This is a genomic window from Gemmatimonadaceae bacterium (assembly GCA_040882285.1).
Lineage (GTDB): Bacteria > Gemmatimonadota > Gemmatimonadetes > Gemmatimonadales > Gemmatimonadaceae > JACDCY01.
In genome coordinates this window covers 1-57,084 of record JBBEBQ010000024.1, presented here as the reverse complement: position 1 = coordinate 57,084, position 57,084 = coordinate 1, and the positions used below count along the sequence as shown (strand labels likewise).

53 protein-coding genes and 1 tRNA gene (1 of these 54 only partly in view) are annotated in these 57,084 nt (G+C 67.3%); 30 read left to right on the top strand and 24 right to left on the bottom strand.

Annotated elements, in window-relative coordinates; genetic code table 11:
• A protein-coding gene (moeB, locus tag WEA80_11925) for a molybdopterin-synthase adenylyltransferase MoeB (protein ID MEX1187289.1) crosses the window boundary here: on the top strand, positions 1–87 show its final stretch. The gene continues 1,374 nt to the left of window position 1, outside the view; the window shows 87 of its 1,461 coding nt (coding positions 1,375–1,461); its start codon lies off the left edge, out of view; the stop codon is at positions 85–87.
• 217 nt (positions 88–304) lie between these two features.
• Here moeB and WEA80_11920 read toward each other — a convergent pair whose 3' ends face one another.
• From WEA80_11920 to WEA80_11910, 3 genes are all read right to left on the bottom strand, one after another.
• Positions 305–2,515: a hypothetical protein gene (locus WEA80_11920; GenBank protein MEX1187288.1), complete on the bottom strand. Its 2,211-nt coding sequence runs from the start codon at positions 2,513–2,515 to the stop codon at positions 305–307.
• Between the two features lie 55 nt (positions 2,516–2,570).
• Entirely contained in the window at positions 2,571–2,990 is a 420-nt protein-coding gene (locus WEA80_11915) for a hypothetical protein (GenBank protein ID MEX1187287.1), read from the bottom strand.
• A 106-nt stretch (positions 2,991–3,096) separates the two neighbouring features.
• Entirely contained in the window at positions 3,097–3,510 is a 414-nt protein-coding gene (locus WEA80_11910) for a hypothetical protein (GenBank protein ID MEX1187286.1), read from the bottom strand.
• Between the two features lie 235 nt (positions 3,511–3,745).
• Here WEA80_11910 and WEA80_11905 point away from each other — a divergent pair, with 235 nt between their 5' ends.
• The gene (locus tag WEA80_11905; GenBank protein MEX1187285.1) at positions 3,746–4,306 is read left to right on the top strand and encodes a hypothetical protein; all 561 of its coding nucleotides are present in this window, start codon (positions 3,746–3,748) and stop codon (positions 4,304–4,306) included.
• Between the two features lie 9 nt (positions 4,307–4,315).
• On the opposite strand, the gene WEA80_11900 is transcribed toward WEA80_11905, so the two are convergent.
• Positions 4,316–7,321, bottom strand: coding sequence for an AAA family ATPase (locus WEA80_11900; protein ID MEX1187284.1), 3,006 nt, complete (start codon positions 7,319–7,321; stop codon positions 4,316–4,318).
• Positions 7,322–7,444: 123 nt separating this feature from the next.
• Here WEA80_11900 and WEA80_11895 point away from each other — a divergent pair, with 123 nt between their 5' ends.
• A complete protein-coding gene (locus tag WEA80_11895; protein MEX1187283.1) occupies positions 7,445–8,821 on the top strand; it encodes a cyclopropane-fatty-acyl-phospholipid synthase family protein in 1,377 nt (458 codons plus the stop codon).
• Between the two features lie 12 nt (positions 8,822–8,833).
• Here WEA80_11895 and WEA80_11890 read toward each other — a convergent pair whose 3' ends face one another.
• From WEA80_11890 to WEA80_11880, 3 genes are read right to left on the bottom strand one after another with little or no spacing between them, the layout of a single operon-like run.
• On the bottom strand, positions 8,834–10,555 hold the full coding sequence (locus tag WEA80_11890; GenBank protein MEX1187282.1) for an amidase: 1,722 nt from the start codon (positions 10,553–10,555) through the stop codon (positions 8,834–8,836).
• Between the two features lie 22 nt (positions 10,556–10,577).
• Positions 10,578–11,024: a GNAT family N-acetyltransferase gene (locus tag WEA80_11885; protein MEX1187281.1), complete on the bottom strand. Its 447-nt coding sequence runs from the start codon at positions 11,022–11,024 to the stop codon at positions 10,578–10,580.
• 6 nt (positions 11,025–11,030) lie between these two features.
• Entirely contained in the window at positions 11,031–12,482 is a 1,452-nt protein-coding gene (locus WEA80_11880; protein MEX1187280.1) for an NADP-dependent isocitrate dehydrogenase, read from the bottom strand.
• 81 nt (positions 12,483–12,563) lie between these two features.
• Here WEA80_11880 and WEA80_11875 point away from each other — a divergent pair.
• The 6 genes from WEA80_11875 to thiE all read left to right on the top strand — a co-directional run bounded on the left by WEA80_11875 (position 12,564) and on the right by thiE (position 17,266).
• A tRNA-Arg gene (locus WEA80_11875) sits at positions 12,564–12,637 on the top strand.
• 197 nt (positions 12,638–12,834) lie between these two features.
• On the top strand, positions 12,835–13,788 hold the full coding sequence (locus tag WEA80_11870) for an MlaD family protein (protein MEX1187279.1): 954 nt from the start codon (positions 12,835–12,837) through the stop codon (positions 13,786–13,788).
• Positions 13,789–13,923: 135 nt separating this feature from the next.
• Positions 13,924–15,201, top strand: a complete 1,278-nt coding sequence (gene rho, locus WEA80_11865; GenBank protein ID MEX1187278.1) for a transcription termination factor Rho — start codon at positions 13,924–13,926, stop codon at positions 15,199–15,201.
• On the top strand, positions 15,194–15,643 hold the full coding sequence (gene ruvX, locus WEA80_11860; protein ID MEX1187277.1) for a Holliday junction resolvase RuvX: 450 nt from the start codon (positions 15,194–15,196) through the stop codon (positions 15,641–15,643). Before rho ends, ruvX begins: the two co-directional genes overlap by 8 nt.
• On the top strand, positions 15,640–16,659 hold the full coding sequence (mltG, locus tag WEA80_11855) for an endolytic transglycosylase MltG (GenBank protein ID MEX1187276.1): 1,020 nt from the start codon (positions 15,640–15,642) through the stop codon (positions 16,657–16,659). Before ruvX ends, mltG begins: the two co-directional genes overlap by 4 nt.
• The gene (thiE, locus tag WEA80_11850) at positions 16,586–17,266 is read left to right on the top strand and encodes a thiamine phosphate synthase (protein MEX1187275.1); all 681 of its coding nucleotides are present in this window, start codon (positions 16,586–16,588) and stop codon (positions 17,264–17,266) included. Before mltG ends, thiE begins: the two co-directional genes overlap by 74 nt.
• Here thiE and WEA80_11845 read toward each other — a convergent pair.
• Positions 17,196–17,996: an HD domain-containing phosphohydrolase gene (locus tag WEA80_11845; GenBank protein ID MEX1187274.1), complete on the bottom strand. Its 801-nt coding sequence runs from the start codon at positions 17,994–17,996 to the stop codon at positions 17,196–17,198. The genes thiE and WEA80_11845 overlap by 71 nt on opposite strands.
• A gap of 66 nt (positions 17,997–18,062) precedes the next feature.
• Here WEA80_11845 and WEA80_11840 point away from each other — a divergent pair, with 66 nt between their 5' ends.
• The 5 genes from WEA80_11840 to WEA80_11820 all read left to right on the top strand — a co-directional run bounded on the left by WEA80_11840 (position 18,063) and on the right by WEA80_11820 (position 22,511).
• Positions 18,063–19,226 carry a class I SAM-dependent rRNA methyltransferase gene (locus WEA80_11840; GenBank protein ID MEX1187273.1) on the top strand — a complete coding sequence of 388 codons (1,164 nt, stop codon included), beginning with the start codon at positions 18,063–18,065 and terminating at the stop codon, positions 19,224–19,226.
• A gap of 66 nt (positions 19,227–19,292) precedes the next feature.
• Positions 19,293–20,063: a hypothetical protein gene (locus tag WEA80_11835; GenBank protein MEX1187272.1), complete on the top strand. Its 771-nt coding sequence runs from the start codon at positions 19,293–19,295 to the stop codon at positions 20,061–20,063.
• 168 nt (positions 20,064–20,231) lie between these two features.
• Complete coding sequence (locus WEA80_11830; protein MEX1187271.1) at positions 20,232–20,384, top strand: hypothetical protein; 153 nt, start codon at positions 20,232–20,234, stop codon at positions 20,382–20,384.
• A gap of 124 nt (positions 20,385–20,508) precedes the next feature.
• Positions 20,509–21,531: a hypothetical protein gene (locus WEA80_11825; protein ID MEX1187270.1), complete on the top strand. Its 1,023-nt coding sequence runs from the start codon at positions 20,509–20,511 to the stop codon at positions 21,529–21,531.
• A complete protein-coding gene (locus WEA80_11820; GenBank protein MEX1187269.1) occupies positions 21,528–22,511 on the top strand; it encodes an ATP-grasp domain-containing protein in 984 nt (327 codons plus the stop codon). Before WEA80_11825 ends, WEA80_11820 begins: the two co-directional genes overlap by 4 nt.
• Positions 22,512–22,577: 66 nt before the next feature.
• Here the strand turns inward: WEA80_11820 and WEA80_11815 are convergent, their stop codons facing one another.
• On the bottom strand, positions 22,578–22,709 hold the full coding sequence (locus tag WEA80_11815) for a hypothetical protein (protein ID MEX1187268.1): 132 nt from the start codon (positions 22,707–22,709) through the stop codon (positions 22,578–22,580).
• A gap of 360 nt (positions 22,710–23,069) precedes the next feature.
• On the opposite strand from WEA80_11815, the gene tdh reads away from it, so the two are divergent.
• Genes tdh through WEA80_11800 form a run of 3 tightly spaced genes read left to right on the top strand, consistent with a single transcriptional unit; the run spans position 23,070 to position 25,967 of the window.
• Complete coding sequence (tdh, locus tag WEA80_11810) at positions 23,070–24,095, top strand: L-threonine 3-dehydrogenase (GenBank protein ID MEX1187267.1); 1,026 nt, start codon at positions 23,070–23,072, stop codon at positions 24,093–24,095.
• 10 nt (positions 24,096–24,105) lie between these two features.
• The gene (locus tag WEA80_11805) at positions 24,106–25,314 is read left to right on the top strand and encodes a glycine C-acetyltransferase (protein ID MEX1187266.1); all 1,209 of its coding nucleotides are present in this window, start codon (positions 24,106–24,108) and stop codon (positions 25,312–25,314) included.
• Between the two features lie 8 nt (positions 25,315–25,322).
• The gene (locus WEA80_11800) at positions 25,323–25,967 is read left to right on the top strand and encodes a hypothetical protein (GenBank protein ID MEX1187265.1); all 645 of its coding nucleotides are present in this window, start codon (positions 25,323–25,325) and stop codon (positions 25,965–25,967) included.
• 212 nt (positions 25,968–26,179) lie between these two features.
• Here the strand turns inward: WEA80_11800 and WEA80_11795 are convergent, their stop codons facing one another.
• Both WEA80_11795 and WEA80_11790 read right to left on the bottom strand, forming a co-directional pair.
• Complete coding sequence (locus WEA80_11795) at positions 26,180–26,803, bottom strand: DNA-3-methyladenine glycosylase (GenBank protein MEX1187264.1); 624 nt, start codon at positions 26,801–26,803, stop codon at positions 26,180–26,182.
• Positions 26,800–28,209, bottom strand: coding sequence for an NYN domain-containing protein (locus WEA80_11790; GenBank protein MEX1187263.1), 1,410 nt, complete (start codon positions 28,207–28,209; stop codon positions 26,800–26,802). The genes WEA80_11795 and WEA80_11790 overlap by 4 nt, the downstream gene beginning before the upstream one ends.
• 83 nt (positions 28,210–28,292) lie before the next feature.
• Between WEA80_11790 and WEA80_11785 the strand changes: the two genes are divergently transcribed.
• Genes WEA80_11785 through WEA80_11765 form a run of 5 tightly spaced genes read left to right on the top strand, consistent with a single transcriptional unit; the run spans position 28,293 to position 33,299 of the window.
• Positions 28,293–29,516: a HAMP domain-containing sensor histidine kinase gene (locus WEA80_11785; protein ID MEX1187262.1), complete on the top strand. Its 1,224-nt coding sequence runs from the start codon at positions 28,293–28,295 to the stop codon at positions 29,514–29,516.
• A gap of 30 nt (positions 29,517–29,546) precedes the next feature.
• A complete protein-coding gene (locus tag WEA80_11780; protein MEX1187261.1) occupies positions 29,547–29,855 on the top strand; it encodes a hypothetical protein in 309 nt (102 codons plus the stop codon).
• 12 nt (positions 29,856–29,867) lie between these two features.
• Positions 29,868–31,235, top strand: a complete 1,368-nt coding sequence (locus WEA80_11775; protein MEX1187260.1) for a sigma-54 dependent transcriptional regulator — start codon at positions 29,868–29,870, stop codon at positions 31,233–31,235.
• Positions 31,236–31,242: 7 nt separating this feature from the next.
• Positions 31,243–32,649, top strand: a complete 1,407-nt coding sequence (locus tag WEA80_11770) for a hypothetical protein (GenBank protein MEX1187259.1) — start codon at positions 31,243–31,245, stop codon at positions 32,647–32,649.
• A gap of 5 nt (positions 32,650–32,654) precedes the next feature.
• Positions 32,655–33,299 carry a hypothetical protein gene (locus WEA80_11765; GenBank protein MEX1187258.1) on the top strand — a complete coding sequence of 215 codons (645 nt, stop codon included), beginning with the start codon at positions 32,655–32,657 and terminating at the stop codon, positions 33,297–33,299.
• Positions 33,300–33,319: 20 nt separating this feature from the next.
• Here WEA80_11765 and WEA80_11760 read toward each other — a convergent pair whose 3' ends face one another.
• From WEA80_11760 to WEA80_11745, 4 genes are all read right to left on the bottom strand, one after another.
• A complete protein-coding gene (locus WEA80_11760) occupies positions 33,320–33,871 on the bottom strand; it encodes an HNH endonuclease (protein MEX1187257.1) in 552 nt (183 codons plus the stop codon).
• An 82-nt stretch (positions 33,872–33,953) separates the two neighbouring features.
• Positions 33,954–34,934: a branched-chain amino acid transaminase gene (locus WEA80_11755; GenBank protein MEX1187256.1), complete on the bottom strand. Its 981-nt coding sequence runs from the start codon at positions 34,932–34,934 to the stop codon at positions 33,954–33,956.
• Between the two features lie 16 nt (positions 34,935–34,950).
• On the bottom strand, positions 34,951–36,300 hold the full coding sequence (locus WEA80_11750) for an amidohydrolase family protein (protein ID MEX1187255.1): 1,350 nt from the start codon (positions 36,298–36,300) through the stop codon (positions 34,951–34,953).
• Positions 36,297–38,594, bottom strand: a complete 2,298-nt coding sequence (locus WEA80_11745) for a PBP1A family penicillin-binding protein (GenBank protein ID MEX1187254.1) — start codon at positions 38,592–38,594, stop codon at positions 36,297–36,299. The genes WEA80_11750 and WEA80_11745 overlap by 4 nt, the downstream gene beginning before the upstream one ends.
• 160 nt (positions 38,595–38,754) lie before the next feature.
• Here WEA80_11745 and tyrS point away from each other — a divergent pair, with 160 nt between their 5' ends.
• The gene (gene tyrS / locus WEA80_11740) at positions 38,755–40,020 is read left to right on the top strand and encodes a tyrosine--tRNA ligase (GenBank protein MEX1187253.1); all 1,266 of its coding nucleotides are present in this window, start codon (positions 38,755–38,757) and stop codon (positions 40,018–40,020) included.
• Here the strand turns inward: tyrS and WEA80_11735 are convergent.
• The 8 genes from WEA80_11735 to WEA80_11700 are packed head-to-tail and all read right to left on the bottom strand — an operon-like array spanning position 40,004 to position 49,243.
• Positions 40,004–40,501 carry a GNAT family N-acetyltransferase gene (locus WEA80_11735; GenBank protein ID MEX1187252.1) on the bottom strand — a complete coding sequence of 166 codons (498 nt, stop codon included), beginning with the start codon at positions 40,499–40,501 and terminating at the stop codon, positions 40,004–40,006. The two genes, tyrS and WEA80_11735, sit on opposite strands and share 17 nt — an antisense overlap.
• The gene (locus WEA80_11730; protein ID MEX1187251.1) at positions 40,498–41,673 is read right to left on the bottom strand and encodes a PQQ-dependent sugar dehydrogenase; all 1,176 of its coding nucleotides are present in this window, start codon (positions 41,671–41,673) and stop codon (positions 40,498–40,500) included. The genes WEA80_11735 and WEA80_11730 overlap by 4 nt, the downstream gene beginning before the upstream one ends.
• Positions 41,670–42,611 carry an ABC transporter permease gene (locus tag WEA80_11725; GenBank protein MEX1187250.1) on the bottom strand — a complete coding sequence of 314 codons (942 nt, stop codon included), beginning with the start codon at positions 42,609–42,611 and terminating at the stop codon, positions 41,670–41,672. The genes WEA80_11730 and WEA80_11725 overlap by 4 nt, the downstream gene beginning before the upstream one ends.
• Positions 42,612–42,615: 4 nt before the next feature.
• Positions 42,616–43,545, bottom strand: coding sequence for a lysophospholipid acyltransferase family protein (locus tag WEA80_11720; GenBank protein MEX1187249.1), 930 nt, complete (start codon positions 43,543–43,545; stop codon positions 42,616–42,618).
• Positions 43,542–44,705, bottom strand: coding sequence for a glycosyltransferase family 4 protein (locus tag WEA80_11715; protein MEX1187248.1), 1,164 nt, complete (start codon positions 44,703–44,705; stop codon positions 43,542–43,544). The genes WEA80_11720 and WEA80_11715 overlap by 4 nt, the downstream gene beginning before the upstream one ends.
• A 19-nt stretch (positions 44,706–44,724) precedes the next feature.
• Complete coding sequence (locus WEA80_11710; GenBank protein ID MEX1187247.1) at positions 44,725–45,840, bottom strand: glycosyltransferase; 1,116 nt, start codon at positions 45,838–45,840, stop codon at positions 44,725–44,727.
• A complete protein-coding gene (locus WEA80_11705) occupies positions 45,840–47,669 on the bottom strand; it encodes an ABC transporter ATP-binding protein (GenBank protein MEX1187246.1) in 1,830 nt (609 codons plus the stop codon). Before WEA80_11705 ends, WEA80_11710 begins: the two co-directional genes overlap by 1 nt.
• A 5-nt stretch (positions 47,670–47,674) precedes the next feature.
• On the bottom strand, positions 47,675–49,243 hold the full coding sequence (locus WEA80_11700) for a response regulator (protein ID MEX1187245.1): 1,569 nt from the start codon (positions 49,241–49,243) through the stop codon (positions 47,675–47,677).
• 229 nt (positions 49,244–49,472) lie between these two features.
• Between WEA80_11700 and WEA80_11695 the strand changes: the two genes are divergently transcribed.
• From WEA80_11695 to queA, 7 genes are all read left to right on the top strand, one after another.
• A complete protein-coding gene (locus WEA80_11695; protein MEX1187244.1) occupies positions 49,473–49,868 on the top strand; it encodes a hypothetical protein in 396 nt (131 codons plus the stop codon).
• Between the two features lie 104 nt (positions 49,869–49,972).
• Positions 49,973–50,716 carry a YebC/PmpR family DNA-binding transcriptional regulator gene (locus WEA80_11690; GenBank protein MEX1187243.1) on the top strand — a complete coding sequence of 248 codons (744 nt, stop codon included), beginning with the start codon at positions 49,973–49,975 and terminating at the stop codon, positions 50,714–50,716.
• A 10-nt stretch (positions 50,717–50,726) separates the two neighbouring features.
• The gene (gene ruvC / locus WEA80_11685; GenBank protein MEX1187242.1) at positions 50,727–51,278 is read left to right on the top strand and encodes a crossover junction endodeoxyribonuclease RuvC; all 552 of its coding nucleotides are present in this window, start codon (positions 50,727–50,729) and stop codon (positions 51,276–51,278) included.
• On the top strand, positions 51,275–51,871 hold the full coding sequence (gene ruvA, locus WEA80_11680) for a Holliday junction branch migration protein RuvA (protein MEX1187241.1): 597 nt from the start codon (positions 51,275–51,277) through the stop codon (positions 51,869–51,871). Before ruvC ends, ruvA begins: the two co-directional genes overlap by 4 nt.
• Before the next feature lie 8 nt (positions 51,872–51,879).
• The gene (locus WEA80_11675; GenBank protein MEX1187240.1) at positions 51,880–53,040 is read left to right on the top strand and encodes an aminotransferase class I/II-fold pyridoxal phosphate-dependent enzyme; all 1,161 of its coding nucleotides are present in this window, start codon (positions 51,880–51,882) and stop codon (positions 53,038–53,040) included.
• On the top strand, positions 53,040–54,080 hold the full coding sequence (ruvB, locus tag WEA80_11670) for a Holliday junction branch migration DNA helicase RuvB (protein ID MEX1187239.1): 1,041 nt from the start codon (positions 53,040–53,042) through the stop codon (positions 54,078–54,080). Before WEA80_11675 ends, ruvB begins: the two co-directional genes overlap by 1 nt.
• A 7-nt stretch (positions 54,081–54,087) precedes the next feature.
• The gene (queA, locus tag WEA80_11665; GenBank protein MEX1187238.1) at positions 54,088–55,125 is read left to right on the top strand and encodes a tRNA preQ1(34) S-adenosylmethionine ribosyltransferase-isomerase QueA; all 1,038 of its coding nucleotides are present in this window, start codon (positions 54,088–54,090) and stop codon (positions 55,123–55,125) included.
• 30 nt (positions 55,126–55,155) lie between these two features.
• Here the strand turns inward: queA and WEA80_11660 are convergent, their stop codons facing one another.
• Positions 55,156–56,367 carry a PQQ-binding-like beta-propeller repeat protein gene (locus tag WEA80_11660; protein ID MEX1187237.1) on the bottom strand — a complete coding sequence of 404 codons (1,212 nt, stop codon included), beginning with the start codon at positions 56,365–56,367 and terminating at the stop codon, positions 55,156–55,158.
• Positions 56,368–57,084 lie beyond the last annotated feature (717 nt).

Sequence of the window (57,084 nt, the reverse complement as noted above, 5' to 3'; positions counted from 1 at the left end):
GCCGCGGGATTCAGACGGATCTGGAATTTGAAGGGTGGGATTCTCGCTTGGACCGACGAAGTGGACCCGACGCTGCCGCGGTACTGACCACGAGCGAAGCGAGAGCCAGCGCGGAAGCCGCGCGGAACGGCCTAGAAGCAGCAGAACATGCTTCGCCGAAGGCCGTCGGAGGCAGTTGCGCGTGCAAAGATACGGTCTCAGCCCATTCCTGTTTCGGGAGCAGGAGGTCGCTGGTTCAAATCCAGTCGCCCCGACTTTAGCAAATTGAGCCTCTGCAACGACGGTCGTTGCAGAGGTTTTTTTCTTAGAAGCCCTGCCCGATCCGGCCGGTGAACTTCCACGGGCCCGCGCGGTCGATCGGACGCGTGACGCCCACGGCCAGCGCGCCGCTGAAAAACGTCACGAGAAATTCCGCCGAGGCGCGCACGCCGTCGGTCGTGCGCGACAGCGGCACCAGCGCGCCGGTGACGGAATCCGTCACCGCGCCCAGCTCGAGCAGCGCCGCCTCCGCCTCCGGCCCGGACACGCCGGTCCAGCCAGCGTGGATTCCCGCCGCGATGCCGGGCGCGATGCCCGGCACGATCAGCCGCCCCGGCAGCCGGATCGGCGCGCGGAGTAACGGCAGCGTGTACCCGACCACCGCGCGGCCGAGCGCCGCGCGGTCGCCGGCAAATTCCTTGTAGCCGTACGAGCGCAGCCCTTCGCTCCGGCCGATCTCGAACATCGCCTGCGGCACGGGGTCGCCGATCAGCGTGCCGGCGTCCGCGCGCGCATACAGCTGAAACGGTCCAAGCTCGCGGCGCGCGGCGGCGCCCGTCTCCAGGCGCTGCCAGCGGAGATCCCCATCGGCGCGGTCGTAGCTCACGCGACCGCCGATGCCGCGGTCCACGAACAACCCGCTCACGTCGGGATTCAGCTCGAGCGACGCGATCGTCCGGACGTAGTTCCCTTCCCTGATTCCGCGGTTCGGCCTGAATCCCTCGCCGTCGGCGACGAACAGTCCGCGCGAGATGTTCTGCTCCACCGCGCGGTCTGAGCCGGGCCCAACCTCGAGCCGGACCACCGATCGCCGCTTGAGTCCGAGAGTGCGGCTCACGAACAGCGTCGCGCTGCGCCGGTCGAGATAGTCGTAGTCGTCGGTGCTGCCGAGGAGCGCGGCCATCGTCGCGCCCCAGGACAGCGGCGGCTGAAAATCATTGGTGTGCGCCAGCGCGCGCTCGAGCCGGATTCCCGTCGTGGTCGCGCCGCGCGCGCGATGCGCGCCGAGCATTCCGCGCGCGGTCTGCTCGGACCACGCCCAACCCACGGAGCCGCGGACCGTCACTCCCGAAGCCGCCTCGCCGAAGTCTTTCGCGAGCGCGATCCCGGTGAACAACCCCTCGATCCTATTGAAGCGAAACACCTCGCCGAGAGAGCGTGGCGCGAATCTGATTCCAGTTGACTGGCCGCGGGTTGCCCACTCCGCGGGCGCGACGTCGTCGAACTCCGAGAAGTACACGTCGGTGCTCGCGGCGCCGATCGGCTGCGTCCATCCGCCGTACCGCTGCTGCACCGCGGAGGACGCGAACGTCAGGTTGTGGCGGACCCCGGGGGGCGCCTCCGGACCCGTCCACGTCGAATCGTTGGGACGGTAGTCGTGAAAGCGCGACACGATCCGAACGATCGTGCGCAGCCCGCCGAACGGCCCGATCCGCGCCTGCAGCTCCGTGCGCTGGTACGCCGGCAGCCAGTAAGCACCTTCGACTTCCACGTTGACCAGCTCGACGAACGACGCGCCGCTCACGCCCGGGATGCGGCTGCCCGACTTGATCGTGACCTTGCCATCTTCCACCTCGACGAGCCGCCCGCGAATCCGTACGACCTGCTTGCGCTCGACGTCGATGTACATCTCGCCCAACAGCAGAACCGCATCACCCGGCGCGTCGGGTCGAGGCGTCACCGTCACGCGGACAATGGGTATCCGCTGCTGCTTGGCCGAATAGAAGGTCACCGCGGTGTCACCGCCGCCGAACCGATAGTACGTGTCGCGGTTGGTCGCGAGCGGATGCACCGCGAGTCCCGTGACCGTGTCGTACCTGCGACTACTGCCGCTCGCGGACGACACGCCGAGCTGCAGCCGGTTGCCGTACAGCGTCGGCGTGGTCCAGCCCCCGAAGATGCTCATGAGAGAGAACGTCGGTCCGATCGCCTGGTTGCGATAGCCGACGACCCGCTGGTCGTACCGGTCGGGCGCGCGCCAGCGGACGTCGCTCGCGATCTGCTCGAGCTGGGCGGTTCTTTCCCGCCCACCGGAGTCGACGATCACCAGCGACATCTCGGTCTCGAGCCGCGCGCGGTACGCGCGCAGGCGCTCGGGCACGCTCGCGTTGACGAGCGCCGCCTCAGCTATGAGCGCGGTGAGGCCGGGCGACGAGTCCACGGGCGCCGGCGCGGCAACCTGTGCCGAGGCGGTCCGCGCGAAGCTGGACGCCAGCAGCGTGAAGAGTACCAGACGCGTCCTGCATGCCGCTCGCATCAACGCTTGCTTCCGACGCAATACCGGGGCTCCGATGGTCCTATCTCGCTGAGCATCATCTCCTGTAGACACGCGGCAGATCGCCGCCGAACGAGAGCACTCCGCCGGCGAGCTGGCCGGTAAACTCGCGCCCCTGCGTGTCCTTGAAACGCACAATCTGCGCCGCGACCGAATACACGCCCGACCCGCGCTCATCGTAGGTAGCAACGTTGGGGGTCGTGACGGTCTCGATGCTCTCGCGGACGGTAAGAGATGTGGCGTAGCTCCCGTCCGCGCCGAGCTCGTAGCTTCCGGCGAGCACCTCAAACCTGTAGCCGTTCGCCTCGATCAGGATCGCGGGCAGGGATTTCTGCTGGATGGTCACGAGGAGGTAGGGTCCGGCAACGGGATCCGGCACGAGTACCTCCGCACGATCGCTTTGCCGGCATGCGGCCAGCATCACGCCGGCGGCAGCTAACGCGAGCAGCTTCGGCATGGGGGCATCCTCTTGCAAGAGCGCGGTGAGACTCTCTGGAGAATCTCACCGCACTCGCATGCCGGTGCCAGCGTCCGGCCTCTCGAATCGCTCGTTCGCGTCCGAATTACTTTCGAAACACCGCCGTGGAGCCGCCGTCGGTGAATGTCAGCGTGTTGCCCGCCAGCGTCGCGCTGTCGGTATCACCGTCGGAATATGTAAAGTTCACCGTGGATCCGGTTACCGTGTACGTACCGTTAAACGACTCGCTCTCCGTTGTGACCGCGTTGTCCTCGGTAATCCGGAATACGACGCTCGTAGTGAACGTCCTGCTCGCGGCCAAAACGAAGTTCCCGGAAACGATCTCCAGCCTGAATCCAGGCTCGTCGAACACGACCACGGGAAGCGACTGGCCGTCGAGCGTCTGGAGATTGTACGTGCCGGCGATCGAAGCCGGCTCGTTGATCCCGTCGCCGTCGCCGCCACACGCCGCAACGAGGCCAAGCACCGCGATCGCCGCCACCTTCATGAACTTTCGCATTCTTCCTCCGAAAGTGAGTTTGGTTCACCTCTTCGGCGGGAAGGGTGCGGTGGCAGTCGCGTGAATCCGATACGCATGATGACGTAGGCACGCCTCGAGCCGTACTCGACCGCGTCCCCGGCATGACGCGGGGGCGGAGCTACGTAAATCCTCCCCGCATGCTACGTAACTCGGCGCATTCACCCGCGCTGCGCCGACGGCGATACTCCCCTTCGATCATCCACAGGAGAATCGCATGGAGCTGCAGGTCGCCACCGAAAAGGGATCGCCAGCGAGCTGGTCGGTCGGATCCGTCATAGACTGGGGCACGGCCGATCTTACCGCGGCCGGGCGCGACCCCGAAGTGCTGATGCTGGTGCGACGCGCCGCGCTCAGGGCCGCGCGTCGGACGGTGGGCCTCAGCCACCTGCTGTCCGCCCTGGCGGGAGATTCCGTCGCCTCGGCGCTCCTCGCCCGGGAACTGCACGACAGCTGGAAGCACTTTCACGCTCTGCGATCGTACCTGGATGTAGCCGAGTACTCCCCCGCGATCGCGGAGGCCGAGCTGGACCAGCATCGCCGGTCAGCTCCGGAGGGAGTGGTCAAGCGGCCGGAAGACGCCGCGGGACGGATCGCGCGGCTGCTGGACGATGCCGCGCGCGACGGCGCGGTGTTCGAGCTGATCAAATCCAGGGCGCCCGACCCCGCGCTGGCCAGGCTCGCCGACCGGATCGCCCACGACCGCCGGCAGCACTCGCTCGCGCTGACGAGATACCTGGCCGCCCGGTCGGCGTCTTCCAGCGAAAAGACCGCTTAGCGAAGCGCGCTAGAGCAGTCCCTTTTCCCGCACGTAGTCGGCGAGCTCACCGCGCGACTCCACGTCCAGCTTGGAGAAGATGTTGGACAGGTGGGTGCTGACCGTTCGCGCGGAGATCTTGAGAGCCGCGCCGATCTCCTTGTTCGCCTTCCGCGCCGCGACCATCCGAGCGATCTCCATCTCGCGGGCGGTGAGGCCGGCCGCGCCCTCGCCCACCGTCCTGGAGGGGGGCCGGAACCCGAGCGTGCGCAGTTGCTCGCGCGTGGCGTCCAGCTCGGCGGCGGCGCCCAACCGGGCGAACAGATCGTGCGCCCGACGCAGCTCGCGGGCGGACTGCTCGCGATCCCCCGCTTCCGCCAGAGCGCGGGCGTACTGCCGCCGCATCCTCGCTCCAAAGTGCGGATACTGCAGCTCTTCCAGCAGCTCCGCGGCCACCTTCAGCTCCCTCGCCGCGCCCGCGGGATCGCGATCGCGCAACAGCGTCAGCAGGCCTTCGCCCGCCTGGGCGCACGCGGCCGCGAGCCGGTGGTTCAGTCGCATCGATTCGTTGCGCAGGCGCGCGCAGTGCTTCTCGGCGGTGGCGAAATCGGCATTGTACAGCGCCGCTTCGGTGACGAGCGGCAGCAGCCACTGGACCGCCCACACTACATGGCCCGCGCGGTCCGCGATGGCGAGACCCGCCTCGCCGACCTTCACGGCTTCGGCGTAATTGCGGGTCGCGAGATGGTACGCGGCCATCCCGAGGTGCGCCGGCACCACCGAGGGGACGTCCACCGCGCGTTCCGCCCCGCGCTCGGCGCCCGACTTCTTCCACGCCTCCTCGAACATCTCGAGAGCGCGCGCGTGCTCGCCGCGCCAGAGGTGGATCGTGCCGGTCCAGACGAGCAGCCGTGGCAGCAGCGTCTTTTGCGCCAGCGCGCGCGCCTGCGCGATCGCGCGCTCGCCCGTGGCGATTCCCGTCTCCCAGTTGCCTACACCGGACGCGTACTGCACGGACAGCTCGGCGGTCCACAGCGGCAGCAGCGGGGAGCGCAGCTCGTCGGCGAGCCGCGACGCCGCGCCGATGTGCTCGACGACGCCCGTCGCGTCGCTGTCGAGCCCTGCCAGCATGGCCATCCCCCAATGGGCCGACCACGCGAGCACTTTCTGCCCGCTCTCTTCCGCCAGCGCCACCGCCTTGCGGCCGTGCTCCCGCGCGCGCGGGATATCGCCGCTCCAGGCGTGCAGCAGCAGGAGCGCGCGGTGCACGCGCGCGGTGAGCGCGGGATTCCCCGTGCGCTCCGCCTCGGCGAGCGCCGCGTTCACGTCGGCCGCGGCGTCGGAGAACCGCCCCGCATCCTGCGCGCAGATGCTGCGCCCCAGGCGAATGCGCACGACCATGGCGGGATCGGCGATCTCCGCCGCCGCCTCCAGCGCCGCCGCGTAATGCTCGAGCGCTTTCTCCGATTGGCCGGTCCAGTAACACGCGAGCCCCATGCGGTGCCGCACCGAAGCGGCCAGGGCGCGATCACCCCGCCGCTCCGCGTCCGCGAGCGCGCGCGCCCAGAGCTCCATCGCCTCGTCGTACTGGCCGAGCCGCTGGCGCGCGCGGGCGAGGGTAGTCACCAGCTCGCTGGTCGAATCGCCGCTTCCCTGCCGGTCCCGCTGCTCGAGCGCGGCGGCGAGATAATCGGCCGCCTCGCGATTGGCGTATTTCTCCAGCGCGGTGCGGCCGGCGGCAGTCAGATACTTCACCGCCTTGGGCGCGAGCTCGGGGGACATCGCGCGCGAATAGTGAAAGGCCAGCTCGTCGGCATGCGCCGGTGCGGTCGGGCCGTACAACGACTCGAGCGATTGCGCGACCTGCGCATGCAGCAGACGGGCGCGGGCTCCGCCGAGCGCGGCGTACAGGACCTCGCGCAGCATGGGGTGCGCGAAGTCGTAGGCCAGCTCTTCGCCACGCGCGGCCTCTACCAGCACGCGGGCGGAGCGGAGCTCGTCGAGCGCGCCCACCAGCTCCGCGTCCGCGAGACCGCTCACCGCGCACAGGACATCATAGCCGGCGCGTGTGCCGACCACGGCGACGAGATTCGCGATTGTCTTCCCATGCGGCGACTGCCGGTCGAGCCGCGCGCCGAGCACCTCGCGGACCGTCGGCGGCAGATCCAGCGATTCCGTCTCCCAGCCGGTCCACTTGCCATCCCGCTCGACGAGCAGCCCCCGGTCGATCAGCGACTTGAGCGTCTCCTGAATGAAGAACGGATTGCCGCGAGTCCAGTCGTACAGCAGCCGGGAGAAATTCGCGGTCTGCGCCGGCGGCGTGCCGAACGTCTCCGCCAGCAGCTCCGACACCTGCGCCTCACCCAGCGCATCCAGGTGGTACACGGTGATCGCGCCGAGCCGGGCGAGCGATTGCTCGGTTGTCCGCAATACGTCGTTGGCGTCGCGCTGCGACTCGTTGTACGTGCCTATCAGAACGATCCGCGCGCCTTCGCGTGGCTGCCGCGCGAGAAAGTGCAGCAGCTCCAGCGAGGAGGCGTCCGCCCACTGTAGGTTCTCCAGCACGAGCAGGACCGGCTTCTTGGCGGCGAAGCGAATGAGGAACTGGCTGAAGTTCCAGAGCAGGCGCGCCTTGAGCTCCGACGGATCGGCGCCGGCGTTGGCGCGCGCGCCGTCGCCATCGGCACCCAGGCTCGGGAATAGATGGCGCAGCTCGGCGGCTCCGCCGCGTGAGAGCACGGTCAGCTGCGCGGGCTCCATCGCTCGCAACACCGGCACGAGCGCGTCGGCGAACGCGGCGTAGGGGACGCCGGTCTCCACCGGATACGCGCGGCCCACGGCGACGGTGAACCCTATCTTCGACGCGCGATCTGCCACGGCCTCGACGAGCCGGGTTTTGCCGACGCCGCCTTCGCCCGCGACCAACACAGCTCCGGCCTGGCCGCCCGCGGCGGCGGTCAGCAACCCGCTCAACGCGGCCAGATCGGCCGCTCTCCCGACCATCGGGGTCGCGTCGCTGCTGAGGCGTGGGGGCATCTGCCCGTAAACAGAAGCTTCTACGCCGGCCAAAATCAAGCAATCCATCATCTTGAAGGGCTCGAGCCGTCATCGAAAACCGCCGCCGCGGTTCATTTTATGCTCCACCACGGACGCATGCCGATGCCCCACGATATGGACACCGGACTGACAGCCACGCGGGAAGTGGTTGGCGCGCTATTCGGCCCGCCCGCCGCGCGGGCGTTCGACGTCCGCTACTGGGATGGCTCGAGTGAGGCTTCCGGGCGCGCGGATGACGCGCGCTTCACGCTCGTGATCTCGCGCCGCGGCGCGTTGCGGCGAATGCTCTTCCCGCCCAACGAGCTGTCCATCGTGGACGCGTACATCTCCGGCGATCTCGACGTCGAGGGCGATCTGGAATCGGCTGTCGGCCTTGGAGATGAGGTGGAGCGGCGGATTCGCGACGGCCGGACGATCGCGCGGCTCGCGCGGAAGATCATCGCGCTCCCCGCCGACGATCACCCCGACGTCGCGAAGTCACGGTTCCAGCGCGTGGCCGGCTCCCTCGCGCGGCGGCGGCGCGGCGACGCGCAGGCAATCGAGTTCCACTACGGCGTGAGCAACGAGTTCTACGCGCTCTGGCTCGACCCGATGATGCTGTACACCTGCGCGTACTTCAGGACCGGCGACGAGAGCATCGAGCTGGCCCAGCTCGACAAGCTCGAGCACATCTGCCGGAAGCTGCGGCTGAAGCGGGGCGACCGTCTGCTGGACATCGGCTGCGGCTGGGGTGGCCTCGTGCGGTACGCGGCGAAGAACTACGGCGTCGAAGCTCTGGGGATCACGCTCAGCGAATCGCAGGCGGCGTGGGGACGGGAGCGCATCCGCATGGAGGGACTCGCGGGGCAATGCAGAGTAGAAGTCCGCGACTACCGCGATCTGCCGGCCGGCGAGACTTTCGACAAGATCGCCTCCGTCGGCGTGACTGAGCACGTGCCCGCGGATGAGCAGCCCGCGTACTTCGCCCGGGCGAACGCCCTCCTTCGGCCCGGCGGAGCGTTCCTCAACCATTGCGAGGTGAGCGTCGACCAGGCGCACGGCGAGCCGGTCGCGTCGAAGATTGCCGCCAGGCTTTGGAAGCGCGGCGAGTTCATTCAGCGGTATGTCTTCCCGGATGCGCGGCTGGTGCCCGCGGCGCACGTGATCGCGAGCGCGGAGCAGAGCGGGTTCGAGGTGCGCGACGTCGAGAGTCTGCGCGAGCACTACACGCTGACGCTCCGGCACTGGATCCGCGCGCTCGAGAATAACCGCGACGGCGCGATCGATCTCGTCGGCGAGCGTACCTACCGGGTGTGGCGGCTGTACATGTCCGCGGGGGCCCAGCGGTTCCACGCGGGCAAACTCAACATCATCCAGACGCTGCTGTCGAAGCCGCGCGCGGACGGCGAGTCGGAGCTGCCGTGGACCCGCGAGGACATCTACGAAGCGCCGTATCCGAGCGAGCTGGCGAGAAAGCTGGAGCTGCGCACCTCGGCCTAGCCGAGGGAAAGGTTATAGAGCGGGCCGGCGAAGGTGAAAAGCCGTTGCCGCCTGATACGCCCGGGCTACGGCAACGAGCTTCGCCTCGCCGAATAATGCGCCGAGGAAGGTCAGCGAGACCGGGGTACCGTCCGCGCGGAAGCCGTGCGGCAGGATGACGGCCGGATGGCCCGTGAGGTTCGTGGCCACGAGCTGGGGGAATCCCGCGACCGACGTCGGCGTGACGATCACGTCCACGGTCGCGAACAGCTTGTCCCATTCCGCGATCGCGCGGGCCCGCAGCCGGTTGGCGTTGATGTAGTCCACCGCGGGGATGAAGCGCGCGACGCGAAACGTGTTCGCCCAGTCGTTCCGGGTCTGCTGCACCAGCTCGTCGTCGCGATTCGACCGCGTGAGGGAGTCGAACGCCGCCGCGGCCTCGGCGGTGAGCACGATTCGCATCGCGTCGTACGCCAGCTGCGGCATTTCGACTGGAATCAGCGCGAGGCCGAGTCCGCGCAGCACGTCGAGGGCCGCGTCGTCGAACGTCTTCGTTGAATGGAGGATGCGCTCCTGGTTCGCCGCGTCGCGCTCCGGCACGTCGAACGCGCCCTTGAAGTATCCGATTCTGACGTCGCGCGCGCGCAGCCGCCAATCCGGAACGAACCGGGGCGCGATCGCGCCGGCGTCCGCTCCGTCCCCGCCGCTGACCGCCTCGAGCACGAGCGCGCAGTCCTCGGCGCTCCGGCAGATCGGCCCGAGCTTGTCCATCGTCCACGACAGCGCCATCGCGCCCGTCTTCGGCACGCGGCCGTACGTCGGGCGGAGCCCCGTGACTCCGCAGCGCGTGGAGGGCGAAGAGATCGAGCCGAGCGTCTCGCTCCCGATCGAGAATGCGACGAGCCCGGCTTTCGTCGCGGCAGCGGGGCCGGCCGACGAGCCGCTGGACCCCTGATCGAGCTTCCACGGATTCCGCGTCATTCCGCCGAACCACACGTCTCCCTGCGCGAGCTCGCCGAGCGAGAGCTTGGCGAGGAGCACGGCGCCGGCGGCGTCGAGCCGCTGTACCACCGTCGCGTCCTGATCGATTACCTGCTCGCGATACGGACCGGCGCCCCACGTCGTCTTGTAGCCGCGCACGGCGAGCAGATCCTTCGCTCCCCACGGAATGCCGTGTAGCGGACCGCGGTACCTGCCGCGCGCGATCTCCTGATCGGCGGCCAGCGCCTGCGCGCGCGCCCGCTCCTCGGTGAGCGTGATGACCGCATGCAGCGACGGATCGAGCCGCTTGATCCGCGCGAGATACATGTCGGTGAGCTGCGTCGCGGTGACGCGCCGGGCGCGGACGAGAGCGGCGAGCTCCGCGATCGAAGCGAAGGCGAGATCCTCGAGGTCACGCGGAACCGCTCGCGGTCTCGCGTTCGGCCGAGCGACACGCCGCGGCTCGGGCGGCAGGCCTTTTCCCGGCGGAAGCGGATTGAACGTGAGCACCGGCGACTCGCTGTTGGCCAGCTCGATCTCGTGCAGCTCGCGGATCCGCGACTCGTTGGTTCGGAGACCGGCGACCATCATCTCGCGCTCGTCATCGTCGAAGCTGAGCCCGGCGATCTCTTCCGCGCACTTGATCGTCGCGGCCGTGATCTCGGCGCCGGCAGCCACCTGCGACCACAGGACCCCGGGAAGCAGCGTCGAGCCAAGCCCCGCGGCGGCGAAGTATTCCATGAACGCGCGCCGGTCGTAAGTGTGCTCAGTCACCTTGTGATCCTCCCGTTCAGGATTACCGCCGAAGCATCTCCACGTGCGGAATGTCGTCTTCGATGTACTCGTGGCCGGTGCACTCAAATCCGAGCGAGCGGTAGAAGCGCTCCGCCCAGCGCTGCGCCCCGATGCGCACGGCCGCGCCGGGGTAATATCGCTCCGCGCCGCGCAGACCCTCCAGCATCAGCTCGCGGCCAAGCCCGGTCCGCCGTACGCTCGGGTGGGTGATCACGCGGCCGATCGACGGCTCGGCGTATTTCACCCCCGGCTCGACGAGCCTCAGGTACGCGATCATCAATCCGGACGCGTCCCGCGCGTAGAGATGGCGTGACCGGCGGTCCCAACCGTCGGCATCAAGATACGCGCAATTCTGCTCGACCACGAACACCGTCTGCCGCAGCGCGAAGATGTCGTACAGCTCGTCCGCGGTGAGCTCAGGGAACGAGCGCCAGACCCAGTCCGGCATCGCGCGCTACGCCTGGCCGGCGGACTTGCTGAACGCGTCCTCGCCGTCGAACTGCTGCAGCTTCTCCACGTGCATCCACATCAGGTCGCCGGCGAGGCGCTGGAGCAGGTCGATCAGCTGCGCGTCGCCGACGTCCTTGCCCTCGGCGCGCGACACGAACCGGCAGCGATAGTGGTCCACCAGTCCGACCTTGGCTTCCACCTCGGGATACACGGCGGTGCCGCGATTGGCGATCCCGGCGAGCTTTAGCGAGCTGTCCGCCACGAGCGCCTCGACCTTTCTCCCGAGCTCGCCCGGCTGGAGCAGCGACTCGACGAAGACGTCGGCGCCGACGACTCGGCGTGTCTTCGGCTTCACGAACTCCACCGACTCGACCATCGGGGGGACCTTGAAGTGCCCGTGCTTGCGCTGGTTGCTGATGGAGGAGTGCTTGCCGAGGTTGGCGATCACCGCGTCTGCGAATCCGGTGGTCGAGACGGGATTCCCGGTGCCGAGCATGTCGCCGGTGTGCACCCCCTGCTCGAAGGTGTAGACCACCGCGTGCTCGATCGCCGTGGCGGCCCGACCCTCGTCGATGTGCCGGAGCATCATCGCGGCGCTGAAGATCAGCGCCGTCGGGTTCGCGACGTTCCTCCCCGCGATGTCCGGCGCCGAGCCGTGCACGGCCTCGAAGATGGACACGCGGCTGCCGATGTTCGCCGACGGCGCGAAGCCGAGCCCGCCCGTGAGCCCCGAAGTGAGATCGCTGAGGATGTCGCCGTTCATGTTCGTCGTAACGATGATGTCGAACTGCTCGGGCCGCATCGCGAGCTGGTGCGCGCAGTTGTCCACCAGGATGTGCTTCGCTTCGATCGCCGGATAATCCGGCGCGATGTCCTCGAAGGCATGCTGCAGCATTCCCTCGGTGAACTTCAAGATGTTCGCCTTCGTGGCACAGTGCACGACGTGGCGTCCCTCCGCCAGCGCGAACTCGAACGCGAGCTTCACGATCTTCTCGCAGCCGTTGCGCGAGATCAGCTTGAGGCACTGCGCCACGCCGGGCGTCTGCATGTGCTCGACGCCGGAGTACAGGTCCTCGACGTTCTCGCGCACGATCACGATGTCGAGGTTCCGGTCGCTGTACGGCGTCTTCACGCCCGGGAGCGTGCGCACCGGCCGGATGTTGCCGAACGTCTCGAACAGTTTGCGGAGGGTGACGTTGGCGCTCTTCGCCCCGTACCCGATGGGGGTCTCCAGCGGCCCCTTGAGCAGTACGCAGGTCCGCGTGACGGAATCGATGGTCTCCTGCGGCACTCCGGTGGCGTTGCCCCTGGCGAACACCTTGGCGCCGGCCTCGCATTCGTCCAGCTCCAGGTCCACTCCCGCGGCCTCGATGACACGGAGGGCGGCCCTGACGACCTCCGGGCCGATCCCGTCGCCCCGTATGACCGTGATGTGTTTGCGCTTGGCTGCGTGCATGCGGCAAACTTAATCGTGCCACGCGCGTTGATTCCACGCCCAATAACCGCTAGAATGAGAGTCCCTTCCCGTCCGATCTTCGCGCGCGTAGCTCAGTTGGATAGAGCGTCTGCCTCCGGAGCAGAAGGTCGTGGGTTCGAGTCCCGCCGCGCGCATTTGGAGCCAATAGCCAGCAGCCATCAGCGAGCAGCCAAGTGCTGCCGTAGACTTCGAGCGCTCGCGCTGGGCGTCGTCCTGGTCTCGCCCGTCCCGGCGGGTGCTCAGTCCCAGCCATCGGCGCCGACAGGAGATGGATCCTGGACAACGAGCCGAACCTGACGATGGCGCGGATGGGTGAGGCGATAGTGGCTGCATGGCCGAAGTAATCCGCTGGCGCGAGCTCGCGATCGGGCTGATCGGACTCGGCGCGGTCGTGGCGATCGTCGGCGGCGTGCTCATGTTCGCCGAGGTCGGCGGCATCCGCGGCAAGAAGGTGACGCTGTACGTCGCGGCGGACGAGACGGGCGGGCTGCTGGAAGGCGGCGACGTCTATCTGGCCGGCAAGAGCGTGGGCAAGATCGAGAGCATCGTCTTTCGGCCGCCCTCGACGGACACCACCGAGCGGCTCCTGATCAAGACCGCCGTGCTCCAGCGCGCGCTGCCGCTCATCCGCAGGGATTCTCCGGTGCAGATCGCCCCGCTCGGCACGTTCCTCGGCACGCCGGTTCTCGGCATCGGCGCGGGATCGAGCACCGCGCCCCCGGCACGGCCGGGCGACACGCTGTACGCGGGCGCGTTCCGCCAGTCGGAAGGCGTGCTGGCGCAGCTCGCCGCCGTCAGCCGGGACTTCGGTGCGCTGAAGAGCGAGGTGACCGCGGTGATGGAAGACATGAAGACGGCGCGCGGCACGTTCGGCGCCATGGCCGTCGAAGGGCCGCGCGACATCGGCCGGGTGGGTGCGGATTTCTCCCGCTTCAACGCGCGGCTCACGCGCGGGGGCGGAACGGTCGGCATGATCATGAACGATCCGAAGTTCGGCGCCCGCTTCGGCGCGATCCGCTCGGACGTCGACTCGCTCCGGCTGCTGATCACGTCCGACCGGGGCACGGTCGGCAAGTTCCGTCGCGACACGACACTGGTCGCGTCCTTGCGCGGCCTGCGGGACGAAGTCGCGTTGCTGCAACGTTCGCTCGCGGACGCGCGCGGAACCGCCGGCAGGGCGATGAACGACAAAGCGGTGCAGAACGAGCTGGCCGAGCTCCGCCGGCAGCTCGACGAGCTGATGGCGGACATCAAGAAGAATCCGTTCCGCTACATCAGGTTGTAGCTTGACCCCGACGCCGGGCTGACGTAGGTTCGGCGCTTCGGAGGCACTGAACCTGCTTCCTCCTCTGGTACCCGCACGACTCCCCTCCCCGCGACGAATCTCCTCCCCTGAATCCGTGAGCGCCTCGCGCTCGTCATGACGACAACTCCCCCGCAGGTCGACATCTCCGACTTGAAGCGCAAATCGGTGCCGGAGCTGCAGCAGATGGCCGACGGTCTCGCGATCCTGAACGTCGGCACGCTGCGCAAGCAGGAGCTGATCTTCCGGATCGAGCAGAGTCTGCTCGACACGAAGATCACGCTGCGCGGCGACGGCGTCATCGAGCTGCTGCCGGAGGGCTACGGATTCCTGCGCAGCCAGACCTGGAACTACCTCCCGGGGCCCGACGACATCTACGTCTCGCCCTCGCAGATCAAGCGGTTCAATCTCCGGACGGGCGACAGCGTGTACGGCCAGGTCCGCCCGCCGAAGCCGTGGGAGAAATATCTCGCGCTGCTCAAGGTCGAGCAGATCAACGGCGACGATCCCGAGCGCGCGAAGGACCGGGTCCCGTTCGACAGCCTGCGTCCGATGTACCCTGACGAGCGCCTCCGGCTGGAGACGAGCGACGGGGATCTCAGCATGCGCGTCGTCGACATCATCGCGCCGATCGGGAAGGGACAGCGCGGGCTCATCGTAGCTCCGCCGCGGGCCGGCAAGACGATTCTAATCGAGAAAATCGCCAACGCGATCGCGGAAAATCACCCCGAGGTGACCATAATCGTCCTGTTGATAGACGAGCGGCCGGAAGAGGTCACCGAGATGATCGCGACCGCGATTCGCGCGGAGGTGATCAGTTCGACCTTCGACGAGCCGGCCGACCGGCACGTCCAGGTCGCCGACATGGTGCTGGAGAAGGCGAAGCGGTTGGTCGAGCATGGGCGGGACGTCGTCGTTCTGCTCGACTCGATCACACGGCTGGCGCGGGCGCACAACACCGTGGCGCCGCACTCGGGGAAGATTCTCTCGGGCGGCGTCGAGGCGACGGCGCTGCACAAGCCGAAGCGCTTCTTCGGAATGGCGCGAAACATCGAGGGTGGCGGGTCGCTCACGATCATCGCGAGCGCGCTCGTCGAGACGGGTTCGCGCATGGACGACGTGATCTTCGAGGAGTTCAAGGGGACGGGCAACATGGAGCTGGTGCTCGACCGCAAGATCGCCGACCGGAGAATCTTTCCGGCGGTGGACATCCTGAAGTCGGGCACGAGAAAGGAGGAGCTGTTGTTGACGCAGGCCGAGATCAACCGCGTGTTCCTCCTGCGCAATTTCCTGTCGGACATGCCGGAGGCGGAGCAGATCGAGTTCCTGCTCAAGCAGATGAAGCGCACCAAGGACAACCAGGAGTTCTTCGCGCAGATGGCGCAGGGTGGCTGAAGCCGCGGAGGAGCGACGCGTGATGGGCATAGACTATGGCGAGCGGCGGATCGGCATCGCCGTGAGCGATCCGTCCGGGATGATCGCGGCGCCCGCGGGATTCATCGCGCGGCGGCGCGGCAAGCGCGTGCCGGTCAACGAGATCGTCGTGCGCGCGCGCGATTTGAACGTGCGAGAGTTCGTGCTGGGCCTGCCGCTCGACGGCGACGGGAACGAGACCGGGCGCACTGCCGAGGTGCGCGCGCTCGCGAGCGAGCTGGAGAAGCGAACCGGGCTGCCCACGCGCCTCGTCGACGAGCGCTTCACCACCGCCGCCGCGCTGCGCACGGTGCGGGAGATGGGCGGAAGCACGCGGGGCCGGAAGGGCGACGTCGACTCGCTGTCGGCCGCGATTCTCCTCCAGTACGCGCTCGATTCCGCGCCGCGGGAAAGCTCGTCGTGATTCGCCTCATCCTGCTGCTCGCGCTGGCGCTCGGCTGCAGCCGCCCCGAGGGGCCGCCGATCCGCGTCGTGATTCCGGAAGGGTCGTCGATGCGCGTGGCCGCCGAATCGCTCGAGGCCGCGCGGCTGATCTCCACTTCGACCGGCTTTCGCCTCTACGGGCGCATCGCCGGGAACGACCGCTCGCTCAAGCCCGGCACTTATCTCATGAAGCGCGGCACGCCCTGGCCCGAGATCATGAAGGCGCTGGTCGGGGGACGCGGGCTCGTGCGCAGCGTGACGATCCCCGAAGGGCTGGCGCTCGCGCAGATCGCCGACCTCGTCGGCAATGCGCTCGAAGTACCGCCCGACTCCGTCATCGCCGCGGCGAAAGACACCGCGCTGCTTCGCCGGCTCGACGTGCCGACGCCGACGCTCGAGGGCTACCTGTTCCCGGCGACGTACGCGTTTCCGGAAGGGACCGACACCAAGCTCGCGGTGAGCGAGATGGTGCGGCGCTTCGAGCAGGAGTGGGACTCCACGTGGAACGCGCGTCTCACGGAGCTGGCGATGACCAGACACGAGATCGTCACGCTCGCTTCCATCATCGAGGAGGAAGCCCGGCTGCCGCGGGAGCGCCCGATCATCTCGGCCGTGTACCACAACCGCCTCAGGATCGGGATGGCGCTGCAGGCGGATCCCACCGTGCAGTACGCCCGCGGCGTGCACGCCGAGCGCGTGACGTTCAAGGACCTGGAGATCGACTCGCCGTACAACACGTACAAGTACCCGGGACTTCCGCCGGGCCCGATCTCGTCGCCGGGTGGCGAGAGCCTGCGCGCCGCTTTGTTTCCCGACAGCGCGGACTATCTGTACTTCGTGGCGTATCCGGACGGACACCACGAATTCCGCCGCACGCTCGACGAGCACAACGCGGTTCGGGCGATGCTGCGCGCCGACAGCAATCGCCGCGCCGCCGCCAGCGCGCGCGCGGCGCCGGAAACTCCGGGAACGCCGGCTGGACCGCGCAAGCGCTGACTCGCTGCGGCTCGTCGCGGTAACCGACGAGCCGGGAGCGGATCACGACGCGTGGATTGCGCGCGTTGCGGCCGCGGTGCGCGGGGGCGCCACGATGGTGCAGGCCAGGGCGAAGCGGACCTCGTCGGGCGAGCTCGTGGAGCTCGTCAGGCACCTCGTGTCCACGCTGTCCGTACCGGTGGTGGTCAACGACCGGGCGGACGTCGCGATCATGGCCGGCGCGGCCGGAGTGCATCTCGGCTCCGACGACCTTCCGGTGGCTTCGATCCGCGAGCTCGCGCCGCCGTCTTTCATCATCGGCGCTTCGCTCGGCTCGCGCGCCGAGCTCGCATCGGCGCGCGGCGCGGATTACGTCGGAATAGGTCCCGCGTTCGCGTCGCCATCCAAGACAGATGCCGGCGAGCCGCTGTCGCTGAAGGAAATCGCCGAGCTGCAGAGTCTCGCGGGCGTGCCGGCGGTCGCGATAGGCGGAATCACAACCGCGAACGTGCGCGGGCTGCTGGCCGGCTGTCCCGAGCTCGCGGGAGTAGCCGCCGTCAGCTCGTTGTTCGGCGCCGACGACGTGGAGGCCGCCGCGCGGGCGTTGCGGGCCGCCATCGAAAGATGAGATCCGGCGCGGACTGAGCGCGCTCGTCGCGCCGGTTGCTCGCTCGGCCGCGTCCGCCAGGCGCGAGCCTGATGTCGGCCACGCACTCCTGCACCATGGGCGAGAGAAATAGATCCACGAAATCGGGATCGAACTGCGTGCCGCGTCCGGCCAGCAGCGCCTCGCGCGCCCGCGCGAGGCTGAGGGCGCGGCTGTACCGGCGACCGTGCGTGATCGCGTCGAACGCGTCCACGATCGCCACTATCCGCGCGGTCTGCGGAATGCGTCTTCCCTTCAACCCCCGCGGATAGCCGGTCCCGTCCCACCGCTCGTGGTGCGCGAGCACGCCCGCCGGCAGATCTGGATAGAAGGCGTGCAGCGGCTCGAGTACCTTGGCGCCGCGCGCGGGATGAGTTTCGACGGCCCGGCGCGCTTCCGGCGAGAGCCGCGAGGTATCGTGCAGAATGTCGAACAGCGCCTCGTGGATCTTCCCGATGTCGTGAAACAGCGCGACTCGCTCCACGCTGTGCTTCTCGTGCTCGGAAAGCCCCGCGGCATCGGCCAGCTCCAGAGCGTATTGAGCGACGCGTCGCACGTGCCGGCCGGTATCCTCGTCGTTCGCGTCGATCGCGTTCAACAGCGTCTCGAGCATGGCGGACCCGAGCCGGAGCGCCTGGGTGTAAGTGCGCCGCTGGCGCATGAGCAGAAGCGCCGCGGCGGCGCCAACGGCGAATTGGAAAACGGGAAGCATCGGTTGACGTTCCAGTGCAAGAAACGACGCACCGCGTCCCGCCGACTGCCGCGCTAACTTCCGCTCGTGGACTCCGTAACCGTGAATCGCAGGGCCGAGCAGCGCTGGGCCGCGGGGCACCCGTGGATCTTCCGCAGCGACTTGCTCGAGCGCCCGGACTCGGCGGCCGGCGCCGTGCGCGTGCAATCCGCCCGAGGGCGGCCGATCGGCGTCGCGCTCTGGAGCCCGAAGTCGGAGATCTCCCTCCGCATGCTCGACCGGGACCCGCTGGCCGAGATCGACGGGGCGTGGTGGCACCGCCGCATCGGCGACGCCGTGCGCCGGCGCACGGGCGTCTCGTCCGTCGCCACCGCGTACCGTCTCGTCCATGGAGAGGCGGATGGCTGTCCCTCGCTCGTGTGCGACCGGTATGGCGAACACGTGGTCGTGCAGCTGCTGAGCGCGGGGGTCGATCGCTTCCGGAACGAGATAGTCGACGCGCTGATCGACCTGATCGAGCCGGCCGGCATACTCGCGCGCAACGACGTGCCCGTGCGCACGAAGGAGGGACTGGCCCGCAACGTCGAAGCCCTGCACGGGCACGTTCCGCGCGAGATAGAGGTGCTGGAAAACGGCGTGCGGTATCTCGCCGCGCCCTGGGACGGTCAGAAGACCGGCGCGTTTCTCGATCAGCGCGAGAACCGCGCCCTCGCCGGCAAGGTCTCGCGGGGCCGCGCGCTGGACTGCTTCAGCTATCACGGCTCGTTCGCGCTGCATCTCGCGGCCGGCGCCGACAGCGTCACCGCGCTCGACTCGTCCGCACCGGCGCTCGAGCGCGCGCGCGTTAACGCGGAGCTCAACGGATTCGGCAACATCAACTTCGCCGAGGCGGACGCGTTCGATTTCCTGCGCGCGGCCGAGGCGGCCGGCGAGCGGTATGACACCGTCGTGCTCGATCCCCCAGCGTTCGCGAAGACGCGGCAGTCGCTGCCCGGCGCGCTGCGCGGCTACAAGGAGATCAACCTGCGCGGCATGAAGCTGCTCGCCCCGGGCGGCTACCTGTTCACGGCGAGCTGCAGCTTTCACTTGAGCAGGGAGCTTTTCCTCGAGATGCTGCGGGACGCCGCGGCGGATTCAGGCCGGACGCTCGCGCTCCGTGCTACGACGGGCCAGCCCGAGGACCATCCCGAGATACTGACCATTCCGGAGACGGGCTACATCAAGGGCGCGCTGGTGCAGGCTGTCGACTGAGGTCGTCGGTTATTTTACTTGCGTCACCCGCCGACTGTCCTACCTTTGGATTTTTCGGAAGCGCCGATGCACCAGCACATGCTCCGCTCTCTAAAACACGAATACCAGGTGTTCGTCGAGTCCGAGATCGAGCGCTACAAGGACTCGGTCTCGCGGTATTCCCTGCTCGGCATCGCCGACGAAGCCGTCGCCGCTCTGCGCTCGCAGGCGCAATACGAGCCGGAAGAGCTGTCGCTCTGCGCTGAAGTCGACCGGCTCATCGCGCGCAGAATCAAGCTGCCGAAATACAGCACGTGGCAGCGCAAGCGGCTCAAGCGACTGGCCGAGTATCGCAAGCCGGAAACGTGGGGCATCGCGCCGGACGGACCGCTCGTGCGCGAGATCCGGCCGGGGTCCGACGCGCACGTGCTCGTCACCGGCGCCGAATGTGAGCGCGCCGCGATCTATCTCGCCGCGCACGGCTTCGCGGTGACGGCGATCAACGAGGAGGAGGATTGCGTCGACCGCGTGATAGCCGCCGCGGCTGCCGCCGGGCTCAACTCGCGCATCGACGCCTGCGTCGCGGACCTCGGCAGCTGGTCGCCCAAACCTCTCACGGCCGTCGTCTGCCCGAGCGAAAGTCTGTCTGCCCTGACACCGCACGACCGGACCCGGGTCATCGAATCATTGCAGGTCGCAACCAAAGCCGGCGGGGTCCACCTGTTCGAGACCATCCTCAACGGCGACGCCTCGCTCACTGTCGACGAGCTGCGAGCGCGGTACTCGGGGTGGGCCGTGGCGGTCGAGCGCGAGAGCGGAACGGCTCGCAGCTTCCTGGCTCGGAAGGCCGTCGCGTAGCGTTTCGACACACCACCCTGGGCGAAATGTGTCCTTTTGCGACACTTTGGCGAGTCCCAGGAAAGCGCGGTTTAGCCTAACTCTTTTTGCACCAAGGATTTAATCGAAACGGCATACCTGGCACCGGGCGTGCCTTTATGGGGGCGAACACACCACCCACAAGGCGCCATGAAGAAAACCAGTGTCAAGTCTGAAGCATTCGAGCCGATCGGGATCGTCATCTCCTGCGGCGAGCGATCCGAGCCGGTTCCGGTGGTCCTCGAGTACGTCTGGGGGCCAGCGCCGGTGGAGACGGCACGCCCCAAGGTCCGGGCGGCCTGACGCCACTACTATAGGATAGGGTCGGCTCGCCGATCCAAATCCACGAGCCCGCAAACCCTGTCGTGCGAAGCGACGGGGTTTTTCGCATCCTTGGGCGGTATGACCATTGCCCATAGGCGACCTCGTGACCTCTGACAGCGACTGGGACGTCGAGCGCGAGCGGCTCCTTTCCCAGCGGATCTCCGACATCGGTCTCTCACTCGAGGGCACCGTGCTGGAGAAGCTCGTTACACAGCTGTACGTCGAGCTCGATCAGCGCAGTCTCGCGTTCCGGCCTCCGGTCTATCTCAGCGACCAGTGGGGCTGCCCTGACGGCACCCCGCTGATCGGCGTGCCGTTCTATCTCGCGGACCCGCGCCTGGCACGAATCGAGGAGGACTTCGCGCTCGAGATCGAGAGCGAGAACGACGTGATGCGGTTTCTCCGGCACGAAGCCGGGCACGCGTTCAACTACGCCTACCGCTTGCACGATCGCGCCGACTGGCACGAGACGTTCGGCCCGTACTCGCGGCCGTATCGCGACCGGTACCGGTCCGATCCGTTCACGCACCACTACGTCCGGCACATTCTCGGGTGGTACGCGCAGAAGCACCCCGACGAGGATTTCGCGGAGACGTTCGCGGTGTGGCTCACACCGGATATCGATTGGCGCGGGGAGTACGAGGGGTGGGGCGCGCTCCGAAAGCTGGAGTACGTCGACAGAGTGATGCGCGACGTCGGACAGGAGCAGCCGGAGGTCCCCGACCTGACCGACGACGATCTCCCGGTCGCCGCCATGCGGTACACCGTCGCGGAGCACTATCGCGACATGGACGATCCGCTGCCGGTGAGCGATCCCCGTATCTTCGATGGTGACCTGCGCACATTGTTCGGCAAGCTCGCGGAGATGCCGGAGAAGGAGCGCGCGGGCGAGTTCATCAGGGCTCACCGCCGCGAGATCGTGAGCCGGATCGCGTACTGGACCGGCGAGCCGGCGGCGGTGGTGCGCAAGTTCGTGGATCTGATCGCGGGCCGGGCCGACCAGCTGCAGCTGGCGGTGCGCGGACGCGAGGCGTCCACCCTCATCGAGCTCACCGCGTTCGGCACCGCGGTCGTGATGAACTACCGGTACACCGACGACTTCACCGGAGAGCACCCGGGCGAATGAAGGTCACACTGCTGCACACGCAGGACGCGCTCGAGCACCCGCTGGATCCTGTGCTCGAGCAGATCGAGGGCGCACTTGCGCGACTCGGGCACGAGCCGTCGCGGATCGTCGTGGACGACAAGGTGCAGCCCGTGGTGACGGCGCTGGCCCAGACGCCGCCCGACCTGGTGTTCAACCTGTGCGAGTCGTTCGGCGGCCGCAGCGCGCTCGAATCCAACGTGGCGGCGCTGCTCAACCTGCTCGACCTGCGCTACACTGGCTCGAGTCCGGCGGGGCTTATCGTGGCGGGCGACAAGACGCTGACCAAGAAGGTGCTGTCGTTCCACGGCATCCTCACGCCGAAGTTCGCGACGGTTTTCCGCGGCGCCGTGGATTGGGCAGGCGACGTCGAGTTCCCGCTCATCGTCAAGCCGCCGCAGGAGGACGCGTCGCTCGGCATCACCGGCAAGTCGGTGGTGCGCGACGTGAAGGAGCTGCTCGAGACCATGAGCTCGCTGCAGACGGAATACCAGTCCGCGGTTCTCGCGGAGCAATTCATCGAGGGGCGCGAGTTTTACGTGGGAGTGCTCGGCAACTCCAGTCCGGAAGCACTTCCGGTGATCGAGCTCGATTTCTCCGGCTTCCCCGCGGACAAGCCGCGCATCGCGAGCTGGGCCGCGAAGTGGGGCGACGAGGGCGATGAATCCGGCGCCGAGTTCGCCGGCACCAAGTCGGTGTTCCCGGCGGACGTCGGCGAGGAGCTGATCGGGGCGATGCAGCAGATCGCGGTGGATTCCTTCAACGCGCTGCGTCTGCGCGACTACGCGCGTATCGATTTCCGCGTCACTGACGCGGGCGAGATCTACGTAATCGAGGCGAACCCGAACTGCTACCTCGAGGCGGGCAGCGAGTTCGCGCGGGCGGCGGCGCAGTCGGGGCTGCAATACGACCAGCTCATCGAGAAGATCATCGAGCTGTCCACCGCCCGCTATTCCCGCTAATGAAAAAAGCCGGCCACAGGCCGGCTTTCTTCTTCTATTCCGCCGATGAGCGGCGGCAGCGCGGCTCTAGCGCTTGCGCTTCTTGGCCGAGCTCTTCCGCGCGCTCTTGCGGGCGGTCTTGCGGCCCGTCTTGCGGGCGCTCTTGCGGGCCGTCTTGCGGCCAGCTGCCTTTTTCCGTCCCTTCTTTCTGGCTGCCATCGTCTCGCTCCATTCAGGAGTAGGTTTCTCACCTGTCCACCGGTGGACCGGCGAGTTACAGCGACTGCAACTTCGAACGTTGCAACACCACGCGCACTCACACGACCATCGTGCACGCACGCGTGATCGACGCGAATATAGGAATTGTCGTGTCAATCACGCAATAGCAAATGTGAGGCGCGGACTTCAAACGAATTTTGCAATTTTGTTTCGGCTGACGCATCGCTCGCGTTCGCAGCACGCTTCGCCGCGACATGCACGCGCGTTTTGTCGCTTGTCACGGGACCGCCGTGATGCTTTCTTCATGCGTGGCGGCGCGCGTGTGGCGCGCGACACACACCACAAACCGGACACCGTAACGTGAAGGCTCTCGTGAAGGAGAAGGCAGCGCCCGGCTTCGCGCTGCGCGACGTGCCGGTTCCGAGCATCCGCGACGACGAGGTGCTCATCCGCGTGATCCGGGCCGGCGTATGCGGTACCGACGTGCACATCTACGAGTGGGACAAGTGGGCGAGCAGCCGGTGCAAGCCGCCGTTCGTGGTGGGACACGAGTTCGCGGGAGAGGTAGCGAGCGTCGGCAAGCTGGTCACCGACGTGCACGAGGGCGACCGTGTCACGGCCGAAGGCCACATCGTGGACGGCCGGTGCATGCTCTGCCGGACCGGTAACGCCCACGTCTGCCCGCACACCCGGATCATCGGCGTCGATCGCGACGGCTGCTTCGCCGAATACATCGCCATGCCCGCGAGCAACGTCTGGCATCTGGACGACTCTACCTCTTACGACGTCGGCGGAATTCACGATCCAATCGGCAACGCCGTGCACACCGCGCTCACCGCGGACATCCCCGGCGCCGTCGTGCTGGTCACGGGATGCGGTCCCATCGGCCTGTTCGCGATCGGCGTCTGCCGCGCCGCCGGCGCCGCGCGCGTCATCGCGTCCGACGTGAATGACCGGCGCCTCGATCTCGCGCGGACGATGGGCGCGCACTCCGCGGTGCACCCGGCCGACCTGCGGGCCGAAGTGATGAGCGCGACCGGCGGGCTCGGCGCGGACGTCGTCCTGGAGATGTCGGGCGTGGACCCGGCCGTGCACCAGGCGCTGGCGCTGGTGCGAGTCGGCGGACGTGTGCAGATGCTGGGGATCCCGGCCGCGCCCATCGAGATCGATTTCGCGAGCGAGGTGATCTTCAAGGGAATCACCATCTACGGCGTCGTCGGACGCAGGATGTACGACACGTGGCATCAGGTCACGCGGCTGCTTCGCTCCGGCGAGTTCGATCCGACTCCCGTCATCACGCATCGCTTCCCGCTGGAAGAGGCCGAAGCGGCCGTCGCGGCGATACGGTCCGGCGACGCCGGAAAAGTCATCTTCGAGATCGCTTGAGGAAGCTGCCATGACCCTGAACCAGCAGTTCACCGCGCAGATCGAGGAGCGGCTCGCGCAGCTCCGCGCCGAAGGCGTATACAAGCGGCTCAACCATCTCGACTCGCCGCAGGATGCGCGCGTTCTCATGGAAGGCCGCGGGGAAGTTCTCATCCTCTCGTCGAACAACTACCTGGGCCTGGCCAACCAGCGCGAGGTGGTCAAGGCGGGAAAGCTCGCGCTCGACAAGTTCGGCGCGGGCACCGGCAGCGTACGCTTCATCTGCGGCACATTCACGATCCACCGCGACCTGGAAGCGGCGCTGGCACGGCTAGTGGGAACCGAAGCCTCGCTGTCGTACGTCTCCGCATGGAACGCCAACGAGGGGTTGACCGCGACGATCGTCGAGCAGGGCGACTTCGTGGTCTCCGATGCGCTGAATCACGCGTCGATCGTCGACTCCATGCGCCTCGCCAAGGCGATCGGCAAGTGTGAAACGGCTGTGTACAAGCACTCCGACATGGATGATCTGCGGCAGAAGCTCGCGGGCGCGAAAGACGCGCGCCGGCGCCTCATCTGGACCGACGGCGTCTTCTCAATGGAAGGGAGCATCGCGCGGCTACCGGAGATTCTCGACGTCGCGCGCGAGCACGACGCGATCGTCGCCGTGGACGACTCGCACGCGACGGGCGTGCTGGGCGCGACGGGACGCGGCACACCGGAGCACTTCGGCGTGGTCGGAGAAGTAGACGTGATCACCTCCACGCTCGGCAAGGCGCTCGGCGGGGCGGCCGGTGGCTTCGTGGCCGGATCCGCCGCGCTGTGTGACATGCTCACGCAGCGCTCGCGCCCGCAGCTCTTCTCGAACGCGCTCCCGCCGACTGTGGCTGCCAGCGCCCTCGCGTCCGTGCGGTATCTCCAGGCGCACCCGGACCGGGTCACCCGGCTCCGGGATAACGCCAATTACTTCCGCGCGGCAATCACCGAGGCGGGCTTCGCCCCTCTCCCCGGTGAGACCCCGATAGTGCCCATAATCGTCGGGGAGACCGCGACAGCCATGAAAATGAGTGACATGTTGCTGGAGGAGGGCGTCTTCGTAACGGGCTTCGGCTTTCCGGTCGTGCCCCAGGGGGAGGCCCGCATCCGTTGCCAGGTTAGCGCGTCGCATTCCCGCGACGATCTGGACGAGGCGATTGCCGCGTTCAAGGTCGTCGGAAAGAAGGTCGGACTTCTCAAATGAGGAACGTCATGCCTCTGGGCTCAATCATCCGCGCGCTGGGAATCACCGCCCTGCTCACGACGACCGTGCAGGCGCAGGAGTCGCGCCCCTTCCGGAACTCGTGGTTCTGGGGTGCAAAGGTAGGAACGCTGTCCGTCGCGACCTCGGAGACGGAGCGCACGTGGACGCCGAGCATCGGTGCGGAATGGTTCATCACGCGGAGCGCCGGAGGCCTATGGGTGTTCGCGGATCATTCCAGCTTCGACATCCGCACATCGGTCAGCGATCCGTCGGTCTCGGGCGGCCTGCGCGAAGTAGATCTCCGAAATCTGCGTCGCTTCGGCTTCGCCGCCGTGGTCGCGCCGCGCGCGTTCGGAATAATGCGCCCCTACGCCGGATTGGGGATGTCGCTCAACGTGATCGGCCGCGCGAGGGCGGTCGCGGACAGCGCGGGAAATCCGCCAGGCTCAGGAGTCCTCACGGCGATCGAGGACCAGCGAAGTCGAGCATCGGTGCTGGGGCTCGCGGGAGTGCAGGCACAGTTCACCCGCGCGGCGCTGTTCACTCAACTCACGGCGACACCCGCGAGCAGGCGGTTCCTGCTCAACGACGGGCCGTTGGTTGGCTGGGAGGTCGGAGTCCGGTACAACTTCGGCAGCTCGATGGCCAGATAGACGGCTCCCGGGATATTCCAAAAGGAATCCAGGCCGTGAGCTGTTAGCTGTCAGCTCTCAGGCAACTGACATATTGGACGTTTCGACGCGTTTGCCGGCGAAATCCCATAAACGTCCGAATCGCAGTTGCTGATTGCTGATTGCTAACAGCTCACTGCTCACGGCCTGGATTCCCCTTGGAATATTCCTGGACCCAGCCAATCCAGAGAGTGTTATCCCCTCGACACGAACTCGTTGTTTCTCACGTACCATCTCAGCGGCCAGTCGGCCGCTTTTTTTATCCCGATCCGCGACGCGATCACCACGTCGCGATCGGGCACGCGCTCCCCTTCTCGAATCACCAGCGGCCCGCGCCGCAGGCTCGTCCCGTTGTGCTCCCGGCCGATGCCGAGCGCGATGCACAGCTTGCCGGGCCCGTTCGCGAGCTCGCGATCGGACCGCGCCGGCCCGCGCCGCGCGCGCATGAGCTCGATTCCCGTCAACGGCTCCAGCGCGCGGATCAGCACCGCGCTCGGCAGTCCCTCGGCGCGCGTCACGGCGTTGACGCACCAGTACATCCCGTAGATGAAGTACACGTACGCGATGCCGGGCCGGCCGTACAGCGCTGCGGTCCGCCCGGTCCGCCCGGCCGCGGCGTGACACGCGGGATCGTGCTCGCCGATGTACGCCTCCGTCTCTACGATGATTCCCGACGCCTTTCCTCCGGCGGTCGTGCATTCGAGCACGCAGCCGAGCAGCTCGCGGGAAACGCGCTCCGTGTCGCTGTCGTAGAACGTCGCGGGCAAGACCTTCCCGATACGAGAACGCCGCGCGGTCAGCGCGGCGTTCTCTTTCAACTCTCGCTCTCCGCGCCGGGGGGCGCTGGAGGCGCTCCCGCATCTTTCTTCTTTCGTCGCGGGGCGCGCGGCCGCTTGGCCGCCGCCTGCTTCGTGCCCGACGCTTCGGCGGCGGACGTCTTCTCGGCGGACGCCTTCTTCGTTGCGCCACCGCGCGTACGTCCGCGCCGGCGCGGCCGGGCCGCGGCAGCCGAGTCGCCGACCGGCGTCTCCCCGTTCTCCGCGGGCCGGCCCGCGGGCGGCGCCTCGTTCAGCTCCACCACGCCCACCGACAGCAGGTTGGCCGGCGGCGAGCCACCGCGTCGTCCTCGGACGGGTGCGCGACCGCGCGCGATCCCTCGAGCGGGCGTCGTGCTCTCTGGGCCGGACGTCGTGCGGGATGCCGCCGCGAGACCCAGCTGATCGCCCACCGTGAATTCCTGTGGCACGGCTGCAGGAGTCGAGTCGCCGGTTGCCGGAGCGTCCTTGCCGCGGCCGCGCCCACCGCGCGCGCGACTGCCTCTGCCGCCGCGCTCGCGCGCGGGCTCGCCGGCCCGTGCCGGCTGCGCCGTGCGTCCCGCGTCGGCCTTGGCGTGAATTCCAGCGCTCGGCGCGTCGATCTCGATCTGGCCGTTCTCCATCTTCTTAAGCGTGAGCAGCTTGCGCTGCGCGGCTTCAGTGACGAAGCGCGAGAACTTCGACATGCCGAGGTTCTTCTCATCGAACGAGCTGTCCATCTGCTGCATCACCTGCTTCAGCCGGTCGGCGCGCATCACGTCGCCGTTCTTCTTCATGTGCGCGACGGCGGCGCTCACCAGCTCCCACGGATCACGAGGCACGACCTCTTCGTCGCCGCTCTTCACCAGCCCGGCCAGCGCGTTGTAGCTGTAATACTCGTCGCAATTCTGCACGAGCAGGTCGCTGGACGATTCCCGGATTCCCACGCCGATGACGTACTTGCCGTATTCCTTGAGCTTGATCACGAGGCTCGAGAAATCGGAGTCGCCGGAGAGGAGAATGAACGTGCCGATCTCGGGTCGCGTGAACACCAGCTCGAGGGCGTCGATCGCCAGGCGGATGTCGGTCGCGTTCTTCTTCGACGACCCGTAGGCCGGCGCGAAGATGAGATCGATCGACGCCTCGGCCAAAGGCACGATGTACTGCGGGTAGCGCCGCCAATCGGCGTACGCCCGCTGAACGGAGACCTTTCCCTTGACTATCTCGGACGAGAGCAGGTTCTTCAGCTCGCTCTGGAGATCGGAGCGTATGCCCATCGTGACGTTGTCGAAGTCGATGAGCAGCGCCGCGTTCGGAGCGTGTTGAACCGGCGAGCCGACGGGGTGCGAAAGGGCCTGGGGCCCACGATAAACGGGTTTGACGGGTGGGCGCGATGGTTTCGCGCTCGTCTGCATGGAGCTTGGACTCATACCTTCCTGAGGAGAAATACGTCGTGCCGCAAACTTCTATAACTTAGCCAAGTCACTGTGAATAGGTAACTTTGGCGCCCAAATTGGCTTCTCGCCCGCCCCGCTTCCGCACCCGGCTCCTGGTCATACTACTGGCCTTCGCGCTCGCGCCGGCGGTGCTGCTCACGCTCGCCTGGAGCGGAACCGTGCGCACGGCGGTCCCGCTGATCACCGGCTCGGGAGGCTGGGAGGACGTCGCGACGAGCGGCCGGGCCGCGATTGCCGTCGCGCAGGACAAGCGACTTACGCCCGCCGAGCGCCAGCTTATAGACAGGCACGAGCAGGAGCTCCGGGCTTCGCTGGAGCAGTCGCGGCGCTACCAGTACGTCGTCGAGCGTGCCGCGCAGGTGATCGGCGTCGTCGCCCTGCTGACTCTGCTGGTCTTCGCGGTGATCGCGTCGAAGGTAGCCGGTCACCTCAGCCGGCAGCTGAGCCGACCGCTCGACGAGCTGGTCAGGTGGGCGGCGCTGATCTCGCGCGGCGAGCCGCTGCCGGAGAACGCGATCGGTCGGGGCGCGCCCGAGTTCGAGACGCTGCGGCAGAGAATGCGGCGCATGGCGACGGAGATCGCCGAAGGGCGCCGCCGCGCCGTCGAGCAGGAGCGGCTCCAGGTCCTGCGGGAGAGCGCGCGTCAGTTCGCGCACGAGCTCAAGAACCCGCTGACGCCGATCCGGTTCGCCGTCGATCGGATCGAGTCGGACGCGCCGCCCGAAATGGCCGACAGCATAGACGTCCTCAAGACGGAGACGCGCCGCCTGGAGCGGATGGCGCGCAGCTTCGCGGATTTCGGGCGGCTTCCGGCCGGAGCCGTCGCGGAGATCGACGTCGCCGAGCTGGTGCGGTACTCCGCAAGCGCGACGGTGCCGCGCGAGTTCGCGCTCGAGCTCGACATCGCGCCGGATCTGCCCCGGGTCCGGGGTCACCATGACGCGCTGGCCGCGGCGCTGTCGAACGTGCTCATCAACGCCGTCGAAGCCTGCGGCGAAGCGGGACGCATCGCCGTGCGCGTGAGCGAAGCGCGCGGCGACGACGGGAGATCGGTGCTCATCTCCGTCGCCGACGACGGCTGCGGAATTCCTGCCGAGAAACTCGCCACCATCTGGGAGCCGTATATTACGAGCAAGCCGGGTGGAACCGGCCTCGGACTCGCCATCGCGCGGCAGACCGTGCTCGCGCACGGTGGGAGCGTCTCGGGCTCGAGCGCACCCGGCGAGGGCACCAGGATCGACATCGTTCTTCCGACCGCGCATCCACCGGCAGCCGGCTGATCCGGCGGCCACACACAGAATGGACCCGTAATGAACATTCCCGGCGAGCTGATCCCGATCACGCTCTTCATCGTAGTGGGGCTCGTCGCGGTATTTCTTCCCATCTCCCGCGCGCTGGCGCGCCGCGCCGACAGGCAGTCGCTGCGGCCGCCGGTGCCGCCGGAGATTTTCGGACGCCTCGAGCGGATCGAGCAGGCCGTGGACGCCATCGCGATCGAGGTGGAGCGCATCTCCGAGGGCCAGCGGTTCACTACCCAGCTTCTTTCCGAAGGACGGCATCAGGGAGCCGCTCTGCCCGCCGGCGCGGACAGATTCACACCCTCCGCGCCGCGCGGCTGACCTTCCCCCAACGTGCCTAGCGTCCTGATCGTCGACGACGAGCCGAACATCCGGCGGATGGTCGGCGCGCTGTTGAGCGCCGAGGGCTACGACGTCCGTGAAGCGGATGACGGTACCGCGGGGCTGGCCGCCGCCGAGCAGGAGGAGCCCGACGTCGTGCTGCTCGATCTGCTCATGCCCGGCGCGCTCGACGGCATGGCCACGCTTACGAAGCTCCGTGAGACCCATCCGGACATTCCCGTCGTCATGATGAGCGGCCGGGCCGGACTCGGCGACGCGGTACGGGCGACGAGACTCGGCGCGTTCAACTTTCTCGAGAAGCCGCTGACTCCGGAGAGCGTACTGCTCACCGCCGCCGCGGCGGCCGAGCTGCGCCGGACGAAGCTGGCCGCGCGGGCGCTCCGGGAAGAGCTCGGCATCGGCGGCCGGATGGTCGGCAGCAGCCCGCAGATGGAGGGCGTCCGAGCTCTGATCGAGCGGCTGGCGCCGACAGAGTCCCGCGTCCTCATCACCGGCGAGTCCGGTACCGGGAAGGAGCTCGTCGCCGCGGCGATCCACGACGCCAGCAGGCGCCGCGACCGCGCGTTCATCAGGGTGAATTGTGCCGCCATCCCGCGGGATCTCGTGGAGAGCGAGATGTTCGGCCACGAGCGTGGCGCGTTCACCGGAGCGACACAGACCAGGATCGGCCGGTTCGAGCTCGCGCACGGCGGAACGTTGTTCCTCGACGAGATCGGTGATCTCGGGCCCGAGGCGCAGGCCAAGCTGCTGCGCGCCATCGAAGCGAAGGAGATCCAGCGCGTCGGCGGGAGCAAGCCCGTGAACGTAGACGTGAGAATCATCTCGGCGACCAACCACGATCTCGCGCGGGGAGTGGCGGAGGGTGTGTTTCGCGAAGACCTGTACTTCCGCCTCAACGTCATCCCGCTGACGCTTCCGCCGCTGCGCCAGCGCGACGGGGATGCCGTGGAGCTGGCGAAGTACTTCACCGAGCTGCACCACTCCAGGACCGGACGTCCGCGGGTGAGGTGGAGCGCGGACGCGCTCGCGGCGGTCGAGGAGTACTCGTGGCCGGGCAACGTGCGCGAGCTCGCGAACATAGTTGAGCGGATGGGAATCCTCTATCCGGGCGAGGAGCTCACGCGCGCGCACATGACCGCCGTGCTGCCGCATACGGGCGACACCGTGTCTCCCGGGGCTCTTCCGTCGGACAGTCTCCCGCTCAGTGACGCGCTGGACGACTACGAGCGCCGGCTCATCGTGCGGGCGCTGGACGAGGCGAAGTGGAACGTCGCGGACGCCGCGCGCCGACTCAGCACCGATCGTCCGAATCTCTACCGGCGGATGAAGCGGCTCGGAATCGACGGCCCGCGTGTATAACCGGCTCATGCGATACTCGATGCTCGTGCTGCTGCCCGCGCTCGCGGCCGGCGGACTGTCCGCTCCCGCGCGCGCGCAGACTCCCGACACCGTCGCCACGGATTCCATTCCCGACGCCCCGGTCCCGGACCGCGTTACGCGCAACAGCGCCGGCATCAGCGTGACTTCGGGCGGCGGATACAACCGGGTGGAAGGCATGCCCGTGCTGCTCGGTCCCGTGGTTCAGACACGACTCGGAACGACGCGACTGAGGATCTCGGCGCTCGGCCTGCTCAGGAGCGCGGGGACTTTTCGTCTGGACAGTGACAACGTCGGCCACGACGTGCGCCTCGCGGCGCTGTTCGATCCCGCGGAGCGCACGTCGCTCGTCGCGCGGGCGTACGACGTCGTGGACGCCGTCGAGGATTGGCAGATCCCGCGGGATGAAGCCGGCTTGGCGGCCTTTTTCTTTCGCAGCGATTTCCGGGACCACTACGGCCGCCACGGCGCATCGTTGACCGGCACGTATACCGCCTCGAGGCGGGCGACGCTGATTGCCTCTTTCGCGCGCGAGCGGTGGCACTCCCGCGAAGTTCGCGACGTGCTGACGGTGTTTCGCAATGGGAAAGCCTGGCGGCCGAGCCCCTCCATGGATGAAGGCCTGTTCCGGATCGCGACGGCGGGGCTGACGTACGACACGAGGAACGACCCGCGACGCCCGGCGACCGGCTGGCTGGTGCGCGCGGAATATGAGCTCGGGTCCGGCCGCACGGAGACTTTCGGCGCGACATCCGACATCGCGCGCAGCAGCGCGCCGGAAGCCGAGACAAAGTATGGGAGATTGTTCGTTGACGCGCGCCGGCACTTCCGGCTGTCGCCCTCCAAGCAGCTGAGCGGACGCCTGGTTCTCGGCGGATGGATCCACGGGGACGAGCTGCCGTTGCAGCGGCGGCTGTCGGTGAGCGGCGTCGGCGTTGTTCCGGGGATCGACTTCCGCGAGCCGTCGCTCGGCCCCGACGTTGGACAGTGCAGCACGGATCCGGCGCCGGCTGGAGATCCCGCGCAATGTGAGCGCGCGCTGCTCGCGCAGGTCGAGTACCGGATCGGCTTGCGCTCGAAGCCCGGGAGTATTCTCGGACGCACGGTGCGGATCCGGAGCCGCGCCTTCACCCTGAATCCGTCGCTCGTCGTCTTCGCGGATGCCGGCCGCGGCTGGCTGCTGGAGCCTCGCCGCGGCGACAGCCCGCCGGGCACGCCGGCGGCGTCCCTCGAAGACCTCGTCTATCCGGCTTCCGCCGTACCGCCGCCGGGAACGTTCCGCACCGACGTCGGCGTGGGTGTGGATCTGGGCCTGTTCGGCATCTACGCGGCGAAATCCCTGTCCCAGTCGGGTGAGCCGGTCAACATCTTCCTGCGCGCCCGCCGTCGGTTCTGACGAACGTGTCCGGTCTGCCGCGGATCGCGCTCGCGCTGATGCTCACGGCCATGCCGGTGATCGCCGCCGCCCAGGAGCCGCAGATCGAGGTGCGGCTTCCCGCACCCCACGCGCGCGCGACGGAATCGCCGTTCACCAGGTCCACCGGGCTCCTGCGCGAGCCGATGAGCGATCTCCTGCGCAGCGGCTTCCCCGCCCGCATCCACTACAAGATCGAGCGTTGGCGCGCGGGTGGATTCGCCGACGATCTTCGCGCCACCCGCGAGTGGAACGTGATCGTCCGCTATGATCAGCTGGCGAGCGTGTTCAACGTGGTGCGCGTGTTTCGGGGCACGTCTACCCGGCTCGGGCAGGCGACCACGGTTGCCGGCGCCGATTCCATCGTCGCGCGCCTGACCCGCACGCCGATGCCGCCGCCGCGCCGGGGGGAGCGCGCGTACTACACGCTGACCATCGAGCTGGAGATGCTCTCGCTGAGCGACCTCGACGAGCTGGAGAACTGGCTGCGCGGCGAGTTTCGTCCGGCCGTGCGGGGCGAGCGCAATCCCGGCACCGCGCTCACGCGCGGCATTCGAACGCTGGTTGTGCGGCTGCTCGGCGGAGAGAAGCGCCGCTACGAAGCCCGCTCGGCGACTTTTACACCGCAGTGACTAGTCACTAGTCACTAGTATCAGCTCAGCAGCCTCACCGGCTCATGCCGCGGGTGCCGGTGCTCCAGATCCTCGAGGTAGTGCAGCGTCTCTTCGCCGTAGAACAGCTTGATGTACCGCGCCTGCGTCGGCGTGAGGCGCCGCACGGCCCAGCTCAGGTGCACGAAGTGCGGCTCGACCGGAGCGTGCAGCGGATGCATCCCGATCTCGCTCGGCAGGCGGTTCGCCTTCCTCGTGTTGCAGGGGCTGCAAGCGGTGACGACGTTCGTCCAGTCGTTCGAACCGCCACGCGAGATCGGAACGAGGTGGTCGCGCGTCAGCGACTCCCGCGGCTTCAGCTCCATCTGCATCTTGCCGCAGTACTGGCAGCGGTACCGGTCGCGCGCGAACAGGAAGGTGTTGGTCACCTGGCGCCGGAACTTGCGCGGAACGTGCACGAACTTGCGCAGCCGGATGACGACGGGACGGGGCAGGCTCAGCCGCTCGGATCGGACGTGCCGATCCGGATCGGCCTCGACGATTTCCGCCTTGCCGTCAATGACGAGCCGCAGTGCGCGCCTCAGCGGCACCATGGTTAAGGGCTCGAACGACGCGTTAAGCGCCAGACAACCCAGCACCAACATCCCCTCCGGAGGTTCGTGGGCTCAATATAAGCTACGCGTAACTCTTCATAGTAGACGTTTCTGCGCCCTTGGAGGGCACGGACCCCCGGGCGGGGACGCGCGTGAGCCAGCCGTAGCGGTCCGGCAGCTTGCCGGTCGCGAGACCCATGTACTGCTCCTGCACCGCGAGCGTGATCGGTCCGGGTCGTCCAGTGCCGATCGGCACGCGGTCGACCGACCGGATCGGCGTGATCTCCGCGGCCGTTCCCGTGAAGAACAGCTCGTCGGCGATGTACAGCAGCTCGCGCGGCATCACCTGCTCCACAACTTCGTACCCCAGCTCACGCGCGATGGTGAATACGGAATCGCGCGTGATGCCCTGGAGGATGCCCGCGCTGATCGGGCTCGTCATGAGCTTGCCGTCGCGAACCACGAAAAGGTTCTCGCCGCTCCCTTCGGAGACGAAGCCGAAGGAATCCAGCATGATTCCCTCCACGTACCCGTGGATGCGCGCTTCCATCTTGGAGAGCTGCGAGCCGAGGTAATTCCCGCCCGCCTTGGCGAGTGTCGGCGTCGACCCCGGCGAAGGCCGCCGCCAGCTCGACACGCAGACGTCGACCCCCGACTCGAGCGCGTCCTTGCCGAGGTACGTGCCCCACTTCCATGGGATGATGAACGTCTCGACCGGCAGGTCCTGCGGCTGCACTCCCATCTGCATCCCGGTTCGCATCGCTACGGGACGCAGATAACAGTGCGGCAGAGAATTCTCCGCGACGGTGGCGACGCACGCGTCGACTAGCTCGTCGATCGAGTGGCTCATCGGCATCCGGTAGATGTGGCACGAATCCAGAAAGCGCTCCATGTGCTCGCGCAGGCGGAACACCGCGGGACCTTCCGCCGTCTCGTAACAGCGAATTCCCTCGAATACGCTCGATCCGTAATGCACGACGTGGCTGAGCACGTGGATCGTGGCGTCCTGCCACGGAATCATCTTGCCGTCGCGCCAGATCTTGTGGTCGGGTGCCAGAGTCATGGTGTCCGTGCCTCGGTCAGTGGGTCGTCGCCGCGTCGTGCCAGGCCCGGAGCGCGCGTCCGGCGGCCGCGACGCGGCCCGCCACGTCTTCATCCCCCCGCAGCAGGCGTCCGTCGCGAACCAATGGCTTGCCGGCTACGGCGACGAACCGCGCCGCCGCGCCGCCCAGCGAGAATATAGCCGCGGCTACCGGATCGCCGACAGGAAGCGCGGCCGCGCCGAGTTCGAAGACCGCGAAGTCGGCATCCTTGCCTCGCTCCAGCGTGCCGACGCGGTCTTCCAGGCCGAGAGCGCGCGCGCCCCCGATCGTCGCGAGCTCGAGCGCCAGCGACGCCGGCACGGCGTCGGGGGAGCGGTGCCGCGCGCGCTGCTGCAGCACCGCCGTCCGCGCCTCCTCCAGGATGTGCATCCTGTTGTTGCTCGCCACCGAATCGGAGCCGAGTCCGACCGTCACCCCCGCGGCGAGCATCTCGGTGAGAGGCGCGATCCCGTGTCCCAGCTTGGCGTTCGACACCGGGCAATGCGCGACCGCGCAGCCGCGCTCCGCCATGAGGCTCACGTCGCCTTCGTCCACGTGCACGCAGTGGATCAGCAGCGTATTCGGACCGAGCGCGCCGACCGAGTCCAGGAGGGCTATCGGAGAGCGCCCGCGGACGGGCGTAGCGATTCCCCGCGCGGCGAGGCGCGTGGCCAGCGACCCGGTTCCGGCGCGGACGAGCTCCCACTCGGCCGCGCTCTCGGCGACGTGTACCGCGATCGGCAGACCGGCGTCGCGCGCGTAGCCCGCCGCATCGGCGTACAGCTCATCCGAGACCGTGTATGGCGCGTGCGGCGAGACACCGACGCGGACCAGAGGCTCCTCGCATTCCGGCAGCGCGCACGCGGCCAGGCTGCGGCGGAGATCGTCCATCGCCGCGACGCGCTTTTCCGGCGCGGGGCCGAAGACTTCCTGATACATGACGCCGCGCGCTCCCAGCTCGATCATCGCCGGCAGCGCGACGCCGCTGGCGCAGGTGTCGGCGTACGTGGTGATCCCGGCGAGCAGCCCTTCGGCGATTCCGTGCCGCGCGGAATCGAGCAGCATTGCCTCCGTGAAGATCTCGTTGCGGCTTGCTCGGAGCTTGTCGATCCAATCCGCGAACTCGAGCTCCTCCAGCGACCCGCGCATCGCGGTCAGCTCCAGATGCGTGTGGGTGTTGATCAGCCCGGGGAGGAGGATCGCTTCGCCGAAATCCAGCTCTTCACCGGCGGGCGCGGCCGACGCGGGCCCGACGTACTCGATGCGCGTACCGCTGACGCCCAGCACGGCATCCTCGATCGGCGGACCGCTGACCGGAATCAGCCAGCGCGCCCGATACCGGATCACGGCTGCGTGGAGGGAAGCTCGGGAATCACCGGCCGCCGGCCGGCTGGAACGGTATCGCGTCCTGGCCGGCGAATCGAGAGCGTGTCCCGGAGCTGCCCGGGACGGGACACCGGCGGGATCGGCGGAGCGGCGCGCGTCGAGAAGGTGTCGCGTGTCTGACCGAGGCGCGGCAGGGGCGCGGTACCGGGCTGCACCCGTGTTCCGGGATCGACCGGCCGCACGGGTTGCGGCTGCGGCCGCGGCATCGGGTCCGGCGGTATGGAGCCGGTCGTGTCGTAGTAGGGCGAGTAAATGGCCGGCATGCATTCGCGCGTCGGCTCGGTGCCCGAGATGAAAAACTCGGTCACGACGGGACCGCCGCCGCAGTATGGCGACGCGAGCAGTCCCGAGCCCAAGTCGACTTCGCGCACTACGATTCCCGGCGGACGCGGCCAGTCCGGCGGCGCGGGCTTCCGACGATAGACCTCCTGCATGAATGCGGTCCAGGCGGGCGCGGCGAGGATTCCACCCTGCGCGTTCGCCTTGATCTTGCGCGGGCGGTCGTACCCCATCCACACGCCCGCGACCAAATCGGCCGTGTACCCGACGAACCAGACGTCGGTGCCGTCGTTGGTCGTGCCGGTCTTCCCGCCCGCCGGGCGTCGAAAGCCCGACGCCCAGACACCGGAGCCGGTTCCCCGGCGCACTACGTCCTTCATCATGTCCACCATCAACCAGGCTTCTTCCGCGGTCATCACCTGCGAATGCGTCGGCATCGGCTGCCACAGTATCTCGCCGCGCGCGTTCTCCACGCGGACGATCGCGTGCGGCGTGGCGCGGATGCCGAGGTTCGCGAACGCGGAGTACGCGGAGATCAGCTCCAGCGGAAAGACTTCGGCGGCGCCGATGTGAATGGAGGGAAACGGGGGGATCGGACTGGTGATGCCGAAGTTGCGCGCCTCACCAATGACGCGCTCCTCACCCAGCTCCATTCCGAGGTTGATCGTCGCGAGGTTGCGCGACATGTACAGCCCGCGCCGCATCGGAATCGCACCCTCGAAGCGCCCGTCGAAGTTGCCCGGCGACCAATCGCTCCCGCCCATGTTGGCCAGATTGATCGACGTGTCCATCACTATGTACGACGGCGGCCGGCCGTTCTTTATCGCCGTCGCGTACACGAACGGCTTGAACGTCGACCCGGGCTGCCGCTTCGCCTGCACCGCGCGGTTGAACTTGGAGTCGTCGAAGTCGCGTCCGCCGACCATCGCGCGGACCGCGCCGCTCTGCGGCTCGAGGGCGACGAAGGCAGCCTGCAGATACGGCGAGTTCCCCGGCGCAGTCTCGTCCCCGGCGATCTTCCGCGCGATGTAGCGCTCGTAGCTCTCCTTGCCGAACGCTCCGAACCTGCCGCTTTCGATGGCGCGCAGCTGCTGCTCGAGCGCTCTCTCCGCGGCCGACTGCATGTCCAGGTCGAGTGTCGTGAACACCTTCAATCCCTGCTCGTACAGCTGGCGGCCGAACTGGTCGTCGAGCTGCTGCCGCACCCACTCCACGTAATACGGCGCGATGTCGCCCGACTCGGTCCGCTCCGCGAGCCGTAACGGGTACGCCTTCGCGAGGCTCGCGTCCGCGTCGCTGATCACTTCCTCGCGGCGCATCAGCTCGATGACCGTGTTCCTCCGCTGGATGGAGCGCTCGGGGTACCGGCGCGGATTGTACCGCGAAGGAGCCTTTGGGAGCGCGGCGAGCGTGGCCGCCTCGGCGAGATTCAGGTCGCGGACGGACTTTCCGAAGTAGCGCTGCGACGCCGTCTCGACGCCGTACGATCCGCTCCCGAGGTCGATCTGGTTCAGGTACAGCTCGAGGATCTTCTCCTTACTGAACCGGTTCTCGATCCCGCGCGCGACTTTCCCTTCCTTGATCTTCCGGACGAGCGTCTTGTCCCGCGAGATGGACTCCGGGAAGATGTTGCGCGCGAGCTGCATCGTGATCGTCGAGAAACCCTGCCGCCAGCCGCCGCTCATGAGGTTGTAGAACGCGGCGCCGAAGACGCGGTACCAGTCGATCCCGGCGTGGGAGTAGAAGCGCTTGTCCTCGGTCACCACGAACGCGTCCTTCACGACCTGCGGGATCTCATCCAGCCTCACCAGCGTCCGGCGCTCCAGCCCGATTTCGGCTATGAAGCGACCGTCGACCGCGTACAGCTTGGAGGTCTGGTTGGGGGTGTACTCGTCCAGCTCCTCGATCGCCGGGCACTGCCCTCCGCGGCAGACCAGCGCCCAGGACGCGTACAGGAGGCCGATTGAGAATGACACGACCAGCGTGGCTCCGAGAGCGAGGGCGCGGACCAGAACGGGATGGTTTTTCCTGAACGACGCAAGCCGTCCGCGCGACCTTCCCCGCGGCTGACCGCGGGGGGCAGGAGGTGACATAGTCGAAATGTACCAACTGCCGCGGAGAACGTACCTTTGTCGCATGACCAGAGGCACGGGATTGATCGACGAGCTGTCGTGGCGGGGACTGCTGTACCAGCAGACGGAAGGCGCCGGCGGCGCGCTGGCCGCGGGCAGCGTCTCGGGCTATGCCGGATTCGATCCGACCGCGCCCAGCCTGCACGTCGGCAGCCTCGTACCCATCATGGGACTGGTGCACCTCCAGCGGGCGGGACACGTCCCGGTGGCGCTGGTCGGCGGCGGCACGGCTTTGATCGGAGATCCCAGCGGCAAGGCCAGCGAGCGGCTGCTGCTCGACGCGGAAACGGTGCGCGCGAACGGCGCGTCGATCCTGACGCAGCTCGAGCACTTCCTCGATTTCTCCGGTCCCTACGCCGCGGTTTCCGCCGACAACTCGGAGTGGCTGCGCGAGCTCGACCTGCTCGACTTCCTGCGGGAGACGGGCAAGCACTTCACGGTCAACTACATGCTCGCCAAGGAATCGGTGAAGGCCCGGATCGAGACCGGCATCTCGTTTACCGAGTTCGCGTACATGCTGCTCCAGGCCCACGATTTTCTCGAGTTGTACCGCCGGCGCGGAGTTACGCTCCAGCTCGGGGGGAGCGACCAGTGGGGGAACATCACGGCGGGGATCGAGCTGATCAGGCGCGCGGAGGGCGCGGAGGCGCACGGGATCACGCTGCCGCTCGTCGCGACCGCGGGCGGAACGAAGTTCGGCAAGACCGAGGCGGGCACGGTGTGGCTCGACGCGTCGCGGACGAGCCCGTACCAGTTCTACCAGTTCTGGATCAACACCGAGGACCGCGACGCGGCCTCGTACCTGCGGATGTTCACGCTCCTGCCGCGCGCGGAGATCGAGGCGCTGGAATCACAGATGCAGGCGCACCCCGAGAAGCGCGAAGCGCAGCGCGCGCTGGGCGCCGACGTCACGACGCGCGTGCATGGCGTGGACGCCGCGCGGATCGCCGAAGAGGTTTCCTCCGTGCTGTTCGGCACGCGGGACGCTACCGAGCTCTCGCTGCCGGTAATCGAGGCCCTGTCGCGGGAAATCCCGTTCTCGGAGATCGCGCCAAGCGACGCGGGATCTGTCGCGGACCTCGTCGTGCGCTCGGGATTGGCTCCTTCGAAAGGCGCGGCGCGAAGGCTGCTCGATCAGGGCGGCGTGTACGTCAACGGCGCGCGAGCGTCGGCCGATCTCGATGTGTCCTCGGTGACTGTTCTGCCCGGCAATCACCTCCTGCTGCGAAAGGGGGGCAGGCAGTACGCTCTGCTCAGACTCCGCTCGTAGTCCCGGCCGCCATCTGTTGCAAGCCGTCACCGGTTAGCCGGTAAGTCAGCCACCCGCTGAGCGGCTCCGCCCCAATCGCGTCATAGACCCGGATCGCGGACTCGTTCCAGCGGAGCACCGACCACTCCATCCTGCCGTATCCGCGCTCGACCGCGATCGAAGCTAGCCTTGAGAGCAACAGCTTCCCGATCCCCCGCCCGCGCAGATGCTCCCGCACGTACAAATCCTCGAGGTGCATCCCGCGCCGGCTCAGGTGCGTCGAGTAATTCTCGAAGAACAGCGCGAATCCGGCGGGCTCGTCGCCGATGAAAGCGAGCACCACTTCCGCCGCCGGATTCGGGCCGAACAGGTTCTCGCCGACCGACGCGTCGTCCGCCACGCACGTGTGCGCGAGCTTCTCGTACTCGGCCAGCTCGTGAATGAGCTGCGTGATGAGCGGGACGTCATCGCGCGTCGCGGGACGGAGACCCACCGCGCTCATGGAGCCCGAACGAGCTTCCCTACGGTTCCGCCGTGCGAGATCACGTACAGCTCGCCATGCCGGTCCTCACCGAACGACGTAATCGTTCCGCCCACACCCGCGTTCCATTCCCGAACGTCGGTCGCGGCGCCGCTCACCAGTCGGAAGCTGCGCAAGCCTCCTTTGCAGTAATCCGAGAAGAAGTAGAGGCCCCTTATTTCCGGAATAGCGGTGCCGCGATATACGAATCCACCAGTGACGGCGCAGTTGCCCCCACCGGTGTCATACTCGTGCACGGGCAGCGTGAGGTTCGATTGGTCGCAGGTCGGGAGCGGAACGCTCGGCATCGTCGGATTGAAGCAGGACGTCCCCTCCATGATCCTCCAGCCGTAATTCAGCCCGCCCTCTAGCCGCGGCACGGCATTGATCTCCTCCCGCCTGTTCTGGCCCACGTCTCCGATGTACAGCATGTCCCCTGCGCGGTCGAAGGAAAAACGCCAGGGATTTCGCAGTCCATACGCCCAGATCTCGGCCCGGGCGCCCGGCGTGTTTCTAAACGGGTTCAACGACGGGATCGCGTAGGGGTCCTGGCTCACATCCAGTCGCAGAATTTTCCCGAGCAAAATATTGAGACTCTGCGCGTTGTTCGGCGGATCGCCGCCCGAGCCGCCGTCACCGGTTCCCATGTAAAGAAAGCCGTCTGGCCCGAATGCCAGTTGCCCACCATTGTGATTGCCGAAAGTGGGATGGGGGATGATGATGATCGTCCTGGCGGACGATGGATTCGCCGTGTTCGACGACGCTGGCATGGCGGTATAGCGGTCGATCTGTATATCACCGTTCTTGTTCGTGAAGTACACGAAGAAAAGGCCGTTGGTCGCGTACATCGGATGAAAAGCGATGCTGAGCAGGCCTTCCTCCCCTCCGTACTGGACGCGTTCGCGGATGTCGAGAAAGGGCGCGTCCAGAACCGTTCCGTTCTGGATGATGCGAATCTGCCCCGGCTGCTCGACGACGAACAAGCGGTCGTCGTTCGGCGGCGATGCGAGATGCACTGGTGAGCTCAGCCCGCTCGCAACCGACTGCAGCGCCAGCTCGACGTTCGGGGTGATGATGCCGGGATCGCCCGGCCCCCCATTGGAGCAACTGATGGCGAGCAGAGCCGCTACGAGCTTCATAACGATGTTCCTCATGGCATGGTCCCCGGTTGAGGCGCGGCGGACACCGCCAGCTCGGCCTCGTTCGGCATGTCGGTTTCCTCGGGCATCTCCGTGCCCTTCGGCATCCTGCCCTCGACGTACCGCGGGTCGAGCGCGTCGCGCAAGGCGTCTCCCAGCAAATTGAATCCCAGCACCGAAGCGCCGATCGCGACACCCGGAAACACCGAGGTCCACGGCGCGTTGCGCAGCTGATCGAGATCGCGGCCGTCGGCGATCATCGAGCCCCAGCTGGGCGTCGGCGGCTGGATGCCGAGCCCGAGGAAGGACAGCGCCGCCTCCGCCATGATCGCGCCCGCCACGCCGAGCGTGGCCGCGATCACCACCGGCGCGATGACGTTCGGCAGCACGTGCTTCACGATGATCGTTCTGTCTTTCGCGCCGAGCGCGCGGATCGCCTGAATGTACTCGAGCTGCCTGACAACGAGCACCTGGCCGCGCACGAGCCGCGCCATTCCCGCCCACCCCACGACACCGATCGTCGCGAACACCACGACCATCGACGGCTGCAGCGCCGCGACCATCGCGATCAGGAGCAGCAGCGTCGGGAAAGCGAGCGTCACGTCCGCGAGCCGCATCACCAGCTCGTCGATCCAGCCGCCGTAATAACCGGCGACGAGACCGAGCAGCACTCCGAGAAACAGCGCGATGCCCTGGGAGATCACGCCGACCGCGATGGACACGCGCGCGCCGTACACCAGCCGCGCCCACACATCGCGACCCTGGATGTCGGTTCCCATCCAGTGCTCGGCAGACGGGCTCTCGAGCATGCGGGCGAGATCGATTCCGACCGGATCGTGCAGCGCGAGCAGCGGCGCGAAGATCGCGGCGCCGATGATCATGATGACGACCACCAGCCCGATCTGCGCGCGCCGATCGCGCATGAGCCGTCTTCGCTGTTTGGGATCTAGCATCGCGTCATCCCGGCTCCGCCGCCGGGTCGCGCAGCTCCGGCGGCGTGTCCGGCGGCTGCCTGCGCCACCTGCGATGCTGCCAGAAGTACTGCTCCGGCGCGCGCCGCACCCAATTCTCCAGCACCTGGGTGAAGCGCAGCACCACCGCGTCCACGTCGCGCTCGCGATCTCCGGTATTCACCACCGCGACTTCCTCGAAGCCGACGAGATAGCTGCCGTCGGGCTTGCGCAGCGCGGCCACGAAAACGACGGGCGCCCCGAACCGCAGCGCGAACACGGCCGCGCCGCGCGGCGTCTTCGCCGGCCGGCCGAAGAACGGCACGAACGTCGAGGCCAGGCCCCGCACGCCCTGGTCCGCGACGAAGCCGACGGCCCGCCCCTCTCTCAGCGCGCGCGGCGTGTGCCGCACGGCCTGCGCGTCGTACACGACGTTCACTCCCAGCTGCTCCCGCGTCTGATTCAGATACCTGTCGAAGAACGGGTTCCCCATCTTGCGAACGATCACGTCGAGCGGCACGCCCCGCGCCGCGATGTACGCCGCGGCCAGCTCCCAGTTTCCCAGGTGGCCGGCCACGATGACGATCCCCCGGCCCGCGGCGTGCGCCCGCTCGACGATGTCCCAGTTCTCGACTTCGCTGACCAGTCGCAAGACACCTGCCTGACCGAGTCCCGGGAGCAGCGCGGTCTCGATGGAGGACCGCCCGAGGTGCTCGTAGGAGCGCTTGGCCATCTCCGCCACCTGTTCCCTCGACAGCTCCGGAAACGCTGCAGCGATCTGTCGCTCGACCACGCGCCTGCGCACGCCGAGCGGCCGGTACCCCATCGCCCCGACTCCGGCCCCGATCCGGCCCGCCCGGTCCCAGGGGACCGCGCCGAGTGCCCGCACCAGGCCGCGCAGCGCCCCGTACTCGGCGCGGTGTTGCAGTGATTTCATCTCCGCGTAACGTCGCGCGCGAACGCCCGGGTGTCACTCGCCACGCGATCCCAGTTGTAGTGCGTGTCGACGGCTGCGCGACCTGCCGCGCCCATTTCCGTGCGCAGCTTCTCGTCCCGGAGCAGCAGCTCCAGCGCACCCGCGATCGCGCCCACGTCCACAGGCGACACCAGGAGTCCGGTCTCACCGTCCCGCACGGCGGATCGGACACCGCCCGAATCGCCCGCGACGGAGGCCAGTCCGCAGGCCGCGGCCTCGATGAACGAGATGCCGAACCCCTCGACGTCGATCTCCCGCTCGATGCGTGAGGCGCCGAGGTAAACCGTCGCCGCCGAGTACGCGTCCGGCAGCTCCGAGTCATCCAGCACGCCCGCGAAGACGACGCGGTCCCCTACGCCGAGAGATTGCGCCAGCGCGCGCAACCTTTGCTCGTCCGGCCCCTCGCCCACCAGCACGTAGCGAAGCTCCGGAAACTCGGGCCTGAGCCTGGCGAGCGCGCGGATCCCCATGTCCTGGCCTTTGTGCGGCACGAGTCGCGCGACCGTGATGATCAACGGCGCGGATCCCACGTTCCACCGCGCGCGCAGCACGCCGCTGTCGGCGCGTGGATAAAGCCATGCGGGATCGGTACCGAGATCGAACGCTCTGATCGGCGGCGGCGAGCGCACACCGACCGCGCGCATTACCTCGGCCGAGAGATCGGCCACCCAGCGCGAAGTCGCCACGATGCCGGCGGCCGACGAGAATATCCGGCGCGCGCCGAGCCGGCGCACGAGCCTCTTCGCCTTTCGCCTCTCCCGCAGCAGGTCGCCGCCGTTGACGTACACGAGATAAGGGATGCGTGCGCGCCGCGCCGCCCACCACGCGGCGTAGCCGGATGCGCGAATGTTGCCCGCGTGGATGATGTCGAAATCGCCCGCCATGCCGGCGAGGTCGCGCGCCCAGCGAATTCGATTCCCCGTACGATTGGCCTGCGCGAAGCCAAATCGCTGTCGGTGGATGGGGTACGGCTCGCCGCCGTCGAACGCGCCTTCATCCGAAGCCGCGACGGTCGAGACGGTCACGGCATCCGGAGACAGGCGCCTGCATATCTCGACGTGGCGCCTGGCCATACCGCCGAGATCGGGTCCGTAGTCCTGCGTGACGAAGAGGTGCCTCACGGACAAACCGCGCTGTCGGTCACTGCTGCGGCGCGTGTCCCCGCTTGCCGTCGCGCGCCAGAGAGGCGGCGCGATCGAATCCTTCCAGCATGGGGCGCTCGCCGAAGTCGCGCGCGACTCGCGCCCGCGCCGCTTCGCCCATGGCGTCGATCCGCTCCGGGCTCGCGAGCAGACCCGCGACCATCCCGGCGGCGAGCGCGGCATCTCCCCACGGAACCACGAGGCCGCTGATGCCGTCGGCGACGTACCGCCGCGCGATCGCGTCCTCCGCGGTCACGACTGGCACTCCGAGCGCCATCATGTCGAGCATCGCGAACGCGGCTTCGTCCCCCTCGCACGCGACCCAGCCGAGATCCGCCGCCGCGATCAGCGACGCGACGTCGTCGCGTTCGCCCAGCAGGCTGACGCGCGGGAGCAGGTCCACGGCCGCGATGTGCATGCGCACGTCCTCGTAGTCGGAGCCGGGCCCGACCACGAACAGGTGCACGGCCGGATGGCGCGGTGCGAGCATGGCCAGCGTGCGTATCGCCATCGCCGCGCGCCCGCGGGCGTGCAGATCGTAGATGCAGAGGAAGTGCGATCCCTTGTCGCTCTCCGGCGTCGCCGCTTCCGCCTGCGCGAGCTCCTCGCCCTCGAGATCCACGGGATACCGCGCGGGATCCACGCCCAGCTCGGCGACAACCGTCTTGGCGTCGCGCGGCAGTACGGCGGCGCGGGCGTCCGCTTCGTGGGTGAAGAGGTACACCGTGCGTCTCAGGCGCGCGGCGATCCGCGCGCCGGTTCCCATGAACAGCCGCGTGCCCGCCGGAGTCCGCCGCACGATGCCCCCGCGCCGCGCGAGCCAGCACGCCACGCCGGCGATGAGGTGCTCGCGATCCGTGTGCACGAACACCACGTCCGGGTTCTTCTGCCGCACGATCTTTCGCAAAGCCAGCGCCGCGTTCAGCCAGCCTCCGCTCGCGTCCAGCTCGGCTATGTCGGACCCCGCGCCCGGGACGTGCTCCCGCACGTGCGCCTGCTGATCCACCACGAAGGTCACAGGATCGCCGGCTTCGGCGAAAGCCCGGGCGGCGACGGAGAATGCCCTGGCCGATCCCGACCACTCCACGTCGGTGTAGAGGAAGAGAGCGCGCATCAGATCCCCGCTCCGACGCCGGCACCCACTACGTCGGCCTCGCGGAACTGCAAAGAGTACAGCCGGTTGTACACGCCTTTCTTCGCCATGAGCTCAGTGTGGGTTCCCCGCTCGACCACTACGCCGCGATCCATGACGAGGATGATATCCGCGTGCACGATCGTGGATAATCTGTGCGCGATCACGAACACCGTCCGCCCCGCGAGCAGCCGCTCGATCGCCTCCTGCACGAGCCGCTCCGATTCCGTGTCGAGCGCGGAAGTGGCCTCGTCGAGTATCAGGATCGGCGGGTCGTGCAGCAGCGCCCGGGCGATGGCGATGCGCTGCCTCTGGCCGCCCGAGAGCCGCGTCCCCCGCTCGCCGAGGATAGTGCCGTAGCCCTCGGGCAGCTCGGTGATGAAGTCGTGCGCGTTCGCCGCTTTCGCCGCCTCCTCGATCCGGCCGGCCGGGAACTGCTCCGGCGCGCCGTAAGCGATATTGCTTCGCACGGTGTCGTTGAACAGAACGGTGTCCTGTCCGACGATACCCATCAGGCTGCGCAGCGCGTCCAGCCGGATCTCCCGCGTGTCCACGCCGTCGATCGTGATCCGCCCCCGATCGGGCTGATAGAATCGCGGGATTAGATCGACGAGTGTGGTTTTGCCCGCGCCGCTCGGCCCCACCAGCGCGACCACCGAGCCTTTCGGAGCGGTGAAGCTCACGTTCTGCAGCACGGGCTCCCCATCGTAGGCGAACGAGACTCTGTCGAACGCCACTTCCTGCTCGAACGTCGCGGTCGCGACCCTGCCCTTGTCGAGCTGCGTCTCCGCCGGCGCGTCGAGCACGTCGAACAGCCGCTCGGCGGACGCGAGCGACGACTGCGCGAGGGTCGGGACCTGCGACAGCTGCTTGAGCGGGCTCAGCAAGCGTAGTACGAACATGAGAAAGGCGATCAGGTCGGCGCCGGACATCGTCCGGTGCAGGAGAACTTCCTGGGCGCCGATCCATAGCAGGAACAGCGCCATGATCGTTCCGACTACCTCCGTGAGAGGCGGCGCCAGATACGCCAGCCGCGTCAGCTTGATGGTGCTGTTGGCGTAACTCCCACTCGCCTCGAGGAACCGCCGCTCCTCATACCGCTCCGCCCCGAAGGATTTCACCAGTCGAATGCCGCCAACCGTTTCCTGCACGACGCTGGTCATCTCGCCGTGGACGGCGCCCCGGCGGCGCGCCCCCTTCCGAAGCTTGCGCAGCATCGGCTGCATCGCGCCGATCAGGACCGGCACCACGAACAGCGAGATCAACGTCAGCTTCCACGAGATTCCCACGAGAAACGCCAGGTAGCTGATCACCAGCGCGACACTCCGCAGCGAGTGCGTCATCAGGTGGGTCAGCACCACGCGGGTCTCCGCGGTGTCGTTGATTATGCGCGAGAGAATCTGACCGCTCTTCATCCGCGTGAAGTAGCCGAGAGGGAGCTTCACCAGATGCCGGTAAACCGCGTTGCGGAGATCGCGGGTGACGTACTCCTGCAGCGTGGCACCGAGAGAGGAGCTGAGCCAGACGAGCAGGTTCTTGAGCAGCATCGTCGCGACGACGATGAGAATGACACCTCGCAGCGATCCCATCTTGTCGGCGGGATCGAGCAGCGCGCCGACCGTGGCGTTGAGGAGGTCGCTCACCCAACCTGCCTTGAGTGAGATGGCCGGCTGATCGAACAGGATGTTGAGGAAAGGAATCAGCAGCGCGAGCGTGAAGGCGTCGAGCACCGCCGCGGCGATGTTGCACAGCATCGTGGCACCCATCCGCCACGCATGCGGTCGCAGATATGGCAGCAGGCGGCGGTACACTCGCGTCAGGCTCGCGGAGTCAGCAGCGCCAGCGGCAGAATGACTTCCTCCGGCGTCACTCCGCCGTGCAGGAACGATCCGCGGTACCTGCTCTGATACTCCCGCAGCTTCGTGGGATACACGAAGAAGCAGTCGCCGGTGGCCAGGAGCGTGTTCGCGCCGCGCCCTTTCTTCGGCAGCTTGATCGCTTCCTCCTTCGGAAAGAGCAGTGCCTGCTCGGGGCGTTCGGCGCGGAGATCCTCGCCGAACTTGTAGCGAAGGTTGAGCGTCGCGTCGCGCTTGGCGAAGACCGTCGCCGGCGTGTTGCAGTGAATCGACCCGTGATCGGTCGTGAGCAGCACTGTTACCTTCCGGCGCGACGCTTCCTTGAGGAGACTGAGCAGCGCGGAGCGCTGGAACCACTGCTTCGTGATCTGTCTGAGCGCGATCTCGTCGCGCGCGACCTCGTACAGGATCTGTGATTCGCTGCGGCCGTGGGTGAGCAGGTCCACGAAGTTGAAGACGAACGCGCTGATGCCGGCCTGCGCGATGGCCGTGCCCATGTGGCGCTCGAGATCGTCGGAGTTCGCCGCCGTCGAGATCTTGCTGTAGCGCACTCCGCCCCCGCCACCCAGCTCGGCGAGCTGCTTCTCGAGCAGCTCGCGCTCGTGCGCGTTGAGCGACTCGTCCTCGCGGTCGGGGGTGCCCCACCAGTCCGGATACCGGCTCGCGATCTCGCCGGGAAAGAGCCCGCTGAAAAGCGAGTTGCGCGAGTACGGTGTCGCGGTGGGAAGGACCGCGTAGTAGTGCGTGGTCTCGACGTCGAAGAACGGCGCGAGCAGCGGCTCGAGCACGCGCCACTGGTCGAGGCGGAGGCAGTCCACCACGATGAAGACCGCCGCTTTCTCGCGCTGCAGGATCGGAACGAGGAATTCCGAGACGATGTCCACCGACAGCGGCGGCCTGTTGCCGCCGAGGTCGGCGAGCCACGCGGGATACGCATCCTTCATGTAGGCCGCGAACTCGCGGTGCATGTTCGGATAGAGGCCGCGGAGCGAGTCGTGCAGCCCCATCTCGCCGGAGGCGGCGAGGTCCACGTCCCAGCGCGTGAACTCGTCGAACCGTTCGATCCAGCCGCGCCAGTCGAGGTCGCGCTCGCGCTGGGCCTCGAGGTCGCGAAATCGCTCGACGAAGGAACGGCTGACCGCCTGCTGCCTGATCTTCGGCCCGTCCAGGATGCGCGTGATGACCGAGAGGACCTGCCGCGGGTTTATCGGCTTGATCAGGTAGTCGAGGATGTTGACGCCGATCGCCTCGCGGAGCGTGGAGTCCTCCTCGCTCTTGGTGACCATGACGACCGGGAGATTCGGAGCCAGCTCCCGGACTTCGCGATAGGCCTCGAGCCCGCGCTTGCCCGGCATCTGCTCGTCGAGGAGCAGGATGTCGAAGGGCCGGCGGCGGAGAAGCTCGACGGCGTCGTCCGCGTTGCTGGCCCACTCGACGTCATAGCCTTTCGAGCGCAGGAAGATGCGATGCGATTCGAGCAGCTCGCTCTCGTCGTCGACCCACAATACCGATTTGGCGGGATGCGACATCGTGAGAGTGAATGTAAGCCCCGAATGCGGGCTTGGGTGGGAGAGAAAGCGGCTCCTGGCGTGAGCAGGCGGGATCCAAGTGGGGAGTGTGGCAGTTGGGAGTGGGCAGTATGCAGGGGCCGGCACCCGCCGTACTTCCAATTGCCCACTCCCAACTGCCACACTCCCTACTTGGATTCCCTGTCCAACGGCAAGTGCTATCCACGCGGAGCGGACCTAGATTCCACGAATGGCTATCCACGCCCCGCCCTACGCCCTCGGGCAGAACCCTTTCCCATTTCCGGGGCTGGCCGCGCATGCAGGCAAAGCCGCGCTCGGCGGGGACCGGGAGGTGGCTCTGGCCTGCTTCGTGATCGCACGGCTCGCGGGCTCGCTGCTGCCGCCCTATGCGCTCCCAACCGAGCTCCGAGAGAAGCGCGCAGCCGCGTGTCGCTCGTGGCTGGCCTCCCAGGCCATCCCGCCGGCGGTCCGGGGCGACCTCATGGCCGCCGCCGAGTCCACGGCTTCCGCGGAGCGCTCAGCGATCTCTGCCGCTATCCGCTCGCTGCGTGGCCACGCGGCAAAACATCTCGATGGCGTCTCCGCACAGGAGCTGGATTCGCTCGCCGCTCAACTAGGCGGCTGATCGCGGTCTCAATCGTATATTGAAAGCGCCGCGGGACGGCATGAACGGCAGGGCCTTTCGCTAACAGCCAAGAGCCAACAGCCAACAGCGCTCTTAGAGGTTTTATGGCTGGTCACAGCAAGTGGAAACAGATCAAGCGGTACAAGGCGGTCACCGACAACCGCCGCGCCGCGCATTTCACCAAGCTGATCCGCGAGATCACGGTGGCCGCGAAGATGGGCGGCGGCGACCCCGCCGGTAATCCGCGCCTTCGCACCGCGATCGACACCGCGAAAGCCGCCTCCATGCCGAAGGACAACATCGAGCGCGCGATCAAGAAGGGCACGGGCGAGCTCGAGGGCGTCGAGTATTCCGAGGTCACGTACGAGGGCTACGCGCCGGGAGGCGTGGCGCTCATGATATCCGCGCTCACGGACAACCCCACGCGCACGGTGGCCGACGTCCGGCTCAAGCTCTCGCGCGGCGGCGGCAACCTCGGGGCGACTAACTCGGTCGCGTGGATGTTCGACCGGAAGGGACAGATCTACCTGCCGGCGGAAAGCCTGGACGAAGACAACACGCTCGAATCGGCGCTGGAAGCGGGCGCGTCGGATTTTGCGCGCGAGGGCGATCAGTTCGTGGTCAGCACCGAGCCCGCCGACCTGCACGTGGTGAAGTCAGCGCTGGAAGCGAGCAACCTTCCGATCGCCGAGGCCGAGATCGCGTGGATCCCGAAGAACACCGTGAAAGTCGAGGGCGAGGTCGCCGAGAGCGTGCTGAAGCTCGTGGAGGAGCTCGAGGATCTCGACGACGTGCAGAAAGTGGACGCCAACTTCGACATCGACGTCGAGGAGATGGCCAAATCCTGAAGCGCTACGCGTGATAGTCCTCGGGATCGATCCCGGAACGGCGGTCACCGGGTACGGCGTCGTGCGCCGGGACCAGGGCTCACCGTCGCTCATGGAGTGCGGGATCATCAGGACGCGCCCGAAGGATCCCCTGCCCGACCGGCTGTGCGCAATCCACGACGGAATCGCCGAGCTCATCGCGCGGCACAAGCCGGATTCGCTGGCGATCGAAGACGTCTTTTACGCGCGCAACGTGCGCACCACGATCGTGCTCGGCCACGCCCGCGGCGTCGTGCTGCTGTGCGGCGCCAAGGCCGGACTCGAGATCTCCGAGTACACCCCCGCCGAGATCAAGAAGGCGGTGTGCGGCACCGGCGGCGCGACCAAGGAGCAGGTGCAGTTCATGGTGGGCAGCCTGCTGCGCCTGAAGTCTCCGCCGCGCCCCGCCGACGCCGCCGATGGTGTAGCCGCCGCGCTCGCGCACGCGCTCAGCGCCGTCACCGGCCGCAAGCTCGCCGCCGCGGCGATCATCCAGCGCGAGACGGACACGCTCGGCGCGCTGGCCGCCGCGCTCGGCAGATGATCTCGCGCGTCGCCGGCAAGGTTGCGTCCCGCTCGATCGACCGTGTGGAGATCATGACCGGCGGTGGCGTCGCGTACGAAGCGCAGATCCCGTTCAGCGTCGTGGAGATCCTCCCGAAAGTCGGCGAAGAGATCTCGCTGCCGACGCACGTCGTCGTGAAAGACGACAGCTGGCAATTGTTCGCGTTCAGCTCCGAGATGGAGCGGCGCTTGTTCCGGAAGCTCCTGACCGCGAACGGAGTCGGCCCCGCTCTCGCGCTGGGAATGTTGTCCGCTCTGTCCGCGCGCCGGTTGATCCGCGCGCTGCAGGAGAAGGACATCGCAACGCTGCAGGGTGTTCCCCGCGTCGGCCGCAAGACCGCCGAGCGGATGGTGCTGGATCTTGGCGACAAGCTCGACGACGTGATCGAGGGCGAGGAGCTCACGGGCGAGCCGGTTCGCGGAGCCGGCAGCGAGGACGCGATGCGCGCGCTGATCTCCCTCGGCTACTCGCAAGGTGACGCCGAGCGGGCCGTGCGCGCCGCGCTCGGCGGCGGCGGCAAGAGCGTCCCCGAGGTGATCCGGGGCGCGCTCGCGGAGCTGGGAAAAAGGTAGAATTGAGCATGATGCATACGGCCGCCCGGACCGCGACGTTCGGCGAATCGATGATCCGCGAGATGACGCGGGTCGCCAATCGCACCGGCGCGGTTAACCTCGCGCAGGGGTTTCCGGATTTCCCGATGCCCGAGCCGATGAAGGACGCGGCGTGCGCGGCGATCCACGGCGACATCAACCAGTACGCGATCACCTGGGGCTCGCCCGCGCTGCGGCTGGCGATCGCGGAGAAGTACCGCCGGTGGTACGGGATGGAGGTGGATCCCGAGACCGACGTCACCGTGTGCTGCGGCGGGACCGAGGCGATGGCATCGACTTTTCTTGCGCTCGTCGATCCGGGCGACGAGGTCGTAGTCATCGAGCCGTACTACGAGAACTACGGGCCGGACGCGATTCTATCCGCCGCCAAGCCGGTGTACGTCCCGCTCGAGCCGCCCAACTGGACGCTCGACGGCGACCGGCTGCGCAAGGCGTTTTCGCACAAGACCCGCGCCATCGTCGTCAACACGCCGCAAAATCCCAGCGGTCGCGTGTTCACCCGCGAGGAGCTGTCGCTGATCGCGGAGCTGTGCATCGAGCACGACGCGATCGCGATCACCGACGAGATCTACGAGCACATTCTCTACGCGGGCAGCCACCACGTGCTCGCGACTTTCCCCGGAATGAAGGATCGCACGGTGACGATCTCCGGGCTCTCGAAGACTTTCAGCTGTACCGGGTGGCGGCTCGGCTACGCAATCGCGCCGCAGCTCGCGTCCACCGCGATCAGAAAGGTTCATGATTTTCTGACCGTGGGCGCGCCCGCGCCGCTCCAGGCCGCCGGAGCCGTGGGGATGGCGTTCGATTCGGACTACTACAACCGCATGGCGCTCGACTATCGCGCGCGCCGTGATCTCATCATGCCCGCGCTGCACGAGGCCGGCTTCAAGTGCACGGCGCCCGAGGGTGCGTACTACGTGCTCGCGGATTTCTCGGACTTGAGCGATCTCGCCGACATCCCGTTCGCGATGTGGCTCGCGGAGGAGATCGGCGTCGCGACCGTCCCGGGCTCGACGTTCTACCACGACGCCGGGACCGCCAAGACTTACACGCGCTTCGCCTTCTGCAAGAAGCTGGAGACGCTGGAGCGCGCGGCCGAGCGGCTGTCAAAGCTGGCGGCGCGCGTCTGATGAGCCGCACCGAGATCACCACGCCGGAGGCGCTCACCGAGGAGTCGGTGGTCGAGCTGTCGCTCCGGCCGCAGGCGCTGAACGAGTTCATCGGACAGGACCGCGTGAAGGAGAGCCTCCGCATCTATATAGAAGCGGCTCTCGCCCGGCGCGAAGCGCTGGATCACACGCTCTTCATCGGCCCGCCGGGACTGGGCAAGACGACGCTCGCCGAGCTGATCGGCCGCGAGCTGGGGGTGAACGTGCGGCAAACGTCGGGGCCTGCGCTGGAGAAGCCGGGAGATCTCGTCGGCACGCTGACCAACCTGCGCGAGCGCGACATCCTGTTCATCGACGAGATCCACCGGCTGCGCCCGATCATCGAGGAGTTCCTCTATCCCGCGATGGAGGATTACCGGATCGACATCCGCCTGTCCGAGGGACCGAAGGCGCAGACGATCACGATGCCGGTGGAGAAGTTCACGCTCATCGGCGCGACGACGCGGCTCGGCCTGCTCACACCGCCGCTGCGCGCGCGGTTCGGGATCGAGCAGCGGCTCAATTATTACCCGACCGCGGACCTCGAGCAGATCGTTCGCCGCACCGCCGACGTGTTGGGCGTGCAGGTCGATCCCGAGGGTGCCTTGGAGATCGCGACCCGCGCGCGCGGGACCCCGCGCGTCGCGAACCGGCTGCTGCGCCGCATCCGTGACTTCGCGCAGGTGCGCGCGGACGGCCGCATCACGCGCGCGGTGGCGCACGAGGCGTTGCAGCTGCTCGAAGTGGACCAGTTCGGCCTGGACGAGATGGACACGCGGCTGCTGCGCGCGGTGATCGAGAAGTTCGACGGCGGCCCGGTAGGAATCGGCTCGATCGCGGCCGCGGTAGGCGAGGACGCCGACACGATCGAAGAGGTGTACGAGCCGTTCCTGGTGCAGAACGGCTTCCTGCACCGCACCCCGCGCGGCCGCGTCGCCACCGCGCAGGCGTACCGCCACTTCGGATTCACGCCGCCCGCGGGCACCGGCGGCGGGAGCCAGCCAAGTCTCTTCCAGCGCTGAGCGCGGGATGCCGGCCGGCAGCCGGACGGCGGACTACGACTTCGATCTCCCGCCCGAGCTCATAGCGCAGACGCCCGCCGAGCGGCGCGACGAGAGCAGGATGCTGGTTCTGGACCGCGCCGCGGGAACGATCGCGCATCGCAAATTCACCGACCTGCCGGAGTATCTGTCGGCTGGCGACGCGCTCGTGCTCAACAGCAGCAAGGTCATCCGCGCGCGACTGCTCGGCACTCGCGACAGCGGTGCGCCAGCCGAAGTAATGCTGATCAAGCCGCTCGGCGACGGGCGGTACGAGGCGATGGTGCACCCCGGCGGGAAGCTGAGACCGGGACGAAGAGTTACCGTCTCGCCGGAGCTGCAAGTCCAGATCCAGGAGATGACCGACCGCCGGACCCGGATCGTGCAGCTGCACACCGAGCTTCCGTTCGCCGAAGCGATCGAGCGGTTCGGCCACATTCCGTTGCCGCCGTACATCCGCCGCGCCGACGAGAGCGCCGACGCGAGGCGGTATCAAACCGTGTATGCGCGGGAGCCCGGGTCGGTTGCCGCGCCGACCGCCGGGCTTCATTTCACCGAGCAGGTGCTCGAGAACATCCGGAAGCGCGGTGTCAGTATCGCGAAGGTTGTGTTGCACGTCGGCGCGGGGACGTTCAAGCCTGTCGAAGTCGAGGACCCAGCCGAGCACATGATGCACGAGGAATGGTTCAAGATACCCGCAGCGACCGCCGACATCCTGAACGCGACCCGTGCTCGTGGCGCTAGGATCATCGCAGTTGGTACGACGTCCGTGCGAACGCTCGAAGCCGGCATCCGGTCCGACGGCAGGTTCGAGGCGGCAACAGGCGAGACGACGATCTTCATGCGGCCCGGCTTCCAGTTCAAGGCGGTGGACGGGATGCTGACCAACTTCCACCTTCCGCGGTCAACGCTGCTGATGCTCGTGGCAGCGTTCACAGGATACGATCTGATCATGAAGGCTTACGAAAACGCGATCGCTGAGCGGTACCGCTTCTACTCGTACGGTGACGCTATGCTTATCGTATGAGGTCGAGCCGCAGTTGTAGGTTGCAGGCGTTCAGTTTGCCCGTAGTGCGTAAAAACCGTTCTCCAACTCCGGCACGTACAGCCGGTCGCCATCGACGACGGGTGTGACCCATGAGTCTCCGCGAGGTGTGAGTTGAAGTTGCCAGCGGGTTGTCCCATCGGCCACTCTCAAGGAGACAAGGGGACCTCCCCCGGTTACGTAAAGTGCCTGATTGTCCACCGCGGGCGGGTAGAGCGAACCCATGTTGCTGAACGATCTCTTCCAAACCTCGACGCCAGTCGCTGCATCGAGACCGACTACAATTACGTGGTTCGACGTCGCGATAACTCTGTCGCCGGAAACCGCCAGATACCTCGTATCGTTATAAGGCGGAACCGGGTGTACGCGAGGTGCGATCCAGCGCACTTCGCCGTTTCCCCGATCAATTCCGTAAATCCGTCCATCGTCCGAAGCAGCAATAACCAAAGATCCGGCAAACACAGCGCCACCCAGCGAGCCGGAGCCTTGGCCCGACAATTCCGGCGCGAAGCTACGAAACCACAGCATCTCTCCAGTCGCAGCCCGAAACGCAGCGAGTCCACCGGTGGCTACAGGGCTACCGAACGTCTTGACCCCGACGAAAACAACACCTTCGCTATAGGTCGGTGAAAAGGCTGCAGTGATCGCAGTATCTCCCGGCACTTCGGCTTGCCAGCGCATCACCCCGGTCGCTGCATCGATTGCGAATACTAGTCCTTCCGGTGAACCCGCATAAATCCTTGTCCCGTCTGTGGCGCTGGAATAAAATCCGGGCTGCGCGTACGGTGGAGCAAAGGTCCAGCGTGAATTCCCTGTACGTCGATCGAAGGCATATAGATCGACATCCCCCATGACGACAGCATCACCGGCGACGACTATATTATTCCCTTCCGTCCGTTGCGACGTTGCGCCAGTACGCCTCCGCCACTGCACCTGCCCGGTTGTCTTGTCAACTGCAATTACTTCGTGAAGGGCAGACCCAAAAAAAACATTGTCGGAGTCAAACGCAGGCTGCACGCTTGCGCTCGTCCCGTCGACTTTCCAGATGACTCTGGGATGGACGTCAGGGTCTATCGGCCCGTTGTCACAGCCGACGAAGGAAGCGAGCAAGACGACGGGCACCAACAGCGCAACACCGAGCCGTAAGGGGGGCGCCCTACGCGACCAAGCAATTCTTAGAGCCGCCAGGATATCAGGCTCATCCCGCCAGGCGACCATGCTCATGACATGAAGTTTGAACGGAGACTCAATACGCACATAGCTCTGCGGAGGACGACTCGTAAACGGTAATCTCATGCGCTCCGCTCGCCCCTCCCGCATCGATTACCGAAACTCTGACCGTGAATGACGATCCGCCTGCCCCGACTGGCTTCGAACCGGTGTAATCGTACTGGCTTCCTACCGGCACGCCGTTGTTCGTCCACTGATAGCTGAACGGCCCGCTCCCTCCACCCACAACGGCGTACCAAGTACAAGTCCCTCCGAGCTGAATCTGCGTCGGCCCGTCGACTGAAACCGACAGGACACCCGCGGGCGGGGGCGCGGCTCGGACCGGTACGTTAAAGTCTTGCTCAAGTGTAAGCCGGAGCTGGTTATACACCTCCGCGTTCGATGTCTCCTGCGTGTGAGTGATGCCAGGCACGAACCGTGTGTTCGTCCCGTTCGGATACGTCTGCGACGATTCCCTCACGATCCCGTCGCTCTCCTCCCAAAGCCAACCGCCATTTGGACCAATCCCTATTAGGGCTCCGATCGTCTCGAGCCAATAGACATCCAGGGCGGCCAGGTCTCCGGCGATGACCAGCCAGCGCACGGCGTTGCGACGCATATCGCTGAGTATGGGGTCTAACTCATACGGGCTGATTCCGAACTGATAGTGCTCATATTGAGCTGCGCCGGGTTTAGTGGACAGTGAGTTAAGCTACTGCCGCCAGCTCGAAA

Coding starts and splice junctions, on each gene's coding strand:
- WEA80_11920 (MEX1187288.1), bottom strand. CDS start 2,515: ATGCGAGCGGCATGCAGGACGCGTCTGGTACTCTTCACGCTGCTGGCG.
- WEA80_11915 (MEX1187287.1), bottom strand. CDS start 2,990: ATGCCGAAGCTGCTCGCGTTAGCTGCCGCCGGCGTGATGCTGGCCGCA.
- WEA80_11910 (MEX1187286.1), bottom strand. CDS start 3,510: ATGCGAAAGTTCATGAAGGTGGCGGCGATCGCGGTGCTTGGCCTCGTT.
- WEA80_11905 (MEX1187285.1), top strand. CDS start 3,746: ATGGAGCTGCAGGTCGCCACCGAAAAGGGATCGCCAGCGAGCTGGTCG.
- WEA80_11900 (MEX1187284.1), bottom strand. CDS start 7,321: ATGCCCCCACGCCTCAGCAGCGACGCGACCCCGATGGTCGGGAGAGCG.
- WEA80_11895 (MEX1187283.1), top strand. CDS start 7,445: ATGCCCCACGATATGGACACCGGACTGACAGCCACGCGGGAAGTGGTT.
- WEA80_11885 (MEX1187281.1), bottom strand. CDS start 11,024: ATGCCGGACTGGGTCTGGCGCTCGTTCCCTGAGCTCACCGCGGACGAG.
- WEA80_11880 (MEX1187280.1), bottom strand. CDS start 12,482: ATGCACGCAGCCAAGCGCAAACACATCACGGTCATACGGGGCGACGGG.
- WEA80_11870 (MEX1187279.1), top strand. CDS start 12,835: ATGGCCGAAGTAATCCGCTGGCGCGAGCTCGCGATCGGGCTGATCGGA.
- rho (MEX1187278.1), top strand. CDS start 13,924: ATGACGACAACTCCCCCGCAGGTCGACATCTCCGACTTGAAGCGCAAA.
- WEA80_11845 (MEX1187274.1), bottom strand. CDS start 17,996: ATGCTTCCCGTTTTCCAATTCGCCGTTGGCGCCGCCGCGGCGCTTCTG.
- WEA80_11835 (MEX1187272.1), top strand. CDS start 19,293: ATGCACCAGCACATGCTCCGCTCTCTAAAACACGAATACCAGGTGTTC.
- WEA80_11830 (MEX1187271.1), top strand. CDS start 20,232: ATGAAGAAAACCAGTGTCAAGTCTGAAGCATTCGAGCCGATCGGGATC.
- WEA80_11820 (MEX1187269.1), top strand. CDS start 21,528: ATGAAGGTCACACTGCTGCACACGCAGGACGCGCTCGAGCACCCGCTG.
- WEA80_11815 (MEX1187268.1), bottom strand. CDS start 22,709: ATGGCAGCCAGAAAGAAGGGACGGAAAAAGGCAGCTGGCCGCAAGACG.
- WEA80_11805 (MEX1187266.1), top strand. CDS start 24,106: ATGACCCTGAACCAGCAGTTCACCGCGCAGATCGAGGAGCGGCTCGCG.
- WEA80_11800 (MEX1187265.1), top strand. CDS start 25,323: ATGCCTCTGGGCTCAATCATCCGCGCGCTGGGAATCACCGCCCTGCTC.
- WEA80_11790 (MEX1187263.1), bottom strand. CDS start 28,209: ATGAGTCCAAGCTCCATGCAGACGAGCGCGAAACCATCGCGCCCACCC.
- WEA80_11780 (MEX1187261.1), top strand. CDS start 29,547: ATGAACATTCCCGGCGAGCTGATCCCGATCACGCTCTTCATCGTAGTG.
- WEA80_11770 (MEX1187259.1), top strand. CDS start 31,243: ATGCGATACTCGATGCTCGTGCTGCTGCCCGCGCTCGCGGCCGGCGGA.
- WEA80_11760 (MEX1187257.1), bottom strand. CDS start 33,871: ATGGTGCCGCTGAGGCGCGCACTGCGGCTCGTCATTGACGGCAAGGCG.
- WEA80_11755 (MEX1187256.1), bottom strand. CDS start 34,934: ATGACTCTGGCACCCGACCACAAGATCTGGCGCGACGGCAAGATGATT.
- tyrS (MEX1187253.1), top strand. CDS start 38,755: ATGACCAGAGGCACGGGATTGATCGACGAGCTGTCGTGGCGGGGACTG.
- WEA80_11735 (MEX1187252.1), bottom strand. CDS start 40,501: ATGAGCGCGGTGGGTCTCCGTCCCGCGACGCGCGATGACGTCCCGCTC.
- WEA80_11730 (MEX1187251.1), bottom strand. CDS start 41,673: ATGAGGAACATCGTTATGAAGCTCGTAGCGGCTCTGCTCGCCATCAGT.
- WEA80_11725 (MEX1187250.1), bottom strand. CDS start 42,611: ATGCTAGATCCCAAACAGCGAAGACGGCTCATGCGCGATCGGCGCGCG.
- WEA80_11720 (MEX1187249.1), bottom strand. CDS start 43,545: ATGAAATCACTGCAACACCGCGCCGAGTACGGGGCGCTGCGCGGCCTG.
- WEA80_11710 (MEX1187247.1), bottom strand. CDS start 45,840: ATGCGCGCTCTCTTCCTCTACACCGACGTGGAGTGGTCGGGATCGGCC.
- WEA80_11700 (MEX1187245.1), bottom strand. CDS start 49,243: ATGTCGCATCCCGCCAAATCGGTATTGTGGGTCGACGACGAGAGCGAG.
- WEA80_11695 (MEX1187244.1), top strand. CDS start 49,473: ATGGCTATCCACGCCCCGCCCTACGCCCTCGGGCAGAACCCTTTCCCA.
- WEA80_11690 (MEX1187243.1), top strand. CDS start 49,973: ATGGCTGGTCACAGCAAGTGGAAACAGATCAAGCGGTACAAGGCGGTC.
- ruvA (MEX1187241.1), top strand. CDS start 51,275: ATGATCTCGCGCGTCGCCGGCAAGGTTGCGTCCCGCTCGATCGACCGT.
- WEA80_11675 (MEX1187240.1), top strand. CDS start 51,880: ATGATGCATACGGCCGCCCGGACCGCGACGTTCGGCGAATCGATGATC.
- ruvB (MEX1187239.1), top strand. CDS start 53,040: ATGAGCCGCACCGAGATCACCACGCCGGAGGCGCTCACCGAGGAGTCG.
- queA (MEX1187238.1), top strand. CDS start 54,088: ATGCCGGCCGGCAGCCGGACGGCGGACTACGACTTCGATCTCCCGCCC.
- WEA80_11660 (MEX1187237.1), bottom strand. CDS start 56,367: ATGAGCATGGTCGCCTGGCGGGATGAGCCTGATATCCTGGCGGCTCTA.